This window comes from Roseivirga sp. (assembly GCF_965216855.1).
Lineage (GTDB): Bacteria > Bacteroidota > Bacteroidia > Cytophagales > Cyclobacteriaceae > Roseivirga.
In genome coordinates this window covers 3,447,501-3,505,171 of record NZ_OZ244204.1, presented here as the reverse complement: position 1 = coordinate 3,505,171, position 57,671 = coordinate 3,447,501, and the positions used below count along the sequence as shown (strand labels likewise).

43 protein-coding genes and 2 rRNA genes (2 of these 45 cut by a window edge) are annotated in these 57,671 nt (G+C 42.1%); 35 read left to right on the top strand and 10 right to left on the bottom strand.

Annotated features, from left to right (window positions below; all coding sequences use genetic code 11):
• Positions 1-2,399: the 5' portion of an efflux RND transporter permease subunit gene (locus ACOOEY_RS15515; protein WP_420385635.1), read on the bottom strand. It extends 736 nt beyond the left edge of the window; 2,399 of the gene's 3,135 nt are visible here — the first part of the coding sequence; the start codon lies at positions 2,397-2,399; its stop codon lies off the left edge, out of view.
• Positions 2,400-2,751: 352 nt separating this feature from the next.
• Here ACOOEY_RS15515 and ACOOEY_RS15510 point away from each other — a divergent pair, with 352 nt between their 5' ends.
• The 12 genes from ACOOEY_RS15510 (at position 2,752) to ACOOEY_RS15455 (ending at position 14,836) form a co-directional block, all read left to right on the top strand.
• A complete protein-coding gene (locus ACOOEY_RS15510; protein ID WP_420385634.1) occupies positions 2,752-2,943 on the top strand; it encodes a hypothetical protein in 192 nt (63 codons plus the stop codon).
• A gap of 4 nt (positions 2,944-2,947) precedes the next feature.
• The gene (locus ACOOEY_RS15505; protein WP_420385633.1) at positions 2,948-3,142 is read left to right on the top strand and encodes a hypothetical protein; all 195 of its coding nucleotides are present in this window, start codon (positions 2,948-2,950) and stop codon (positions 3,140-3,142) included.
• Positions 3,143-3,334: 192 nt separating this feature from the next.
• On the top strand, positions 3,335-3,535 hold the full coding sequence (locus tag ACOOEY_RS15500; protein ID WP_420385632.1) for a hypothetical protein: 201 nt from the start codon (positions 3,335-3,337) through the stop codon (positions 3,533-3,535).
• A gap of 10 nt (positions 3,536-3,545) precedes the next feature.
• Positions 3,546-4,574 carry a hypothetical protein gene (locus ACOOEY_RS15495; protein ID WP_420385631.1) on the top strand — a complete coding sequence of 343 codons (1,029 nt, stop codon included), beginning with the start codon at positions 3,546-3,548 and terminating at the stop codon, positions 4,572-4,574.
• Positions 4,564-5,034, top strand: coding sequence for a MauE/DoxX family redox-associated membrane protein (locus tag ACOOEY_RS15490; RefSeq protein WP_420385630.1), 471 nt, complete (start codon positions 4,564-4,566; stop codon positions 5,032-5,034). The genes ACOOEY_RS15495 and ACOOEY_RS15490 overlap by 11 nt, the downstream gene beginning before the upstream one ends.
• A gap of 273 nt (positions 5,035-5,307) precedes the next feature.
• A complete protein-coding gene (locus tag ACOOEY_RS15485; RefSeq protein WP_420385629.1) occupies positions 5,308-5,619 on the top strand; it encodes a hypothetical protein in 312 nt (103 codons plus the stop codon).
• Positions 5,620-5,623: 4 nt separating this feature from the next.
• Positions 5,624-5,908 carry a hypothetical protein gene (locus ACOOEY_RS15480; RefSeq protein WP_420385628.1) on the top strand — a complete coding sequence of 95 codons (285 nt, stop codon included), beginning with the start codon at positions 5,624-5,626 and terminating at the stop codon, positions 5,906-5,908.
• A 48-nt stretch (positions 5,909-5,956) separates the two neighbouring features.
• Complete coding sequence (locus ACOOEY_RS15475; RefSeq protein WP_420385627.1) at positions 5,957-6,697, top strand: GLPGLI family protein; 741 nt, start codon at positions 5,957-5,959, stop codon at positions 6,695-6,697.
• On the top strand, positions 6,687-9,374 hold the full coding sequence (locus ACOOEY_RS15470) for a carboxypeptidase regulatory-like domain-containing protein (RefSeq protein WP_420385626.1): 2,688 nt from the start codon (positions 6,687-6,689) through the stop codon (positions 9,372-9,374). The genes ACOOEY_RS15475 and ACOOEY_RS15470 overlap by 11 nt, the downstream gene beginning before the upstream one ends.
• A gap of 182 nt (positions 9,375-9,556) precedes the next feature.
• Complete coding sequence (locus ACOOEY_RS15465; protein WP_420385625.1) at positions 9,557-10,615, top strand: efflux RND transporter periplasmic adaptor subunit; 1,059 nt, start codon at positions 9,557-9,559, stop codon at positions 10,613-10,615.
• Positions 10,616-10,617: 2 nt separating this feature from the next.
• Positions 10,618-13,662 carry an efflux RND transporter permease subunit gene (locus tag ACOOEY_RS15460; RefSeq protein WP_420385624.1) on the top strand — a complete coding sequence of 1,015 codons (3,045 nt, stop codon included), beginning with the start codon at positions 10,618-10,620 and terminating at the stop codon, positions 13,660-13,662.
• A 55-nt stretch (positions 13,663-13,717) separates the two neighbouring features.
• Entirely contained in the window at positions 13,718-14,836 is a 1,119-nt protein-coding gene (locus ACOOEY_RS15455) for a DUF4221 family protein (RefSeq protein WP_420385623.1), read from the top strand.
• A gap of 11 nt (positions 14,837-14,847) precedes the next feature.
• On the opposite strand, the gene ACOOEY_RS15450 is transcribed toward ACOOEY_RS15455, so the two are convergent.
• From ACOOEY_RS15450 to ACOOEY_RS15440, 3 genes are all read right to left on the bottom strand, one after another.
• Positions 14,848-16,020, bottom strand: coding sequence for a 6-bladed beta-propeller (locus ACOOEY_RS15450; protein WP_420385622.1), 1,173 nt, complete (start codon positions 16,018-16,020; stop codon positions 14,848-14,850).
• 118 nt (positions 16,021-16,138) lie between these two features.
• Positions 16,139-17,335 (bottom strand): glycine C-acetyltransferase, encoded by a 1,197-nt coding sequence (kbl, locus tag ACOOEY_RS15445; RefSeq protein WP_420385621.1) that lies wholly within the window; start codon positions 17,333-17,335, stop codon positions 16,139-16,141.
• 1 nt (position 17,336) lies between these two features.
• On the bottom strand, positions 17,337-17,591 hold the full coding sequence (locus tag ACOOEY_RS15440; protein WP_420385620.1) for a hypothetical protein: 255 nt from the start codon (positions 17,589-17,591) through the stop codon (positions 17,337-17,339).
• A gap of 101 nt (positions 17,592-17,692) precedes the next feature.
• On the opposite strand from ACOOEY_RS15440, the gene ACOOEY_RS15435 reads away from it, so the two are divergent.
• The 3 genes from ACOOEY_RS15435 to ACOOEY_RS15425 are packed head-to-tail and all read left to right on the top strand — an operon-like array spanning position 17,693 to position 19,824.
• Positions 17,693-18,649: an NAD-dependent epimerase/dehydratase family protein gene (locus tag ACOOEY_RS15435; protein ID WP_420385619.1), complete on the top strand. Its 957-nt coding sequence runs from the start codon at positions 17,693-17,695 to the stop codon at positions 18,647-18,649.
• Positions 18,650-18,687: 38 nt separating this feature from the next.
• On the top strand, positions 18,688-19,281 hold the full coding sequence (locus tag ACOOEY_RS15430) for a hypothetical protein (RefSeq protein ID WP_420385618.1): 594 nt from the start codon (positions 18,688-18,690) through the stop codon (positions 19,279-19,281).
• 51 nt (positions 19,282-19,332) lie between these two features.
• Positions 19,333-19,824 carry a hypothetical protein gene (locus ACOOEY_RS15425; RefSeq protein WP_420385617.1) on the top strand — a complete coding sequence of 164 codons (492 nt, stop codon included), beginning with the start codon at positions 19,333-19,335 and terminating at the stop codon, positions 19,822-19,824.
• 81 nt (positions 19,825-19,905) lie between these two features.
• Here the strand turns inward: ACOOEY_RS15425 and ACOOEY_RS15420 are convergent, their stop codons facing one another.
• Positions 19,906-21,357, bottom strand: a complete 1,452-nt coding sequence (locus ACOOEY_RS15420) for an NADP-dependent isocitrate dehydrogenase (protein ID WP_420385616.1) — start codon at positions 21,355-21,357, stop codon at positions 19,906-19,908.
• A gap of 166 nt (positions 21,358-21,523) precedes the next feature.
• Between ACOOEY_RS15420 and ACOOEY_RS15415 the strand changes: the two genes are divergently transcribed.
• From ACOOEY_RS15415 to ACOOEY_RS15345, 15 genes are all read left to right on the top strand, one after another.
• Positions 21,524-22,309 (top strand): enoyl-CoA hydratase/isomerase family protein, encoded by a 786-nt coding sequence (locus ACOOEY_RS15415; RefSeq protein WP_420385615.1) that lies wholly within the window; start codon positions 21,524-21,526, stop codon positions 22,307-22,309.
• Between the two features lie 111 nt (positions 22,310-22,420).
• Positions 22,421-23,902 carry a lipopolysaccharide biosynthesis protein gene (locus tag ACOOEY_RS15410; RefSeq protein WP_420385614.1) on the top strand — a complete coding sequence of 494 codons (1,482 nt, stop codon included), beginning with the start codon at positions 22,421-22,423 and terminating at the stop codon, positions 23,900-23,902.
• 56 nt (positions 23,903-23,958) lie between these two features.
• Positions 23,959-25,728 carry a tetratricopeptide repeat protein gene (locus tag ACOOEY_RS15405; protein ID WP_420385613.1) on the top strand — a complete coding sequence of 590 codons (1,770 nt, stop codon included), beginning with the start codon at positions 23,959-23,961 and terminating at the stop codon, positions 25,726-25,728.
• 34 nt (positions 25,729-25,762) lie between these two features.
• Positions 25,763-26,479 (top strand): DUF4292 domain-containing protein, encoded by a 717-nt coding sequence (locus tag ACOOEY_RS15400; protein WP_420385612.1) that lies wholly within the window; start codon positions 25,763-25,765, stop codon positions 26,477-26,479.
• A complete protein-coding gene (locus ACOOEY_RS15395) occupies positions 26,463-27,662 on the top strand; it encodes a murein hydrolase activator EnvC family protein (RefSeq protein WP_420385611.1) in 1,200 nt (399 codons plus the stop codon). Before ACOOEY_RS15400 ends, ACOOEY_RS15395 begins: the two co-directional genes overlap by 17 nt.
• A 125-nt stretch (positions 27,663-27,787) precedes the next feature.
• On the top strand, positions 27,788-27,988 hold the full coding sequence (locus ACOOEY_RS15390) for a Sec-independent protein translocase subunit TatA/TatB (RefSeq protein WP_420385610.1): 201 nt from the start codon (positions 27,788-27,790) through the stop codon (positions 27,986-27,988).
• Positions 27,989-27,994: 6 nt separating this feature from the next.
• Positions 27,995-29,416 (top strand): Asp-tRNA(Asn)/Glu-tRNA(Gln) amidotransferase subunit GatA, encoded by a 1,422-nt coding sequence (gatA, locus tag ACOOEY_RS15385; RefSeq protein WP_420385609.1) that lies wholly within the window; start codon positions 27,995-27,997, stop codon positions 29,414-29,416.
• A gap of 7 nt (positions 29,417-29,423) precedes the next feature.
• Positions 29,424-30,764 (top strand): LysM peptidoglycan-binding domain-containing protein, encoded by a 1,341-nt coding sequence (locus tag ACOOEY_RS15380; protein WP_420385608.1) that lies wholly within the window; start codon positions 29,424-29,426, stop codon positions 30,762-30,764.
• Between the two features lie 85 nt (positions 30,765-30,849).
• Positions 30,850-31,959 carry a DUF4837 family protein gene (locus tag ACOOEY_RS15375; protein WP_420385607.1) on the top strand — a complete coding sequence of 370 codons (1,110 nt, stop codon included), beginning with the start codon at positions 30,850-30,852 and terminating at the stop codon, positions 31,957-31,959.
• A gap of 102 nt (positions 31,960-32,061) precedes the next feature.
• Complete coding sequence (gene ruvA / locus ACOOEY_RS15370) at positions 32,062-32,655, top strand: Holliday junction branch migration protein RuvA (RefSeq protein ID WP_420385606.1); 594 nt, start codon at positions 32,062-32,064, stop codon at positions 32,653-32,655.
• 60 nt (positions 32,656-32,715) lie between these two features.
• Positions 32,716-39,795, top strand: a complete 7,080-nt coding sequence (sprA, locus tag ACOOEY_RS15365) for a cell surface protein SprA (RefSeq protein WP_420385605.1) — start codon at positions 32,716-32,718, stop codon at positions 39,793-39,795.
• A gap of 53 nt (positions 39,796-39,848) precedes the next feature.
• Positions 39,849-40,229, top strand: coding sequence for a glycine cleavage system protein GcvH (gcvH, locus tag ACOOEY_RS15360; RefSeq protein WP_420385604.1), 381 nt, complete (start codon positions 39,849-39,851; stop codon positions 40,227-40,229).
• Between the two features lies 1 nt (position 40,230).
• On the top strand, positions 40,231-40,632 hold the full coding sequence (locus tag ACOOEY_RS15355; RefSeq protein ID WP_420385603.1) for a VanZ family protein: 402 nt from the start codon (positions 40,231-40,233) through the stop codon (positions 40,630-40,632).
• A gap of 26 nt (positions 40,633-40,658) precedes the next feature.
• The gene (locus ACOOEY_RS15350) at positions 40,659-41,333 is read left to right on the top strand and encodes an energy transducer TonB (RefSeq protein WP_420385602.1); all 675 of its coding nucleotides are present in this window, start codon (positions 40,659-40,661) and stop codon (positions 41,331-41,333) included.
• A gap of 82 nt (positions 41,334-41,415) precedes the next feature.
• The gene (locus tag ACOOEY_RS15345) at positions 41,416-42,087 is read left to right on the top strand and encodes an energy transducer TonB (protein WP_420385601.1); all 672 of its coding nucleotides are present in this window, start codon (positions 41,416-41,418) and stop codon (positions 42,085-42,087) included.
• A 43-nt stretch (positions 42,088-42,130) separates the two neighbouring features.
• On the opposite strand, the gene ACOOEY_RS15340 is transcribed toward ACOOEY_RS15345, so the two are convergent.
• From ACOOEY_RS15340 to ACOOEY_RS15330, 3 genes are read right to left on the bottom strand one after another with little or no spacing between them, the layout of a single operon-like run.
• Positions 42,131-43,009, bottom strand: a complete 879-nt coding sequence (locus tag ACOOEY_RS15340) for a YicC/YloC family endoribonuclease (RefSeq protein WP_420385600.1) — start codon at positions 43,007-43,009, stop codon at positions 42,131-42,133.
• Positions 43,010-43,057: 48 nt separating this feature from the next.
• Positions 43,058-46,333 (bottom strand): hypothetical protein, encoded by a 3,276-nt coding sequence (locus ACOOEY_RS15335; protein WP_420385599.1) that lies wholly within the window; start codon positions 46,331-46,333, stop codon positions 43,058-43,060.
• 20 nt (positions 46,334-46,353) lie between these two features.
• Entirely contained in the window at positions 46,354-47,406 is a 1,053-nt protein-coding gene (locus tag ACOOEY_RS15330) for an NAD(P)/FAD-dependent oxidoreductase (RefSeq protein ID WP_420385598.1), read from the bottom strand.
• Positions 47,407-47,483: 77 nt separating this feature from the next.
• Here ACOOEY_RS15330 and ACOOEY_RS15325 point away from each other — a divergent pair, with 77 nt between their 5' ends.
• The 5 genes from ACOOEY_RS15325 to ACOOEY_RS15305 are packed head-to-tail and all read left to right on the top strand — an operon-like array spanning position 47,484 to position 54,667.
• On the top strand, positions 47,484-48,122 hold the full coding sequence (locus ACOOEY_RS15325) for an MBL fold metallo-hydrolase (RefSeq protein ID WP_420385597.1): 639 nt from the start codon (positions 47,484-47,486) through the stop codon (positions 48,120-48,122).
• Complete coding sequence (locus ACOOEY_RS15320) at positions 48,119-48,829, top strand: CDP-alcohol phosphatidyltransferase family protein (RefSeq protein ID WP_420385596.1); 711 nt, start codon at positions 48,119-48,121, stop codon at positions 48,827-48,829. The genes ACOOEY_RS15325 and ACOOEY_RS15320 overlap by 4 nt, the downstream gene beginning before the upstream one ends.
• A 33-nt stretch (positions 48,830-48,862) precedes the next feature.
• The gene (gene porU / locus ACOOEY_RS15315; protein WP_420385595.1) at positions 48,863-52,234 is read left to right on the top strand and encodes a type IX secretion system sortase PorU; all 3,372 of its coding nucleotides are present in this window, start codon (positions 48,863-48,865) and stop codon (positions 52,232-52,234) included.
• A 31-nt stretch (positions 52,235-52,265) separates the two neighbouring features.
• Positions 52,266-53,414 (top strand): type IX secretion system outer membrane channel protein PorV, encoded by a 1,149-nt coding sequence (gene porV, locus ACOOEY_RS15310; RefSeq protein ID WP_420385594.1) that lies wholly within the window; start codon positions 52,266-52,268, stop codon positions 53,412-53,414.
• A gap of 2 nt (positions 53,415-53,416) precedes the next feature.
• Entirely contained in the window at positions 53,417-54,667 is a 1,251-nt protein-coding gene (locus ACOOEY_RS15305) for a M16 family metallopeptidase (RefSeq protein WP_420385593.1), read from the top strand.
• 103 nt (positions 54,668-54,770) lie between these two features.
• Here ACOOEY_RS15305 and rrf read toward each other — a convergent pair.
• Both rrf and ACOOEY_RS15295 read right to left on the bottom strand, forming a co-directional pair.
• A 5S ribosomal RNA gene (gene rrf / locus ACOOEY_RS15300) occupies positions 54,771-54,882 on the bottom strand.
• Positions 54,883-54,967: 85 nt separating this feature from the next.
• Positions 54,968-57,671 (bottom strand): 23S ribosomal RNA (locus ACOOEY_RS15295); it runs 177 nt beyond the window's last position.

The following is a 57,671-nucleotide window of genomic DNA, read 5'->3' as shown; positions in this document are numbered from 1 at the left end:
TCCTGCATGAGGTCCCACTTGGAAAACTGGTCGGCATTACTGGCTTTAATGTAAACTGGTAAGCGCTCATCTCTGTAATTGGCCTGAAGCGATGGACCTCTTGGCTTTGTCAAATCACCCAGGGTCCCCATAATCTTTGCCCTGGTAATTCCGGCCCTTGCCAGCCTGTCCACATCAAAAGTGAGCACATATTCACTTGTCTTTTCACTCGAGTAGCCCATCTTTTCATTGGTCTTGACTTCCTGAACGCGCCTATTACCCTCCACTAACATATCAGCAAAGATCAAGGCCTGCTCCTCCAGTTCATCGTAATTATAGCCTTTCATAACAACCGAGTAACTCGGTGTCTGATTACTCTCTCCACCGGCACTAAAACCCTGTCCAACCCCATAGATTGACCACCTGACCCCTGTCAAATCTAAAGATCTGGCCTGAAGTCTTCCCTTGAGCTGATAGGGAACAGCGGAGTTCTCATATTCAGGTTTGAAGGTGATCTCAATTCTTGCAGAAGTATTATTTACATCAGTAACATATTTATCTATGCCCTGTACACCAACCAGGTAATCCTCCACTCTGGATATAACAAAATTGGCATCTTCCAAAGTGGTACCAAAAGGAAGCCTTGCACTGACATACAACCTTGTTCTCTCAGGAGTACCATAGTAGTAACCTTCATACACCTCCGTCACGAACTTCCTCAAGGCACCTCCCAGCGCCTTGTCTACTATGGGTTTAATATCGTCCTGATACTTATCGCTTCCAATAGACTTATTATACCATTCCTGACCTTCCCACTGAAGGGGAAGCTTGAATACGGGCAAGCCAAAAGCGAGAATAACCACAATAATAAAAGCCTTCCTGTAGCGAACAATCAACTGAATGCTTTTGCCATAACCTCGAAACCAGGATACTCTTCTCCTCAAACCTTTGATACTCATCATCTTTTTGCTTCGCTGAAGCTCTTCTTTGAAAAGTAGCATATACAATGAAGGCGTAAAGAAGAGGGCAATCAGCAGTGATGTTGCCAGGTTGATAGAAACGACTATCGAGAAGTCTGTCAGGTTTCTCCTTTCCTCTTCAGGCAATAACAGAACCATCAACAAGGCCATGATGGTAGTAAGTGACGCGGCTAACAGAGCGAGAAATATTCTGGAGTTTTTCTTTTTGTGCAGGTGGTCAAGCATCACAATAGCATTGTCCACTATTAAGCCAAATGAGATAGTCAGGCCGGCTATGCTATACATATGTAACTCTACATTGAGAGCATAAACGACAATGGCAGTCATACATAGATTCACTACAATTCCCAGAAAGAGGGTAAGCAGATACCTGATATTTCGGTTAATCAGAAAGATAAACAGTACAAGTATGGCTATGGACAAGCCAGACCTGATATATATCTTATCCATTTCCTCCCGCAGAAATTCCGTGTCATCATTCTCAAGTCTAACATCAATACCCGTAGGCAGCCCGGCTTTCAAACCCTCAATTCTGTCTTTTATCTCCTGAGCTAAAACCACCTTATTGACCGAGGGTCTGGCATAGACGGACATGTAAACTGCATTCTTGCTATTGATTCTGCGATATGAAGTGGGCTCCTGTTCCTCAACATAGACCTGAGCCACATCATTGAGATAGATGGGTTTTCCGGCAATTCTGGTAATCTCAGTCTGACCAAGGCTGGCTATATCAGGAAGTTGCGCACTGGTCTTAAAGAAGAACTGCTGGCCTGAAGGTGTTTTGGCCAAACCGGCATAAACCGCATCAGTGAAGCTACTCAGAGCCTGGTTAATACTTCCTTTATCGAGACCGTAACGGAGAAGTGCCGGTGCATCAAAATCAACAGTTATTTGCAAGGGATTTCCTCCCTTAATTTCAATACTATGTACATCCCTAATTTGGCTCAGCGGTTTCCTGATAAATTCGTCTACATCGGCTTGCAACTTAAAAGGGGCATAAGGACCATTGATGGAGTACATCAGAATAGCACTTCTTTCTTCATCTGCATTCTGATTGCCTCCCACCTGGTCTACTCTTGGATAGCTCAGGTTCTCAGGAAGCTTCTTATAAATATTTCGAATAATGGAGTTCACCTCAAACTTTCTGAAGTCCATATCGGAATCCTTATCAAAAGTCAATGTAATGCTCCCATTGTTGTAGGAAGAGATACTCTCGATCTTATCCGTACCTTCTATTTGAGAAAGTGCATTTTCTAAAGGGGATGTTGCCAGACGCTCTACAATATCAGGAGAAGCATTTGGCAAACTGTAAGCAATTCTTAATACGGGGGTACTATAGCTGGGAGTAAAATTAACATTGAGTCTTGGTATAAAAGCCACTCCAATAATGGCCAGTACTAAAAAGATGATTACAACCCTAAATGGTCTTTGTGCATTCATGAACTAACAAAGTAGTCATGAAATTTGACAAAACGCAACACCAATACCTTTTAAAATTGAGTAGTACTTTTCAAAATATAAACTCAAGACCTACAAACAATAATTTTATAATTAATTTAATTCCTATATTAATTTAATTGTTTAAATATAGTTGACAGCTATATTTGAGCATCAGGCTAAAATTCAGCACTATCATCAATTGCTGGCATTCTCAATTCTTCAACACCCTTACCATTCACTCCCTGTTATTTGAGTCTCACTTGATGATGTTCCCTTCCGTCAATGCGAATCAATATAAAGGGGAATGCCGAAAACCCTGAAAAAGAGTAGGCATGGCTAAAACGACATTACAATGAAAAGGAAAGCTTTGTTAGCCATCCTCAGCTTAACATGCATCATCATGGTGCATGCTCAGGAAGAAATCCATATGTGTAAGGGATCTGGAGTTACATGTGAAGCCAAGGTGACGAACCCTGATGGAAGCAGTGTTGAGACCAAGTCTGAAAAAGATAAAGACAGTACTGCTGTAATTATTAAAAAGTGATCTCATGAAAAGTTTTAGACACTGGCGCATAGTCCTATTCTGTTTCTCGAGCTTATTGGCTTTGGATGCCAGAAGTGAGGGCACCGTACATATTTGTCCCGGTTCTGGTATTAGATGTGATGTCAAAACCGATTGCGGAGAGCAACTACGTTCTGAAAAGAGTAAAGATGAGGGATCCATAATCGTGATTATCAAGTAACATGAAAAAACTACATCTAATCATCGTATTGTCAATATGCTGCGTGTGCTTATCATTTTCGCAGACCACAGTGACAGCCTGTAAAGGTTCAGGGGTCAAGTGTGTTGCCACTGTCACAGGACCAGATGGTTCTTCTGCAACAACTGAATCACAAAAGGACAAAAATGGTGCAGCAATAATTGTCATAAGGAAATGAAAGCAAAATACATCAAGCCGATAACAATTGTACTTGTATTAGTCGGTTCACTATTGTTCTTCCGTTCCTATTCACAAAGTGAGGAAGGTTCTACCCGTTATTGTGAAGGAAGTGGCACAGCCTGCAGAGTGAAAAAAATCATCTGGATTGATCTGCAAAAGGACAAGAATGGAGATACTATAACCATTAAGTTTTAGGTATATGAGAATGCTTAAAATTGCAATAGCTTTTTCTACTTTAGGAATAGCTATTTTGATCATCCTGTTCGCTACTAAACCGGATTCTTTAGGTGTCAATCATCCACTTTCAATCAGTAAAAGAATTTTTATTGAGCCTGACCTAAAGAAAGTCACCAACTTTGAAGTGGTCGGGAAGATTATCAGAATCTGGAGAGATAAGAAACACATTTGGGTCTCTGATGCCAATTCAAAGCAAATCATAGAATTTACCAGAAACGGAATCAAAAGTAATGAGTACGGAAAACCCGGAGGTGCTATTTGGGAGAATGGCAGTATTTGGTACTTCAACAAGACCGGTAACACTTACTACGATTATGATTACTCTCACAATGCAATCCGTAGGTTTTCTATTAGCGATGATACCTTGAGCTATTATTATAAACCCGAAATACAGGTTGGAAATACGATCCAATATTCGGACAGCCTGTTCTTCATTTCAGATTTCGAAACCGACACTCCCAAATTTAAGCTTATAGACATTCAGGAGAAGCGCACAGTTCAAGAGTTTAGCTTTCAGGAATTAGTTGAAAAGGAATTTGGCTCCTTTCCAAGGGTAAATAAAAGCTTGATTTTTGAAGGCCAATATGCTTCCAATGGCACTGATGTAGTCTATATCTGCTACAAGTTTTCTTGCTACTTCCTACTAAGTGGCAATGGTAGCATCAAACTTGGAAGAACTATAGACGGGTTTGATTTACCAAGAGCAAAAAATGTAGACATAGGAGGAGGATATACCATCAGCGGAATCGAACCTGACAACTTTGTTAACTATGCCTCTGCCATATCTGACACCCAGTTAATGATACTATCCAATGTGGTAAAAGAGTCCCAATCCGAAAATCGAATCCTGGATATCTATGATCTCGAAACTCTCGAGTATCAGAACAGTATTCTGATACCCAATTTTGAAAAGCAGAGACCCATTGATTTGGCCTATGCGAACGGTGAGTTAACAATTCTCTACGAAAACTTTTCCATTGTGAATTATGCTTACTAGATACTCCAAAAATATTTCAGCATTCATTCTGTATGCAACCTTATTTATCTTTTCATACAGCGTAATTGACAAGGTTCTACACTTCGATACATTCTATATTAAGTTCGCCAGAATCCCTCTTATATATAACTTGAAATTATGGTCTTTAGCCTACTTTTTACTTGTAGTTGAGATCATCATAGTAGCTCTATTACTTAACAGTAAAACACGGCTCATTGGCCAATACCTAGCCATTGGCAGTTTGGTAATATTTACAGTGCATATCTTATCCAGGTATACTTTAAACAATGACACTTGTAGTTGCGGTGGTATATTTTCATTCATTTCTCTGGAGTCACACATAATAGTAAACTTACTCCTAATCATTGGATTAACACTTTCAATAACCTGTCAGAAGAGGTTTAAGGGAATTAAGAAGTTAGGATTAGGGCTTAGGTATAACACTCGAAAGATTGACTAGGCTATTATTGTTTTTATAACTTATCCAATTATTAAAATAATTTATTTGCTTAAATATAATTAAAATCTATATTTGATATCATATATGGCTTCGGGTGATACAACTCATTTACCCTCCCTCACTCTTCAACATTCTTCCATTCACATGCCCCGCTGATGAATTGAAACCAACTCAATGGTGTCTCTTTCCCATTTGACATTAAGAATAAATCATTCATAAGGGGGGATACCGAAAACCCTGAAAAAGAGTAGGTGAATTCTAACGCTAATAACTATGCAAAAACTACTATTGACTACCGTAATCTCCTGCTTGTTCTTCTTGAACAACACGTCTTATGCCGATAAAACATCAGTACCCGAAAACTCTGATTCAAGGGTTATTTCAATTGATGGAAATTTTTCCGATACCATCCTCCCAGCAGTTAACTATAACGATTGTAACTGTCTCACTCCTGAAGTGGACTGTGAAAAAATAGGTGATACAGCTGAGGCTCTCATCATCATATGGACCGATGTGGACAAGGAAAAGGCCAGAAGAATTGGCGATATAGTCGAAGAGATATGTAAGATTTTAACTGAAAAGTAGACCAATGAAAAAGCTCAAATTACAATTGATATTAGGGTTGAGTATTGTAAGTATTACTTCAGTCAGACCCGCCATACTTGCATCAGGAACTGATCAAATCAGGGGAAATGAGACTGAATATTTAGCAAAAAGTCCCGACAATGAAGATGATAGTATTAATTGTTGGATGATCGGTCTAGCTACTAAGGAACTTCTCAAAAAATATACTGACTTACCAAAAGAGGATATAAAGAAGATCCGCGATCTGATTATTGAGCTCTGTGAAATTCTTTCAACTGATACGAAATAATATCTACCCGGGAGAGTGTAGCCATGCTCTCCTACAACCCCTTTGAACATGTTTAAAATTACTTTTACTACCCTTTTCTTACTGGCCTGCATGGGTGAGATTTACTCTCAAATCAACCAGGGCTCAGCAATTTACAGCGTGACAACCGGATTTAAGATACCAGATCTGGACCTTGACTCAGGAAAAGTATATCAAGACAAAGAGAAAAGAGCCATTGAATACCTCTCGGCTTTTTTTGATTCGGGCAAAGATGTCCAGGTTCAACTGATATTCAATTCATTTGGTTCTTTTGTAAGACCGGTAAATGCATTGACAGATGAGCTCAGTTCAAATATTGCTGCTGTATTAGCAGATGAAATAATTTATACCGACTATTCCAGCCTAACTACATACACCATAGACGAGTCTCTGGGTGAGCCAATAGTCATAATCGACTCACTCAACCGGTTTAAGTGGGTATTAACTAACGAAAAAAAGAAGATTCAGGGATATACCTGCCTTAAGGCATTAGGAATACGCAATGTTGAGAGAGATAATGGCTCTCGTGAAAGCCAGGTAGAAGCATGGTACACTCCTCAAATACCAATACCTACAGGACCTGCCGGGTATGGCGGACTACCCGGACTTATTCTTGAACTCAGAGAGAGTAAATCTGCCGTGTACGTATTGCTCAAGTTAGAAACCAGCATACCTCAGAGCGACCTGAATCTCATTCAACGCCCTAAAAAAGGACAAGAAATGAGTCGGAATGACTTCAACAATTTATTGGACTCTATAGATGATCGCTGAATTAGATATCTGCATCTTTAAAACAAAACTCTCGCTCTCCATTCTCCTGATTCTGATATTCAACGAGTCTTCATTCTCCCAGCAAATAAAACTCAAAGGTGTAGTACAGGACTCTTTGAGCAAACCCATCCCTTTTGTCAATGTAATTTTGACAACTGAAGATTCCATCACAACAAATGAGTTCGCATTAACTGATGCAACAGGTGAGTTTGAATTCGAACTTGTACAGAACTTAAGCTATACCCTAACTTTTTTGCACATTGCCTACGTTAGAAAACAAGTTCAAATTATTGTTCCCTCAGAAGGGCTCTCTGCTACTTTTGTCTTGACAGACAAAATTCAAGACCTGGGTGAGTTTGAACTCTCTTACCAAATACCTATACAAGTCAAAACAGACTCGGTCATATACGATCTTAGCCAGTTTACTTCAGGTTCAGAAAGAAAACTTAAAGAGGCCCTTCTAAAATTACCAGGAGTTGAAATTGATAAAAATGGCACTGTCAAGTTAATCGGCAAAAAGGTGGCCGAGGTGCTTGTTGAAGGTCGTACATTTTTCAACGGTACCACTAAACTAGCCATTGATAATATCCCTTCAAATGCGATTGAGAAGATCGAGTTTATCGACAACTATCAAAAAGTAAACTTTCTGAAAGGGTTGGGAGGTGATAAGCTCGTGATGAACTTAAAATTGAAAGAGAATAAGAAAAAAATACTTTTCGGGGATATTAGTGTAGGAGGAGGCCATCAGAGTAGATATCAAACCAATTCAACCCTTTTCTACTATCATCCGCGCGTATCTACCAATCTAATCCTGGACGCGAACAACATAGGTCAAAAGTCGCTGGGCTTTGAAGACTACCTAGGCTTCCAGGACATTAGTAAAATTTTTGTCGATGCCGAAAATTTCATGAAAAGCATAAACGACCTCAGCGACTACTTCTTTCAGTCAGACCCTATGCATTATCAGGAATTATTTCTGGGTACCAATATTCAACTACATACCTCAAAGCTGGACGTAAATGGCTTTATAATGTCATCTAGTTCAGCGTCAGACTTCAAAACTATCAATACAAATGGCTATTTCCTTGACGATAATTCAATGATTCAAGAGGTACGAAAAGAAGACAGGGAACTTACTAATTCATTTAAACTGGCCCGATTAAACATGGACTTCTCAAGATCAGATTCAAAGTACTTCAGTTCGGTGACCTCGTTTAGGTCTAACACCAAAGAAGAGCTAGTTAATATTAGTACAAGGTCTGATGCAAGCAATAATCTTCTATTAAGCCAGTCGGACTTTGAAAACTGGTCATTCTCGCAATCATTCTCCTTAAATAATAAATTGTCTGCTATACACACCTTGTCTATCGACTTCTATACCTCGCTAAACAATAGGCTCCCCAGTACATGGTGGCAAAGCAACTCTCGTGCTTTTGCTGTTAACCTGGAAGAAGCAGAGGTATACAGGATAAAACAGAGCTATCAGACTAAAGATTACGGCTACTCCATTTCTATCAAAGATTACATTCGATTTAACCCACAGAGCTTGTTTTCGATAGAATTCAATTCTAAACTTTCAAAGTTTGAGTACAATACCAGTGAATCTCAGTTATTAGATAATCAAATGGAAATTCCTTTGAGTGGATTTCAAAATGAGCTTTCCTATACCCTGGCAAGCTCCTATCTGGGTACTGATTACAAGATAAGACTGGGACAATCAACGATCAACTCATCCATCAAATGGAATTATTATTCCTGGAAAACAAACCCCAATGTGGATATTAACCATAAGATGTTCCTCCTTATTTCACCATCATTAAATTGGAAATATGATTTAGGAAAGACTGAGCATTTTAATGTTGACTACAGGCTTGAATACAACTTCCCTTCTCCCGAACAAGTAGCAATTAATAACACACTCAATAATTTTAATCAGGTTTTTACAGGTAACTCAAACCTATCTCCTACACTATCTCACCTAATTGGATTGAAGTATCGCAAATACAACCTGATAAAGGGAAACAATATAGACCTGGATCTAAACTACTCTCTGTCCGTAAAATCTATTGCTTCAGATATTCTGCTGAATGGAATCTACTCAACCCTTAGCCCCATGATGGTCCATTCTCCTAGAAGTGAATTCAAATTGAGAACTGACTATGGTAAGAGATTCAAGTACATTAAAACCAACATCAGCTTGAATTACTCCCAACGACTGTTTCCTCAAAGAATAAATTCGGAAGACATAACAAACAGGGCAGAGAGCATTTCAACATCTTTGGGCATTTCTACCGTAAGTGATAATCAACTGATCCTTACGCTGGGCTATACGTTATCTTTTAATCAGTATGGGGTCAGGGTCCAAAACAAGTTTCTATCTCATAATATTTTGACAGAATCAGAGTATCAGTTCAGATCAGGAACAAGAGCTGTTTTGAGAAACTCACTTATTCTTTATAAAGACATAACAAGGAACAACCAGAGTACCTATCATTCAAGTGACTTGATAATGAGGTCTCAAAACAATTCAGGACGATGGGTATATGAAATTGAGCTGCGGAACATATTCAATAATCGCTTTATCAGAACCAACTCTTTAAATGAGCACTATACAAGTGACCAACAAATTTATATACAACCCGGGACCCTCATTTTTAAAGTTTCATGCGCTCTTTGAACTCAGTATCAATTTGGTTTTCTCTAGAAAAGAATTTGAATGACGACTACCACTAGTTAAAACTGTTGGTCAGACTCTTAAACTCATTTTCTTTTAACAGCCCGGTCTGCACTTTACTAACAACTAAAACTTTCTTTCTCAATAGTTTCTATTTCATAAATTTTGAAACTATTTTTAGCATAATGAGGAACACAATACTGGCAGCACTATTTTTATTCTTTACTCTAGGCTGCAAAGAAAAACAAGACAAGATTGAGGAACCTGATGTTGAATCTCTCAGAGCACAGGTTAAGCCAACTGAGGTTGCTACGGCCAGAGCCATCCTATCTACTTTCGAATTCAGGATTAATGCTTCAGGCACGATGGAATCCTCCAATGAGCTGAAAGTCACCTTTCAAGGATCCGGATATCTTGAAAAACTGAATATCAGAAATGGCCAAATGGTACAGGCAGGTCAACTCTTAGCTGAACTGGAAAACACCTCTGAAGAATTTGCACTTGAAAAAGCGCAACTAGCCTACGAAAAGGCACAAGTTGCTTTTCAAAATGACTCCTTAGGCTATTCCAAGCTTACTGACAATGCACGAAACAACCTGGAACTCTCATCAGGGCTCAGGGATGCGAGAGTAAACCTTAGAGAAGCCAGAATCAATCTGGAAAAAACCAAGGTCAAAGCACCCATCAACGGCCGTGTAGCAGAACTGGAAGAAAAACAAGGCAACATCATTTCTTCCGGAAATGACCTCTGTGTTATCTATGCACCAAACCAATTGGTACTAACAGCTAAAATATTAGAGTCTGACTATGGGCGGATTAAACTTGGCCTAAAAGCAGATATTTACCCCCTGGCCTTCAAAGACATGGTCTTTCAAGCCACGCTTGTAGAAATCAATCCCAAGGTTGATGAAAACGGTATGGTTTCAGTCAAACTTCAACTCGATGAAACAGAAGGTCTATTACCAGGTATGAACGCCAATGCTGTGATTCGTTCACCGCAATCAGAAAATGTATTAGTACCCAGACAAGCCGTTGTCATGAAGTCAGGAAGACCAGTGGTGTTTACCTATGAAAATGGTGTAGCTAAGTGGAATTATGTCGAAACAGGACTAGACAATGGAGTAGATATAGAAATTACCAGCGGTATCAGTGACCAGTCCGAAGTCATCATCACCAATAACATACAATTGGCTCATGATGCCCAGGTAACCAGAGCTACAGAATTAGGGAATTCTAACCAATAGTGATGGTAAAGTTTCTGATCAACAGACCCATAGCTGTTTTCCTGTCCTTTTTGGGCATACTATTCTTTAGCTTTCTCGCTATCAAGGAACTACCTGTTTCTCTTTTGCCGGGAATAGAAGTTCCCAGTGTGGTGATCAGAGTGGATTACCCTAACAACCCGGCAAGAATTATAGAGAACAGTGTACTCGCACCAATCAGGTCGGAATTAAACTCATTGAACAACCTAAAGTCTATTGAGAGCACCGCAGGTAGTGAGACTGGGATTGTTAAGCTGCAGTTCAATTACGGAACCCGTATGGACCTGGCTTATGTGGAGATTAATGAGAAAATAGACCGACTTTCTGAGACTCTACCCAGAGACATGGATAGGCCCAGAATTATCAGGGTGAACACCTCAGATATTCCCATTATTCGCCTCCAGTTAATCCCAAAGAATCAGGCTGACTTTATAGAGGTTTCTGAATTGGCAGAGAAGGTACTTAAAAAGCGGATTGAACAACTCCCGGGTATCTCAATAGTGGACATTAATGGATTCAGAGATCAATTTATTGCTATTACTCCTGACAGTAAGCAGCTTCAGGCTTTGAAAATTAGTGAAGGACAAATTGACCAGGTACTCAAAAGCGCCAATCAAGACCTGGGACAACTTTCTATTAAAGATGGTCAATACCGTTATTTCGTCAGGATGGCGAATAGACTGGATGATCTGGATGAAATCCGCAACCTTCCTCTTTCTACCCCCGAAGGTGATGTTATTGCTCTTCAGCGAGTTGCAGACATTAATTACCAACAAGAAAAAATTCAGAGTTATCACCTGTCTGGAGACACGGAAGGATTGGTTATCACTATTCATAAGCAGAACAGTGCTAAAATGACCGACCTTGTTCCTCAGGTTTATGAAGCTGTTGAATTATTCAAAGTGGACTATCCACAGGTAGAATTCGAATTGACTCAAGACCAAAGCAACCTGCTGAATGCAGGAATCGATAACCTGAGAACAAGCCTTATTTACGGAGGTATCTTTGCCTTTGCAGTACTCTTCCTCTTTATGGGAAATGTACGCATGCCAATTATCATGGGCATTACACTTCCTGTTTCCCTAATCATCAGTTTTCTGCTATTCTATGCCGTAGGTCTGAGCATCAACATTATTTCGCTTAGCGGCCTCGCTCTAGGACTGGGTATGCTAATAGACAATGCTATCATTGTCATTGATAATATTACCCGAAAACGAAAGGATGGGCTCGACATCATTAATGCCTGTATTCAAGGGGTGAATGAGGTAATGGCTCCACTGATTAGCTCCATGCTTACCACACTGGCGGTATTTGTACCCCTTGTCTTCCTGAATGGCCTTTCCGGAGCCTTATTCTTCGACCAGGCAGTATCAGTAGCCATTATTCTGGGCACCTCACTAATGGTTGCCTTTGTCTTACTTCCTCTACTCTACAGAATTTTCTTTCAGGGAATCAAAAAACCGGTAAAAGAAGACAGCGTGTTTTTCAAAGTGATTCTAAAAGTGTACAAGGCTATTTATAAAGTATTGTGGCGCTTTAGAGCAGTTAGTTTTATTCTACTTCTATGCTTAATTCCTCTGACATATTTCTTTATCAATCAAATGGAACAGGCAGGATTACCTGAAATTGATAAAACCGAAACGCTACTTAAAGTCGTTTGGAATGAGCCCATAGATGCTGAGGTAAGCAAAACGAGAATTGAAAATTTACTGGAAGAAATAAACATAGAAGCAGAGAGTGAATCAGATATTGGGCTTAAGCAGTTTATCCTTTCTGTTGACGAAGGAAGCGTTGAAAATGCAGAAGTCTATTTTAAGTTTGACTCAAGGCAAGACAAAGATGTGGCTGAACAGTGGCTATTCGCGTATTTCGGAAACCGGCATCCAAATGCCAATATCGTTATTGAAGATGCTCCCAATGCTTTCGACCAGATTTTCTCTAAAGAGGGCTCTTATTTCTCTGCCAAATGGAAAACCTTGGGCAATAATGAATTACTGAAATCAGAAGACTATTCTGAGCTTGCAGAATCAGTTGAATCAATTAGCCGGGAATTACCACTTCAGGGTAAAGGGTTCATCTATGAAGATGCCCTGGAAGCAACTATAGACAATAAGCGCCTTTCTGTATATGGCATTTCAGAGAATCAGTTTAAATCGGCCCTGGCCAATGCTCTTGATGGGTATCTGGTTACTGAGATCAGAAGATTTGGTGAAATAACTCCCGTAAGAATTCAAAGGCCTGAATCTGACTTGAGAAAGCAATTAGAGTCAGTAACTGTCAGGGGCTTACAGAATCAGGAGTACCCACTGAGCACTTTCGTCAATATTGATTTTACCTCCACAGAGAAAAACATTACGGCCGACAGAACCGGTGTTTATCAGTCCATGGAATGGGAGCAGCTCAGCGCATCACAAATTCAAACAATGATGCAGGAACTTCCTAAAGTGGCTGCTTCAAAGGGACTAACCGTTGATTTTGATGGCACTTATTTCGATGATCAGGAAAACCTGCGTCAGCTCATTTTCATTTTGATGATTTCGGTAGCACTGCTTTATTTCATTCTGGCAGCACAGTTCGAATCCCTCATTCAACCCCTGATCGTTATTTTCACTCTCCCTCTGGGTATAATGGGAGCTCTCATTGTACTTCAGATTACAGGTGGTACACTCAATGTGATGTCTGCGATTGGTATCATCGTAATGCTTGGAATCATGGTGAATGATGCTATACTCAAAATAGACACCATCAACAGGCTGAGGGGACAGATTGACAAGATGCAGGTTACTGAGTATAAACAGAGGATAAGTGAGGCCATTGCACGGACCGGAGAGATCAGGTTAAAGCCTATCCTCATGACATCCATCACTACTATTCTTGCTCTTTTACCAGTGGTTTTTTCTGAAGGACTAGGTGCAGACCTACAGCGACCATTGGTATTTGCCGTGATTGGAGGTCTAACCATTGGTACGTTCACAGCGCTTTACTTTGTTCCTCTGGCTTATTGGTTCGTTAGTAAAAAGAGACCATAAATATGGTTGTGTACTGAGGTAAAAATGGTTACCTCAAAACCGTTACCGTTATCATATGAGAAGAAACCTCTGCTCTATCCTTGTCACAGGAATTTTCATTTCCCTAAGTTGGTTATTACAGGCACAGGAATCAGATTACTCGTTACCTGTAGATCCAGTAGCAGACCTTTTCAGTTTTATGCATGAATCTTTTACTGAGGATGGTGCTCAGAAACTGGCTATGTTCAGCTATAATGAAAATGCACTACTCATTTATGACCTGGCAACCAAGTCCATAGAAAGAAAAGTCATTTATGATACTCAGGGGCCCAATGCCCTCAATAATATGAGGATTAACGGAGGGATGAAGATGGTTAACAAGGACACTATTATTTTCTTCGATAATCAGCTTCAACGCTTTTACCTCTCAGATAATCAGGGGGAAATCTATCATAAACAGCAGATTGAATCTTCCGATGTCGTTTTCAGTTCAGCCGACCTAGAATCATCCATTGCATACCGAAAAGGATATATTTATGTTCAGGGGTGGCCAGTCACCATTGGCCCAAACTCAGCCAAAGACTACAAAAATTTTCCAAATTATTTTGGTAAAATCAGCCTGAAGGATGGCTCCGTAGAAAGACTCAAGTTTGACTTTCCCGCATCCTACAAAGGCAAGGATTATTCACAGGAACTCAAAGACGCCAGTATCCTTTACAATGAGAGAATTGACAAGTTTATCATTAGCTTTCCCATCTCACATGAAATCTACGTGACCGATTTTAATGGGCACACTCAAACCCATATGGTCAAAAGTGAGCTAGTGAAAGATGCCGTTGAAGTAGCCGATGTACAAGGTAAAACTGAGGCATCAGGTATTCACAGCATGGCCCATTGGCTGAGTGATGAATATGAAAAATTGATTTACGACCCTGAATCCGGATACTACTTCCGGGTGGCCAGGTCGTCAGTCACTGAACGCGCCTTTCTAGAGAGAGATTTACAAACAGAAAAGGAAGTCATTGTTATCGATAAAGACTTCAACTCTGTTAAAACCCTCAAGCATCATGGGAGATCTTTCTTTTACTATTTCTTTATAGAAAATAAGATCTACTGGAATAAAGATTTCAAGAAGCATAACCTCGATGCCGGAAATGAGGATACTATTCTTTTCGATAAAACTGACTTTTATTGAGACAGAAAGTCCTACCAGTCTTCAGCTTTTTTGAACGTTATACTCACTAGCACAGGGTTTTCTGATGATTCAATGATATCTAAAGTTGTACCCTCTGAAAAGCTGTATTGCCCTTCTTCCAGTTCTTCAATTAGCTCTGCAATATCGACAGAAGCCAAAGCGCCATACATTACACCTGATTTCCACAGACTTACGCTTAAGGCATAGTTTTCTTCCGGTTCGGCTTTTCTAATATCCATCCTTACCTTCTTACCTGCTCCCCTGTCTATGAGAAACTTGTTTCTTCCGGCTTCTCCACCAAACATAGACAGGTACACCATGTGGTCGCCAAAAGTTGATACCATATTCCAGTACTTACCTGATTCACGCATATCCAGGAAAATATTCTCTGGCGTTTCTTGCAAGCCCCTGAAGTACCACTCATTACCAAAGTTGTAATGAACCATTGGGCTAAATTTCTCTTCATTAAAATAGTAAGTAGTATCTCCCATCAATCTTTGATAAAGTATGCCTTCTTTATAAGTATTAACTGTTGAGTTAGATGTATAGATTCTGAAGTTTAAAGACTCTCCTGCAGGAAGGTGAGTCTGCCTCGTCCTGAGACCTTCATCGACAAAAGCAAAATTAAACCGAAGTGAATCGTCTAAAACAGCATACATTACATCCATCGCATAGCCATCGCGATAAGGAATAACATGTCCTGCCTCAATTCTAAAATCTTTGGCCTTGAGAAAATCTCCTTCCAGGCTATACCATTTGATATATCGACCCCGGCTATAAATCACCAGTGAGTCTCCCTCCATCCACATATCCTGAACGTATTCGTATTCCTCAGGGCCTTCGCCCTTTCTGTTAATCCTGTTGACCAATTCACCGGTAGTGGTGAAAACGTAAATATCCCCCTCATTCCCACTAGTAAAAATTACACGGTCATTATGAATCAAGTAGTTGTTGGCATAGCCCAGCAAGGACTCATCTGTCTCTTCCAATCTGGTGAATTCAACGGATTCAATTAATTCGGCAAAGTGTTTTGTCTCTACTCCATTGATCATGTCATAGGAGACAAAATCATCTGATACTACAGGGAGGGAAGAAGTGGATTCAGTTTCATCACCACCTGAAGAACAGGCAGAAACGGTCAGGCAAAAAACAATCAGGAATAAGGTCTTTTCAAATTTGTGCATGGTATTGGGTTTACCTTTCTATTTTAACTAAATTATTCGTTAGAATAAAATTGATCATAAAAAAAGCCGGTCATTAATTGACCGGCCATTTCTATATCTACTAGATCTTGAATTACTCTTATTGAATGACACCCAGTTCTTTACCCACTTCAGTAAAGGCAGCAATGGCCTGATCCAGGTGATGTCTTTCATGCCCGGCAGAAACCTGAACACGAATTCTTGCCTGCCCTTTAGGTACCACAGGATAGAAGAACCCAATCACATAAATACCTCTTTCCAACAATGCATCGGCCATTTGCTGAGCCAATGGTGCATCGTATAACATGACAGGGACAATAGCATGTTCTCCTGGCTTAATATCAAAGCCGGCTTTTGTCATTCCTTCTCTGAAATACTTGGTATTCTCTTCGAGCTTATCTCTGAGTTCTGTTGTTTCTGAAAGCATATCAAAAACGGCAATAGACGCACCGACAATTGATGGTGCAAGGGTATTTGAAAACAAATAAGGTCTCGATCTCTGACGAAGTAAATCAATGATCTCTTTTTTACCTGAAGTAAAACCTCCACTGGCCCCACCAAGTGCCTTACCCAATGTTCCTGTAATGATATCCACTCTATCCATACAGTTACGGAATTCATGTACACCTCTACCCGTTTTACCCATGAATCCGGTTGAATGACATTCATCGGTCATTACCAAAGCACCATACTGATCGGCCAGATCGCAGATCTTGTCCAGTTGCGCAATTGTTCCGTCCATTGAAAAGACGCCATCCGTAACCACAATCATATTTTGCGCACCTTTAGCCTTTGCTTCTTTGAGTTGCTTCTCCAGGTCTTCCATATTATTGTGCTCAAAACGGAATCGCATGGCTTTACAAAGTCTCACACCATCGATAATTGAAGCGTGGTTCAATGCATCGGAAATAATAGCATCTTCAGGCCCCAGTAATGGCTCAAACACACCTCCATTAGCATCAAATGCCGCAGCATAAAGAATAGTGTCTTCCATGCCCAGGAATTCAGAAATTTTCTTTTCCAGTTCCTTATGAATGTCTTGAGTACCACAGATGAATCGGACCGATGACATACCGAAACCGTGAGTGTCAATTGCCTGCTTGGCGGCCTCTACTACCTTCGGGTGAGAAGACAATCCAAGGTAGTTATTAGCACAAAAGTTTATGACTTCTTTACCGTCAGCTGTTTTGATATCTGCAGCCTGGGGGGTAGTGATAATTCGCTCCTTTTTATACAAACCGGCCTCTTTGATTGATTCTAATTCAGCTTCCAGCTTGGGTTTCAGCGTATCGTACATATTAACTCGTTTTAGGTTTTACAATTTTAGGCTTAGCCATGGGCTTTCTTTGAACAGGTTTCTCTACTTCTTCTGTCAGGGGATAAGACCGTCTGACCTTATTGATTAGAAAAAGTTTTTGAGCAGTAAAGCTGTTAGGATGAACCTGATCGAAAAGTCTCTTCAATTCCATAAACCTTCCCATTTCAGCAGATGCGAATGCCTTAGGGTCAATTTTTTTCTGCCTGAGCCAGGTTTTGAAATCGGGATGTTCCATAGAGAGACAAATATAAGCATGAGATTTCATTCGCCTTTGCTAACGCAAACGTTTTACATCTAAGGCCTATTAATTAATATTGCAGCTTAAATAGAAAGTGGATGGATAAAGTATTAGTGATTGGTGCAAGTGGGCAGTTAGGTTCTGAACTCACTTTAGCCCTGGCAGAATTATTTGGTGAAAGCAATGTAGTTGCTTCGGACATCTCTTCGGCCAGTGCTTCTATCAAGCACCTTGCATTTGAGCAACTCGATGTAATGAACACTAAGCAGCTGGGTGAGATCGTAGATAAGCATCAGATCACTCAGGTGTATCATTTAGCAGCGATTCTATCTGCTAAAGGAGAAGAAAATCCACAATGGGCCTGGAATCTGAATATGACCAGCCTATTGAACGTCCTTGACCTGGCTAAAGAAAAACAACTCAAAAAAATCTACTGGCCAAGTTCTATTGCCGTGTTCGGACCTACCACTCCATTCGACATGACTCCTCAGCATACGGTAATGGCGCCAACTACAGTATATGGTATCAGTAAGCAGGCAGGAGAAAGATGGTGTGAATATTACTTCCAGAAATATGGAGTAGATGTTCGATCAATCAGATACCCGGGCTTAATAGGCTACAAATCATTACCGGGAGGGGGCACAACCGATTATGCAGTAGACATTTATCACAAAGCACTGGCCGGTGAAGACTTTACCTGCTTCCTGTCTGAAAATACTGCATTGCCTATGATGTATATGCCCGATGCCATTAAGGCAACCATTAATCTGATGGAGTCTCCGGCAGAGCAAATCAAAGTAAGATCGAGCTACAATGTAGCTGGCTTCTCCTTCACTCCTGCTGAACTCGCAGAATCCATCAGAAAATTCCATCCGGAATTCAACATTAACTATGCGCCCGACTTCAGACAAAAGATTGCTGATAGCTGGCCAAACAGTATTGACGATTCTGCTGCCCGAGCTGATTGGGGCTGGCAGCCAGACTATAATGTTGATCAGATGTCTGAAGATATACTGGCCAATCTGCCTAAATACTTCGATATAGTGACTCAATAATCGAAAATGCTTATTTTCATCTCCATAAAGGTTAAGCTTTGAGGAGAGAAAAGACATTTAGCATTCCAAGGTTCTTATTCGAACTGATCATTGTATTTATTGGTGTATATGGTGCTTTTGAGTTAAACCGGTACCAGCAAGGTATCCGGGAAGACAAAATCAGAAAGAATTACTTTATCAGTTTTAAATCCGAGCTAACCAAGCTCATTTCTAATATTCGACATGCTGAAGAAGCCATTAATGACGAGCTACTGAGAATTGAGAGTTCTGCAGATAAAAACGAAAGCTTTCTTCCACTCTATATTAACTTTACAGAGTCTCTTCTGATTACTCAGGCAGGGTTCAATGATGATGTCTTTGTTCAGCTTGACCCGGGACTGGCATCAAGCCTGGTTGGTGGATACGATCAGGTGAAACTGCTGGAGAACAAAATCAGCCAATACCATAACCATACCACCACACTATTAGGACTCAGGCTTTCCGATCTATACGACAGCAGCGGCAGTCTCAAGATTGAATATGGTTGGTATCTTAAAGAGCTCAATCAACTCAATAACTATTTGAGCCAATTGGGTACTATGATGCAAAGCCAGGCGCTTCCTGCTGTTGATGATATTATAGAAGACTTGTAAGTACATTACAACCAAAGAGTTACAATCGGGGTCTAGGAGAAAAAATGCAAGATGAAAAAGCTACTCTTTTTTCTTCCCGCTTTCCTACTTCTGGCATGTGGAGAAGATATCAATCCCGGTGAAAGCAATCGCTTCTTTTATGCTCATTCGGAGCTTACCGCTCCTGAGAGTAATTCCGGCACCTATGTAGAATGGACAGAGGGTAATAAGATCATATTCCGCTATGCACTGGTACACCCCGATTCAAAAGAGATTGCGGATGACGAACTGACTGAAATCTTCTGGATAGAAATCCCATCAGATGTGAACAGTTTTTCAGTCAACTTAGAAGCTGACTCTGATATTGAAACCTACTATACAAGAATGTGCTTCTGTGGATTCGAAGCCTTTGAGTTCACCCAGTTAGAAGCTTCAGGCAAGAAGCTAAGTAATGGTACCTGGGAGGTGTCTTTTAAAATGAAGGCTAAGACAGCTTCCTATCACGAAGAGTATTCATTGGAGGACTCAGGCATCTACTTCCCCGGACAAAGAAATAACCCATAAAAAAAGTGTCTCGAAACACCCCTTCAAGAAAACCTGAAGTCCGTGCTTTCGAGACACCTAATGATAATCTATGACTAAATCCTATTCTCCCTGGCTCAAAGAGTAAGCTCTTTCACCATCGAAGTGATAAAGATGTTCTGTCTTAATAAAGTCAAAACCTGCCTTCTGTACACTTTGGAGTAGCTCAATTACATCACTGTTCTGAAGTACCTTCCCTTCAGGGTTGGTAAATCTACATCTCCAGTGGTCGGTCTTAAAGGTTTCAGGTAAACCGTTAGGATAAACCAAAACGCCTCGGTTAGAGATCAATTTCAGCTTCAGATTTTCGGTTGAAGCATCATTCAATAATCTGTCCCCAATTTCATTGGCATCTCTGCTCTCACCTCTCCAATCGATGAATACATCAACTCCAACCAACTCCTTCTTCATCGCTGGTTTCTCTTTCACATCAATCTTAATTTGTACATTTTCATCATAATGTACCGCCTTAAGCTTAGTTGGCTTCTGTCCCAATCTTTCAATTACGGCATCTGCGAATTCCTTCGTTCCTACCCTTTCTACACTTCTCTGCGAACGATAGATATCAGCTGTATGGATACCATCTTCCAGGGTTTTCAACCATGCATTCTGGATGAGCTCGGCTTTATCGGCCTTACCCAACTGTACCAGCATCATAGTAGCACCGTTCAATAGACCAGATGGGTTCGCAATATTCTGTCCGGCAATATCAGGGGCAGAACCATGAATTGCCTCAAACATAGCGTGATTCATACCAATGTTGGCCGAACCAGCCATACCTACTGATCCAGCTACTTCTGCAGCGATATCAGAGATCACATCACCATAAAGGTTAAGCGTAACTACTACATCGAGTGACTCTGGTCTTGCTGCTACAACAGCAGACCCGATATCGATAATCCAGTGATCGGCAGCGATATCCGGATATTCTTTAGCTATTTTATTGAAGACATTGTGGAACATACCATCGGTATGCTTCATAATGTTATCCTTCGTCATACAAGTCACCTTTTTACGGTTATATGCTCTGGCATATTCAAAGGCGTAACGAATGATTTTTTCTGAACCTGGCTCAGAAACCAGTTTCAGGGTTTGAACCACCTCACTGGTTTGCTGATGCTCGATACCTGCATATAAGTCTTCCTCATTCTCTCTTACAATCACCACATCCATGTGAGGGAAGTGAGACGGCACATAAGGAGGATAAGCTCTAAAAGGACGAACATTTGAGAAGAGTCCTAATGACTTTCTGATGGTTACGTTCAAACTTTTATATCCACCACCCTGAGGAGTAGTGATAGGGGCTTTCAGAAATACCGGGTTATTGCGAAGAATTTCCCATGACTCAGGACTGATTCCTGATTTGTGGCCTGCTTTGTAAACTTTCTCTCCAATCTCAATCACATCATAATCGAGACCAACTTCTGCTGCATCCATGATGCGAATAGTCGCATCCATAATCTCAGGACCAATTCCATCGCCATAAGCGACTGTAATTCTTTCAGTTTTGCTCATTTTATAGGGGTTTGTACTTCCGGCTGCAAAGGTAGTGACCGTAGCTTTTTTAAATAACATTAACCCGAAAATCTCTCAATTGTTAAGCTATTTTTTCTACGAACGGGCGTTAGGTTTTAGTTTCCGGCAACAGGCTATTATCTTTGACGCCTAGCTCAATTCAAATATGACTGCCTACAGCAATATTCTATTCGAAAATAAAGACGGAATTGTTCATCTGACAATTAACCGACCTGATAAACTCAACGCACTGAACATCAAAACCCTGGAAGAAATCAAAGATGCTTTCGAAAACATCTATGACGACTCTTCCATTCAGGGAGTAATCATTACCGGTGCCGGAGAAAAGGCCTTTGTAGCAGGTGCCGACATCTCGGAAATCGCTGAACTCTCAGAAGTAAATGCGCGAAAATTCTCAGAAAACGGACAGGAAATTTTTGCCGCTATTGAAAACTGTCACAAACCGGTAATTGCCCTGGTGAATGGTTTTGCATTAGGAGGTGGTTGCGAATTGTCAATGGCGTGTCATATGAGAGTGGCAACCGCCAATGCCCGTTTTGGCCAACCAGAAGTTAACCTGGGCATTATTCCCGGCTATGGTGGTACACAAAGACTGACTCAGTTGATTGGTAAGGCCAAATCGCTGGAACTTAACATGACTGGAGACATGATCAGTGCCGAAGAAGCCAAGACATTGGGTTTGGTCAATCATGTAGAAGTGGATGGTGAATCAGCCATAGCCAAATGCGAGGAAATTCTGAAGAAAATTGCTTCCAAAGCTCCTTTAGCCATCGGCTTAGTAATTGACTGCGTCAACGCTGTTTATAATGAGCAGGAGAATGGATACCAGACTGAAGCCAACAGTTTTGCAGCTTGTACCAAAACGGCTGATTTTAAAGAAGGTACTCAGGCTTTTCTGGAAAAAAGGAAAGCCAATTTCAAAGGAGAATAAACACCATTAACCCAAAGCGATCGTTAATAGCAGGATTTGCAGAACATTTCCTGCTTTACACATCGAAAGCTTTATATTGAACAGTGATAGTTCGCGACTCGCTACACATCTATGAGTCAAATTAAAAAACTGGCGGGCCAAACCGCCTATTATGGCATCAGCAGTATTCTTGGAAGGGCACTGAATTTCCTGCTTTTACCCATCTGGACTGCGCGTCTTGAAAGAGCGGAATATGGTAGTGTTAGTTATCTGTATAGTCTGATCGGTATATGCCTGATCATCTATACTTTCGGTATGGAAACCTCCTTCTTTCGCTTTAGCCGAAAGGAAAATGCCCAATCGGCCTATAACAATGCAGGCACAGCTGTTCTGATTGTTTCTACTATCCTTTCAGCAAGCCTGTTTCTGTCAGCCCCCTTATTAGCCACTCTGACCGGAGAGGCTACTCAGCCGATCTACATTCAGTACATGGCTGTCATACTCTTCATCGATGCAGTAGTAGCCATCCCTTTTGCTAAACTAAGGCTGGAAGAGAGAGCGTTGAAATTTGCCCTGATTAAAACAGGAGTCATTACACTGACAATTATCCTTAATCTCCTCTTTATTATTGTATTCCCCGATATTCTAGATGGAAAGTACCTGACATCACTTCAGCCATTCGTGAATAGTGTTTATAGTAAAGGGCATGGTGTAGGATATATTTTTGTAGCTAACCTTATTGCCAATGCGTTCTATTTACCTTTCCTCTGGCGGGAATTCAGGAAGTTGAAGCTACAGATTCACTGGCCCACCTTTAAACCTATGTTCACTTATGGTTTCCCCATCTTCCTAATGGGTCTGGGTGGAATATTCAATGAGCAAGGATACAACCTCATCATGGAGGCGTTGCTTGATCTGGAATCACTCGGTGTATTTGCCAGTGCGGTTAAACTCAGCGTAATCATGATGTTAGGCATTCAGGCCTTCCGATATGCTGCCGAGCCCTTCTTCTTCAATCATGCAGAAAACAAAGAAGCCCCCGCTCTCTTCGCCCGAATTATGCACTACTTTGTTGTCTTCAATATTTTCATGCTCGTAGCGGTTGCGCTAAACATTGATCTAATCAGTGACTTGTTTCTGCGAAAACCGGAATATAAGGAAGCCCTCCATGTTCTCCCCATACTATTGCTGGCCAAGCTTTTTTATGGAATTTATGTTAACCTGAGTGTCTGGTTCAAAATCAAAGACAAGACCATTTTCGGAACTTATTATGCCTTGATTGGGGCTACCGTAACCATGGTGGGTAACATTTTACTCATCCCAGTCTTAGGTTACTTCGGTAGTGCTTTGGCAGGTCTGCTATGCTATGGTGTAATGTGCCTGCTTTGCTATTCGAAAGGCCGGAAAGTATTTCCGGTCCCTTATCAGTTCGCTCCTCTTTTTATCTATTTAATACTTGCCTTGGGCATAGTCTATGGCGCAGAGTTAATTGAAATAACCAATCAGTGGCTTTCATATGGTTTCGACTTGCTTGTTACCGCTATTTTTGCTGTATTTATGTATTTAAGGGAAGGCAAATCATTGAAATACAAAACCGTAGGTACAAATACCTGAGTCTTTGAATGATATGTTAAACCTATCCCCTTAATCAGTCGTTGCCAGTATTAATTGTGAAGTTGAAATTTCATCGGTCCTTCTTGTTGCTTTGCCTCCTGATTGTCTCAGGACAATTCATTCATGCCCAGGGGGTTGAAGGCAAGCTCAAAGAGGAAACCACCAAATACGAGCAGGCCAATTCAGAATACATGCTCATAGAAGCGGCAAAGTTTTTTCTGCTCGAAGACTACGAACGTGCACTGGCTTTCTTAGACAAGGCTCTGGAGGTAGATCAAAAGAACCATGCAGCTTACTTCAAGAAAGCTGAAATCTATCTGGCTCAAAACAAGCCTGAAGAAGGTCTTGAAGCCATAAGAGAGGCTATCAACCTGATAAGAGATAATAAGTACTACTACGTCTTAGGAGCACAACTTGAAAAAGCCAATAAAAACATGGCGGGTGCCGCCTCCTTTTACGGCATGATGGTGGAACAATCGACAGATTTCGAGACCTACCTGGTAGAACTGGCTACCACTTTCCAGGCCACTAATCAATTGGGTGAGGCTATAGACATTTTCGAGAACCAGTCTAACCTTACACTCGACCAAAGCATGAAGCTGGTTGAAATGTATGTGCAGGATTCTAAGGAGAACAAAGCAGTCCGTTTAATGGAAACCCTACTGCTTCAACATCCACAAGACATGGATTTGAAATACCAGTACGCCAACTTATTGTATACAGTGGGAGATACAAAAAAAGCAATTGATGCCCTGGAAGCCGAACCTGTGAAAACAGCGCAAATGAGGCTTCTTCTGTCTAATCTCTATGCCGGAAACGGTCAGTCAGATGCCAGGTATTCCTTACTATTAGAATCATTCGGTGACCCTGAAGCATCCCTAACCGATAAAACTCTCCTGCTTGGACAGCTTATACTGGAAAGCGGTGATGATTTACCTGTTAACCTACTGGATAGCCTGCAAACCAGCCTGGAATATCAGTACCCGGATGAAGCCCTTGCCATTGAAAACGGCACCTATGTCTATACCCGGCTGGCAGAAATAAGCGATGGTGACCAAAAGGCACTTTACCAGACCAAGGCAATCAACCGATACAAGCAACTAAAAGACCTAAAACCAGGAGATTTCAAGGTATGGGACCAGGTATTGACTTACGAATACAATTCAGGTGATTGGGAAACACTCAGTGCAGATGCTGAAGAAGCATTAAGTCTTTACCCTAACCAGGCTATTTTCTATGTCTATCTGGCTAGTGCCAAAATCGAGTTGGAAGAACCTGAAGAGGCAGAAGACCTACTAAGTCAGGCCGCCAGAATGAGCAGATCAAACCCACTGCTTACCAGCCAGATATTGGGCAAACAGGCTGAAGTAGCCCAAATGAAAGGAAATATCTCTGCTGCTGCAGGACTCTATGAGCAGGCACTAAAGCTAGAGCAGGTACACCCGGAAATCAGCATAAATTATGGCCAGTTCGTAGCTAACTTCAGTCCACAGGAAAGATTCGTGACTAACAACAGGTCCGGAGAAGTAGAAATAAAGAATGTAGAAACAACACCTGCCAGGAGATCGGCTGACATGGAAGCTGCTTACCAGAAAGCCAATACCTATTATCAGGAAGGCAACTTAAATTCAGCGCTCCTTACACTATTGACTAATCTTCATACCTTTGAGGATAACAAAGACGGTGCTGTGATGGAGCTTTATGGCGATATATATTATCAACTCAAATTGTATGATATTGCCATGAAATATTGGAACAAAGCCAAAGAGTTCGGAGGCGCATCAGATAAAATAGATCAAAAAATTGCTAGCGGAAAAATCAATTAAACGAGCATCATTTATTGGCTTCAGCCTTTTGATTTTGCTCTTTACTGGTTGCAACAAAAGGTTTCTGGGTTTTAAATTCTCCCCCAGAGACGTTCTCACCATTGAAGAAGTAGAGTATGAGTATATCTCTACCAGATCCAAAATCAAGTACAAAAATGGCGATGACAAAACTAAAGCGACTGCCAATATTCGCATCAAGAAGGACAGTCTTATCTGGTTTACTTTAAGTAATGGTGTGGGTATTGAGGGAGCCAGAGGGCAAATTACTCAGGACTCTATCGTTATCATGGACCGCATCAATCGCCAGGCATTTGCTTATAGCTTTCAGGAATTAAGCGAACAGTTTGAATTCGAGTTTAACTATGCCCTTTTCCAGGCCATCATTATTGGTGATATGCCCATTCCTTTAACCAGAAATGATGATATAGTTGAGAAGAACAACAATTTCTATGTCACTCAGCGCGTAAGAGATTTGAGAGTAAGTAATATGGTGAGTTCAAAGAACCGAAGACTCGAAAATCTATTTGCTACTACCCTGAGAAATGACAATACACTGGAATTAAAGTATGGAGACTTCAAACCTCTGGATGAAAAGCCCTTTGCTTACAAGGCTCTGATGGTATTGACCTACTTTAAAGAAGGCAAGAAGCAAGAAGCTGAGATAGACATAGAACACAACAGGGTGAAGATTGAAGATGAATCACTGAGTTTCCCATTCAGTATTCCTGATCGCTATGAAAGGATTAAGTAGATTATTATTAATTATAGGTCTATTCACAACCCTGCTGGCAGGAGGTCAGCTCTTTGCTCAAAATGAACGTGCTCAACTGGAAAAGCAAAAGGCCGAGATACTCAGGAAAATAAAGGAGAATGAGAAAATTCTGAGCCAGACAGCCGCGCAGCGAAACACCTCTCTGGGACGACTAAAAGCACTTAACAACCAGATTTCTTCCAGATCATCACTGATCAAAGCCATCAATAGTGAAGTGGGCCTGCTCGATGAGGAAATAGCCGAAGATCAAAGCATCATTGATGCCATGGAAGAAGATCTTAAGGCATTAAAAGCGGAATACGCTCAAATGATTTACGCTACCCAGAAAACCAGTTCAGGGTTCAATCAACTTACCTTCCTGTTTGCTTCGAGTACATTCAATCAGCTATTCATGAGAATGAAGTACATCAAACAGTACGGAGAAGCCAGGCAAAAACAAGTACAACAGATAGAAATCGTTCAGCAAAACCTGAATGATCAGATTGAAGAGATAGAAATTCAAAAATCAGAAAAACAGGCCCTTCTGAATGATGAGTTGACAGAAAATCAAAAACTACAGGGACTTCAATCGGAGCAAAGAAGACTCGTTTCTCAGCTTGAACAGGAAGAAAACAGAATCCGCCAGGAACTGGATAAACAGCGGGAATCTGAAAGAGAGTTGACCAATCGGATTGAAGACATCATTGAAGCCGAAAGAAGAGCTGCTGCCCTCGCCAACATTGACATGACAGCCCTGTCTGCCGCTTTCGAAAAAGAAAAAGGGAAACTACCATGGCCGGTAGAGGAAGGTTTTGTTTCATCCAAGTATGGACTTCATTCCCACCCTACATTGAAAAGGGTACAGATCAATAATAAGGGAATCGATATTCAAACCAGTAGTGATGCTTACGTTAAGGCGGTGTTCCCCGGGAAGATCATTGCCATTCAATCAATTCAGGGTCAGGGAATTACCGTTATTATCCAGCATGGAGACTATTACACTTCCTATTCAAGACTGAAAGCGGTTACTGTACAAAAGGGCCAACAAGTGCAACCTGGTCAGGTATTAGGTCAGGTATTGACTAACAGCGAAAATATTACGGAGATGAAATTCAGGATTAATGCCACCAACGGCACGGTAAATCCTGAAAGCTGGCTGCAATCAAAGATCAATAAGCCATAACCCCTACCGATCATAAACGTTAGACGTTACACATAGACAAAAACAGACTATTTATAAACTAATTGCTTTTGCAAGCTTAAAATGATAGTTTTTGCCTATCTTTGAAACATTAGAATTTTATATCCATGGAAACAATTTTAGCGATAGGAATGCCGGGTGGACCCGAAATCTTTGTGATCTTGTTCATTGTTCTTCTTCTTTTCGGAGCAAAGAAAATCCCTGATCTGGCAAGAGGTTTCGGAAGAGGAATCAGAGAATTCAAGGATGCTACCAAAGAAATCAAGAAAGAGGTAGACGATGCTGGAAAAGAAATCGATAAAGAGTAAGGTTCAATGAAGGATTATCATCGGTTAGATGAGATTCAACAAGACCTTAAACAAAATCGAATTACCTGCACTGACCTCGTTGCATATTATCTGAACAACATTGAGCAAGGTAAAAGTCTCAATGCTTTCGTAGAAGTGTATGCAGAAGAGGCCAGAGACAGAGCAAAAGAAATAGATCAAAAATTATCAACTGATACAGCCGGCCCTTTAGCCGGCTTAATTTTTGGCATAAAGGATTTAATCTGCTACCAGGGCCATCAGGTCAATGGGTCAAGCAAAATTCTCCAGGGCTTCGAATCTCAGTTTTCAGCGACCGCAGTCGAACGACTGCTGGCCATGGATGCTATTGTCATAGGCAGGCAAAACTGTGATGAGTTTGGAATGGGCTCTTCCAACGAGAACTCAGCTCACGGCCATGTCAACAACCCTTTAGACGAAACCAGAGTCCCCGGAGGATCATCGGGAGGTTCCGCAGCCGCGGTGGCAGCCAATATGTGCCTGGTATCGTTGGGAACAGACACTGGAGGATCGGTAAGACAACCCGCGGCATTCTGTGGTATTACAGGCCTGAAACCCACCTACTCCCGAATCTCTAGATGGGGGCTCCTGGCTTATGCTTCCTCTTTCGACACCATAGGCATTTTTTCCAAATCGGTAGAAGACAACGCTATCGTACTTCAGGCCATAGCAGGAAGGGATGGTAAAGATGCTACCTGTTCTTCAAGAAGTGTCGCGGATTTCAGAACGGTTCAACCAGAGGAGCGGTACAAAGTCGCTTATTTCAAGGGGCTGCTGGATCATCAGGGCATTCAACCCGAAATCAGAGACCATTACCAGCAACTGATCAATGAACTCAAGGCGGCAGGACATGAATTGGTTGAGTGTGAATTTCCTTATGAAGATTACATTCTGCCTACTTACTACATCCTGACAACAGCCGAAGCCAGCACCAATTTGTCACGCTATGATGGTGTTCATTATGGCTACAGAAGTCCCCAAACAGAAGACCTGGAGTCTATGTATAAGCTTTCGAGAACAGAAGGCTTTGGAGATGAGGTAAGAAGACGCATATTGCTGGGCACCTTTGTACTCAGTGCTGACTACTATGACGCTTACTTTACTCAGGCACAAAAAGTAAGAAACCTGATCAAAAAGGCCACAGAAAACATACTGAAGGACTGCGATTTCATCATTACCCCGACTACGCCTACCACTGCCTTTGAACAAAACAGCCATAATAGTCCTTTAGAAATGTATATGGCAGATTTATTTACAGTTCAGGCTTCTATTGCTGGTATCCCGGCTATTTCTCTTCCATATGGAAAGGACACCAATCAAATGCCTATTGGTATGCAAATTATGTCTGGTGCTTTCGAGGAAGAAAAACTTTTTGCATTTTCGAAAATCCTGGAATCCAAAACACGTTAAGCTGTCAATGAAGAAGAGTTTAGCCGTCATTTTATTAGCAATAAGTATCATCAGCCTTCACGGTCAGGAAGACAAATTACCAGTGGAGATATATGATTACGCCCCTGACATCTCACGGGAGATGGAGGAAAAGCTATACAATGAACTAAACCTCGAAATCGACATTGCGTACAACGATCGCGTTCATGCCTTCATCAACTATTTCACTGTTCGTGAAAGAGGCTATACGCGGGAAATGCTCAGAAGAAAAGAAATCTACTTCCCCATCTTCGAAAAGTATCTGGCCAAATACGAATTACCTCAGGAACTGAAGTACCTGCCAATTATTGAAGCTGGACTCAATCCAAAAGCCGTATCAGGACCACAAGCTGTAGGACTTTGGCAATTCATGTCGCCCACTGCCCGCCAGTATGGACTGCATATTGACTGGTATGTTGATGAGAGAATGGACCCGGAAAAAGCTACGGAAGCAGCCTGCCGTTACATCAAATGGCTATATGGCATGTTCGATGACTGGAAACTGACACTCGCAGCCTACAATAGTGGAATAGGTAATGTTTGGAGAGCCCAGCGCAGAGCCGGAAAGAAAGACGATTTCTGGGCAGTGTATAATTACTTACCAAGAGAAACCCGCTCCTATGTACCGCAATTCGCAGCCATTCTCTACGCCATGGAGTATGCTGACGTACACAACATCTACCCTACTGAAGAACTGCTTCCTATCGACTACGACATAGTAAAAACCAACCAGTTCGTTTATCTCAAGACCTTTGCCGAAGAAAGTGGTATCAATGAAGAAACACTTACGCAATTAAATCCTGGTATCAAGAAAGGAGCCATACCAGCTAATTTCAAAGATTTTGAATTGAGGATCCCTCGTCATCAGGCAGAAGAGTTCTACAGCCGTCAGGATGATATTATGGCTAAAGCTGAAGCCGATAAGGTAGAGTTCGAGAAAATTGCCAAGAACATGCCAGGCAGCACTTTTGGTAAAGAACGCGTAATCTACCGGGTAAGAAGTGGTGATGTACTTGGTACCATTGCCAGAAAGCACAATGTGCGTGTGGCCGACTTAAAAGCATGGAACAATATCAGAGGCTCATTGATTCGCGTAGGACAGAAGTTGGAAATATTCACCGGTCCGGATTTCTATGATAGCAGCTCAGCAAAAAGTCAGCAGGTGAGAAATCAACCCATCCCCGATTCCAAACTCCATGAGGTAAAACCTGGTGACACACTATGGGATATTTCTCGTATGTATAAGGGGCTGAGTATCGAGCGAATCAAGGAATTAAATAACCTGAAGGGCAACTCCATTAAGCCCGGTATGAAGCTCCGAGTAGGTTAGTAAAATTCAACAACTAAACTTTTAGTAGTTTTTCTTGTTATTGAAATGAGAAATAGTTTCTTTGAATCGAAATAACATGAGCGTTATGAAAAAATTAGCTGCATATATCCTAATAGCCCTTTTCACTGTCGCATGTACAGGTGAGAAAGATGGCGCCAAAGTAGACATTGATGGTGACGGAAAAGCCAAAGCCAAGAATGAAGCCTACCTGCCGGAAGCTTCAGGAGAGCCAGGCGAGATTGTGATCGTCATGAACAAAAGGAAATATGATGGTGAATTAGGTGAAGCCATTAAAGAGGTGTTCAGAGAGCCGGTTCCCGGACTTACCAGAACAGAGCCAATGTTCACCATCCGTGTGATTGAGCCGTTTGAATTCAATCGTATTTTCAAGATCGCCAGAAACCTTGTTTATGTAGTGAGCCTCGAAGGTGAATCTGCTGCAGACAAATGGTTACAAGGTACTTTCAGTGAAAGCTCTAAGCAGGCCATTCTCAATGACCCGAGCAGGTTCATGCAGACATCAGATAATCAATATGCCAAAGACCAGAAAGTGCTTCAGCTTTTCGGTAAAGATGATGCTACGCTGATCGACAATATTCTGGAGAATGCTGATGTTATTCAGAACTACTTCAATATTGCAGAGAAGGAAAGACTGGCCAACTCATTGAAAATGACTACAGCCTCAAGAGGCATTCTAAACAGAGTAAATGACGAGTTGGGTATTTCCATTAAAATCCCTGGAAGTTACGAATTGGCCATGCTTGAGAGTGACTTCATGTGGGCCAGATATTTACCAGCTGTTGGCCCAAGTAAAAACCTATTCGTCTATAGTAAAGACTATAAATCTCAGGAAGAATTTGAGCCGGAGAACATTATTAAGCTGAGGGATGAAATAGGCAAGAAATATATCTATGGTGACCCTCAGAACCCTGAGTCCTTCATGTTGACTGAAAACAAATTCATGAAGCCAGTCTTCAGGAATATCAATTTCAAGGACCGCTACACAGTAGAAATGAAAGGAGCATGGAAAACCAACAACTACTCTGTAGGTGGAACTTTTGTCAGCTATACTTTCGTGGATGAAGCCAAGGGCAAACTCTACTACATCGAAGGCTTTGTGATTTATCCGAATGAAGATCACCGTGAACTAATCAGAGAAATGGAGTCGCTCCTGACAACTTTCCGAACTAGTTGATAGAAAAACGGCTGATGCAGTAAGGATTTAAGGAATCTTATTAATTTTAGGAATGGCAAGTAATACTTGCCATTTTTGTTTTTACAAAACACCAGCCAAAATATGTTTGCTTACTTGAAAGGGAAACTGGCTTTTCAGGACCCAACTTATGTAATAATAGATATCAACGGAATCGGATACGAAGTAAAGATTTCATTGAATACCTTTTCGAAGGTAAAAGACAAGGAAAGCATTCAGCTCTTTACCCACTTTCATGTAAAGGAAGATGCTCAGGTGCTCTTTGGTTTCGCAGACCAACACGAAAAAAGCATTTTTCAACACCTCATTTCTATTTCGGGAGTCGGTCCCTCCACCGGGTTAATGGTACTCTCTTCTCTCAGTCCCGAAGAGGTTGAAGAGGCTATACTTGGTGAAGACGTTAGAACCATTCAGGCCGTTAAAGGCATTGGTGCTAAAACAGCTCAAAGAATTATTCTGGAGTTGAAAGACAAAATCGCTAAAACCTCAGCTTCTGGCGACCTGATAAATATCCCATCTTCTAGTCGCAATACTATAAGAAACGAAGCTTTAGCAGCGTTAGTAACCTTAGGCATTAACAAAGCAGCTGCACAAAAGAGCATCGATAAAATCTTAAAAGAGCGCTCAGGGGAAATAAGTCTGGAAGAATTGATAAAGTTGGCACTCAAAGCAGCTTGAGCTATTTCATAAGTATTGGTTAGTCACAAGCGTAAAATATTATTCGTCTTCTTCCTTGGAATGATTGCTAGCGCCATTTCAACACCGGCTTTTGCATTCTTCCAAAATCAGGATACAACCAATAGACAAGCTGATACAGTCAAGTACACTCCTTCGCCATATCCCTTATTCAGACCAAGATATCCGTTTGGTGATCCACTATTCAGAAAACCGCTAAGCTCTCCTTTCCTATTCAATAATTCCGAGTTCTATAACAGGAATTATCAGGTAGATACAAGTCGAAATATTATCACCTCAGAAGAAGTTGGAACTTCATTTATCAGGCCACCGGCTTATGTACCCTTCAATTTGGCCCTACAGAAGAAAATTGAAGAAGGCAACCGAGCCTTTTTTAGAGAAAGATCAAAAGCCCGTGATGGAGAAAGTGCAGTAAGCAACCGCGGCAGGCTAATACCTCCCATTGCCTTGAACCCATTTTTCGACAGACTTTTTGGAGGTGATCAGATTCTCATCAATACCAACGGAACGGTTCAACTCGACTTTGGCGGGCGCTTCCAGCGAGTAGACAACCCGGCCATTCCTATCAGACAGCAGCGTAACGGTACTTTCGAATTCAACCAGAACATACAAATGAGTCTGGATGGTACCATCGGTACCAAAATGAAGATCAATGCCAATTTCAATAATAACAACTCCTTTGATTTCGAAAACACCCTGAAGGTAGACTTCTCAGGCCTGGAATCAGACATTGTTAAAACACTTGAAATTGGTAATGTAAGCCTACCCATTGCTAACAGTCTGATTACAGGAGGACAGAATCTCTTTGGTTTTAAAACGCAACTTCAATTTGGAAGGCTCTATGTAACCGCGTTAGCCGCCAGTCAGAGAGGAACATCAGAATCTATCGAAGTAGAGGGAGGTGTACAGCGAAATGAATTTGAAGTAAGAGCAAGTGATTATGATGAAAACCGCCATTTCTTTCTGGGGCATTTCTTCAGGAACAATTATGAAAACTGGTTAAGAAGTATTCCTTCCGTAATCTCCGGACTACAAGTGAGCCGGGTTGAAGTCTATGTACTCAACAGAAATAACAATACACAAACCCTCAGGAATTTTGCAGCCTTTATGGACCTGGGTGAAGGAGAGGTTATTTTCCAGGATGGCAACAACTTTATCGGTAATGGCAACCCTAATTCCCCTACCAGCAATGACGCCAACAGCTTGTTTCAAAACCTTCAATCCAACCCTGACCTGAGAAGACCAGATCAAGTTAGCAGTATTCTGGAAGAGCAGTACAGCCTGGAAAAAGGACAGGATTTCGTTCGTGTTACCGGAGCAAGAAAGCTAGATCCAGCGGAATACTACTTTAACCGTGAGCTGGGATTTATTTCACTCAGCCGTCAATTGCAAAACGATGAAGTATTAGCCGTTTCTTTCGAATTCAACTACCAGGGCCGAAGATATAAGGTAGGTGAAATGACGGAAGATTATCAGGGCAGATCAGAAGATGATATCATTTTTCTGAAAATGCTCCGCCCTTCTAAAATCAATACTCAGGTACCTACCTGGGACCTGATGATGAAGAACATTTATAACCTGAACGCCTCACAGGTAGACAGACAGTCATTCCAACTGAGGGTGATCTATAGAGATGACAAAACCGGTATCGACAACCCCAGCCTTCACGAAGGACAGAATACGAAAGACATTCCTTTGATCGAAATCATGGGACTCGACAGGCTCAACCAAAACGGAGATCCTCAGAAAGATGGAAACTTCGACTTTGTAGAAGACATCACCATCAATGCCAACAGAGGCTACATCATTTTCCCTTATCTGGAACCCTTTGGTAACCGAATGGAAAACCAATTCCTGGATTCGGAGCAGTTCTTAAAGGACAAGTATGTATTTGATACGCTCTACAGAACAACCCGGGCCGATGCACAACTGGTTTCAAGGCTAAACAAGTACTTCATTAAAGGAAGTTTACAGTCAGGGTCGAGTAGTGAAATTAACCTGAACGCCTTTCAGGTAGCAGAGGGAAGTGTAGTAGTCACCGCGGGTGGCACCCCTCTGGTTGAAGGCGCTGACTATACTGTTGATTACAACCTTGGTAAAGTCACCATCATTAACCCCTCTATTCTCAACTCCGGAAAGAAAATCAGAGTATCATACGAGAAAGCTGACCTTTTCAGCTTTCAGGCCAGGAACCTGCTCGGTACTCGCCTTGACTATGTCTTCAATGATAAAACCAATGTCGGGTTGACCCTCCTCCACCTCAATGAGCGTCCGCAACTATCCAGAGTAAGCATTGGTAACGAACCTGTGAGCAATACCATGTGGGGGCTCGATGTCAACTACAGCGAAAATTCTCGTTTACTTACCCGAATGGTAGATGCCCTGCCTTTTATTGATACCAAAGCACCTTCCAAGATTACCTTCCGGGGAGAGTTTGCTCAGCTAATACCCGGCACCTCTAATAAGGTAGAAGGCACCAGTGCTTCTTATATAGATGACTTCGAGGCTACCGTAACCCCATTCAGTCTGGGAAATTCTCAAAACTGGAAACTGGCCTCCACGCCTAAAACGGATGATGACAGGTTCGACCTTTCAGGTCAAACCACAAACAGGCTGGGCGCCAATTACAGAAGAGCAAAAATCGCCTGGTATACGATTGATAATGTTTTCTACAGATCGGCAGGCAGAAACAGACCTCAGAACATTACTCCTGATGACTTAGAAAATCACTATACCCGCTCTGTCGGCCAAACAGAGGTAATTAAGCGTGACCCTCAGCAAATAGTGGTGAATGAACCTTCCTTTGACATAGCCTATTATCCCGAAGAACGAGGAATGTACAACTATAACCCGAACCTCAATGCTGATGGTACACTCCCAGAGCCGGAAAAGAACTACGGAGCTATCGTCAGAGCCATTACCAACGAAGTAGATTTTGATAAAACCAATATTGAGTACATCGAATTCTGGATGATGGACCCATTCATCAACAGTACCAATGGAACACCTCAAAACCCAAGAGGTCTGATTGATGATGGTATCAATCCACCAAAAGCCAATACCACAGGTGGTAAAATGTTTCTGAATCTGGGTAGTATTTCAGAAGATATCATGCGTGACGAAAGACATGCTTTTGAGCAAGGGCTACCTGCCGATGGAACAGATGATCCAAATGCAGTTATCATCAATGAATGGGGACGTGTAACCAATCAGCCATACCTCAACCCTGCTTTTGACAATAGCGCAGGTGCCAGGGCTAACCAGGACGTTGGACTTGATGGTCTCAAAACGGAAGATGAGGCCAGCTTCTTTTCCGATTTTCTCAGTTCAGTTAATGTTGACCCACAGGTGAGACAAGAACTGCTCAACGACCCTTCAGGAGATAATTTTCAATACTACCTAAGTGACGACCTGGACGCTGCTGATGTCAAAATATTAGCCCGTTACAAAAACTTTAACGGTATGGAAGGCAATAGTCCCGTATCGACAGGTAATCAAAACTTCACTGCTTCAAACAGCAACTTACCTGACAATGAAGACCTGAACAGGGACAACACACTAGCCGACCTGGAAGAATACTATGAGTATGAGATTGACATTAAACCGGGGCAGTTTCAGGTTGGTAATAATAACATTGTTGACAAGGTAACAAATGAGGTCAATGGAGATCAGGTGAGCTGGTACCTCTTCCGTATTCCGGTAAGAAAGCCCGATAGAGTTCAGGGAAACATTAATGGATTTAAATCCATCAGATACATTAGAACTTACCTGACTGAATTCGAAGAGCCGGTAGTGCTACGTTTTGTCAACTTCAGAATGGTGGGTAGCCAATGGAGAACTTTCCAGGAAAGCCTGTTCGAAAAAGGCCTGTTTGAGGTACCGGAGCCTTCCGACCCTAATTTCACTGTAGGCGTAGTGAGTATTGAAGAAAATAGCCAGCCTGCCGATGGTAGACCTCCTTATGTGCTTCCTCCAGGAATCAGGCGGGATAGAGACAACACTTCTACCGTAGAGAGAAGAAGAAACGAGCAATCTCTGCAGTTGTATGTGGAAGACCTCCGTGACAGAGATGCCCGAGCCGTTTTCAAGAATGTTACCATGGACATGATTAATTATGGCCGACTGAAAATGTTCCTCCATGCAGACAGCCCGGACAACCTACAACCCGGTGAAGTGACTGCCTTCATTAGAATGGGAACAGACTTTACCGAGAACTATTATGAAGTGGAAGTGCCCCTCACTATGACTCAGACTGGCGAAATATCACCAGAGCAGATTTGGCCGGAAGTCAACGAAATTGATATTGCTTTCAGTCAACTATATGAGGTCAAAGCAGAAAGGAACCGACTGAATGCCAACCTCAATCTGCCTTACACACAGGCCGTAGGTAAGTATAATGTGACAGTTGTAGGTAGGCCTGACATGAGCTCTGTCCAGACACTAATGATCGGTGTTCGTAACCCCAGTTCGCCAGATGCGGAACCTAAGACTTTCTACTTATGGGCAAATGAGTTACGCGTTACCGATTTCGATTCCAAAGCGGGTTATGCTGCCAATGCCCGACTTGATGCTCAGTTAGCTGATTTGGGAAATGTCTCTGCCACCTTCAACCATTCATCTATAGGCTTTGGAGGCATCTCCGACAAAGTATCGGAGAGAAACAGAGAGAAGATGACCTCTTACGATATCTCCACCAGCATAGCTCTTCATAAATTCTTCCCTGAAGACTGGGGACTTGAAATACCGGCCTATTACAGCTACGAACATGCCAGGTCTATCCCCCAATTTGACCCGTTAGACCCTGACTTACCTCTGGAAGATGTACTCAATTCCTTTGATGACAGAGGTGAAAGGGATGACTACTTCGATAAGGTAATTGATGTCTCTAACCGAAAAAGTTTCAACTTCTCCAATGTGCGTAAAAGGAGCACCAGTGAAAACAGGTTAAATCTCCCCTGGGCCATTGAAAACTTCAGCTTCACTTATGCCTACAATGAAATCAACCGAAGCAACATCAATACAGCCGAATATGCCTACAGAAACTATCGTGGAGCAGTGAATTACAGCTATCGCCCTAAACCACTGAGAATAGCTCCTTTTGAGAACATTGGTTTCCTCGGGTCTAAATGGCTACAATTGATCAAGGACATTAATTTCAACCCTATACCCTCATCCATTACCATCAATGGCGATGTAAATCGAAGCTTCCTCAAAACACAACTCAGAAATTCAGACCTGGGAATTGAAGGCATTGACCCCTACTTTGAAAAATCATTCACCTTCGATCGCAGGTACGCAGTGAACTGGGATTTGGCCGACAGGCTCACGCTGGATTACACGGCCAACGTGAATGCCATTGTGGATGAGCCCGAAGGGGAAATTGATACAGAAATCAAAAAGGATTCAGTCTGGACCAACTTCAAGAAGTTTGGTCGAATTAAGAACTATACACATAGTATAACTGCAGCCTATACTCTACCATTTGATAAGTTCCCCATAACCGATTGGGTAAGCACGGAACTTTCTTACAATACAATTTTTAACTGGAAGGCCGGAGCTATTGGTCAAAGAGATACGCTAGGCAACATGGCCAATAATTCGAGAAAAATTGGAATAACCGGAAAACTTGACCTGATCAAGCTTTACAATAATATAGGCGTATTGCAGAAGATCAACTCGCCTTCCAGAAGCAGATCGAGGAGCCGATCAGAGGCAGCTCCGGCAGATTCAACCCAAAGGAAAAGTCTGGCTGAAATTCCTTTCTGGAAGGCATTCCTAAGGAGTCTCATGTCACTAAGAAGTGTCAATTATAACTACAGCAGAGCTGAAGGCACAGTACTACCGGGTTACATGCCAGACGTATACATCTTTGGTTTGGATCGGGGCTTCGAAAATCCCGGACTTGGATTTGTGCTGGGCTCCCAGGATAATAACATCCGAAACATACTCGCTAACAACAGCCTTTATGCTCCTAGTCAATTCCTCACCAGTCCATTCCAGCAGAACCGCATGGTTCAATTCAATGTAGATGCCTTGCTGGAACCTTTCCAGGATTTCAGGATTACGGTGACAGGCAGGAAGAACTTCACAGAGAATTATCAGGAAATCTTTAGAAATGATCCTGATACAGACAGTTTCATCAGCATTAATCCAAACAGAACAGGCACCTATGGGGTCAGTTTCCTGATGATTAAGACAGCTTTTGAAAAAGACAATGCAGATAACACCTCTCCCCTCTTTCAAAACTTTGAAAACTATAGAAACACCATAAAGCAGCGACTGGACGGATTGAACCCAAGTGGTGAATATGGAGTGAACTCCCAGGAGGTGGTGATCCCGGCATTTATAGCTGCCTATACAGGGAAAAGTCCGGAGAGTGTCAATACCAATCCATTCCCTAAGTTTCCTCTCCCTAACTGGAGTGTCAATTACAATGGACTATCGAAGATTGCCGGCCTGAGTGACATATTTAGTACTGTGGCCATCAGCCACGCTTATTCCAGCCGCTATGATGTGAGCAACTTTGTGAACTCCCCGCTCTATACCTCGGGACTTACACTCGATAGAAGCCTGAGAGATGCAGGACTGGCTTCTGAATTCAATGAAAACGGTGACCTGGTGCCGGTCTATCTGGCACAGCAAATCGTAATGACGGAAACAATGGCTCCTTTCATTGGCATTAATCTGAGAACAAAAAATAACTGGGGAGTTCGATTAGACTATAATAGAGAAAGAAATATTGCTCTGAACCTTTCCAATATACAGGTTACCGAAAGGCAGAAAAAAGACTTTACTCTGAACATTAGTTTTGCCAAAGCCGGAGTACCAATTCCATTCCGCATTAATGGAAGAAAAGAATCTTTACCTAATGAGCTCCGCTTCAATATGGGGCTAACCATGTCAGATACTAAAGTAGTGCAGAGAAGAATAGGGGAAACTCCAATTATCACCGATGGAATCATGATCTTCAGGCTGAACCCAACAGTTGATTATAAAATCAATGAAGCTCTGCTGGTTACCCTCTATTTCGAACGCAATGTAAACGACCCAAGGGTCTCTACAAGCTTCCTAAATGCACGTACAACCTTCGGTGGAAGAATTCAATTTAGTTTGTCACAATAATGTCTGCAATTCTCGTGAAAGCATGTAATTTTGATGCAAATTGAAATTACACTATGAACGTTCCTGCAGACTTAAAGTACACCAAAGACCACGAGTGGGTAAAAGTAGATGGCGATGAAGCCACAGTTGGAATCACAGACTTTGCTCAAGGTGAGTTAGGTGATATCGTTTATGTTGAAATCGAGACAGAAGGCGAAACAATAGATGCCAATGAAGTATTTGGTACTGTTGAAGCCGTAAAAACTGTTTCTGATCTTTTTATGCCATTGAGTGGTGAGATTGTAGCCGTTAATGAAGAACTCGAAGATTCACCTGAAAAGGTAAATGAAAGTCCTTTTGAAGATGGCTGGATGATCAAGATCAAAATGTCAGATACCTCTGAGTTAGATGGTCTGATGTCAGCTGACGAATATAAGGAACACATAGGAGGTTAAAATGCTGGAGAAGTTAAGGCCTTTTGCATACTGGCCGGCTATCATCTGGGCAATCATTCTGGCGGTACTCATGCTACTACCACAAGATGCATTCCCGGAATCTAAGCTTCTCTCCTATGACAAACTAGCACACATATCTGTTTTTGCCATCTTTAGTGTATTGGTCCTTGCGGGCTACACTATAGGAAGCAAAGACAAAGACAATAAAACAAAACACCGTAAGCAGGCGTTAACTATATGCTTAGTTTATGGATTGCTCCTTGAAGTACTTCAGCAATTCGTCCCTGGTCGCATGTCAGATATATACGATTTAGTTGCAAATTTCATAGGAGCCTTGCTTGGTGTAATTGTTTTTACTTTTTTTATCAAAAATAAGCTTGTGATTCATAAACTAATTTTATAGTTTTAGAATCTAACTGAAAGAAAGTTATGGAATTAAAGAAAAGCCCTAAAGCGGATGTCGGTAAGAAAAGCACCATGTTTATGGCTGTTGGACTTATCCTGAGCCTTACGCTTACATTGGCTGCCTTCGAGTGGAAACAATACGAAGAAGGTGAGTTGATGGATCTTGGAATGGCTCCTGATGATTTTGAGGAATTGACAGAGATACCTCCAACCGAGCAGCCACCACCACCTCCGCCACCAATTAAGCAACCTCAGATTATTGAGATTCCTGATGAGGAAGAAATCGAAGAAGAAATCGAGATCGACCTTGATGTGGAAATCACTGAAGAAACTGAGGTAGAAGAAATCGTATTTGAAGAAGAGCCTGAAGAAGAAGAGGCAGATCAAGTATTCATGATTGTGGAAGAACAAGCTTCATTCCCAGGTGGAAACGAAGCATGGATGAAGTTCCTCAGCAAGAATCTTGAGTACCCAAGACAAGCAAAAAGAATGGGTATTGAAGGAGCAGTTTTCCTTTCCTTCATCGTAGATCAGCAAGGCGCCATTTCTGATATCCAGGTTATTAGAGGTATCGGAGGAGGTTGTGACGAAGAAGCCGTAAGAGTGCTTAAAGAGTCACCTAGATGGAACCCAGGTAAACAAAGAGGTAGACCTGTAAAGTCTAGAATGCAATTCAGAATCGTATTTAAACTGAAATAATTCGTAAAGCCCACTTCAGTGTGGGTTTTATTTTATATTATATAACTAATTTATTAGTTATTTCACTAAAACTACAGTTATTATGGAAGCCAAAAAGAATAAATCCGTTGACTACCTTGGAAAGAGAAACCTCTTTCTAAGCATTGGTCTTTGTGCGAGCACTTTGCTTGCTTTATCTGCCTTTCAAATCAGGACTGAAACCAAGCCTGAAGTACTTACCGGTCGCTATGTTCTCCCTGCCGATATCTTTGATGATGTACAACAAACCAAACACCCAGAGCCCGAACGTCCCAAACCAAAACCGCAACCAGTGCTAATCGATATTGTAGAGAATGATGTACCGTTAGAAGACTTAGACATCCCTCTTTTCGTATACAATGAAGAAGATGCACTGAGCGACTATGAAGATTATGATATGCCGGACGAAGAAGTTGCCCCCAGCGGCATAGTGATTGCCGAAGAACCAGCCAATTTCCCGGGAGGTCTGGAGGCCTGGGCCAAATTCCTGAGAAAGAACCTTGAGTATCCCAGAATCGCCAAAAGAGGAGGTATTGAAGGCAAAGTACTCCTGAGCTTCGTGGTTGACTCACAGGGCAAAGTATCTGACATTGAAGTATTAAGAGGTATAGGAGGTGGCTGTGATGAAGAAGCAGTCAGGGTATTGAAATTAGCACCCAAGTGGAACCCAGGTCTACAGAGAGGACATCCTGTGAAGTCCAGGATGTCGCTATACATCCATTTTGTTTTAAAGTGAGTTGAGTGTAGTTGATTATGAGCCACCCCAATGGGTGGCTTATTTATATAATGTTCAGCAGTTGCTCTTTAATCTTTTCCAGTTCATCCTTCATACTAACTACGAGCTTCTGAACCGGGGCATAGTTAGCCTTAGAGCCAATGGTATTAATCTCTCTACCAATCTCCTGACTAATGAAACCGAGTTTCTTTCCTTGAGAGTCATCCTCAGCCATTACTTCACCAAAGTAATCCAGATGATTCGTAAGTCTTACAATCTCCTCAGAGATATCAAGCTTCTCTATATAGTAAATCATCTCCTGCTCAAAACGATTCTTATCGAACTCCTCAGAGCTTTCGATTTCCTGCTGATGCTTTCTAATTCTTTCTCTGATTACCTCTACCCTGTCAGGATCATGGCCAACTATCTGCTCCAGGCATGTTCTGATATTCTCAATGTAAGTATTCAGTTCTTTAGCAAGAGAAGCTCCCTCCTGCTGGCGGAAGTCATTACATGCCGCCAGGGCATCATTCAGTACCGGAATCAATTCCTTCCACTGAGTTTCAATAACCGATTCATCCAGGCTTGAAGAAGACATTACATCAGGGCTATATAGCGCTAACCTGAAAAGATCGTCAGTCTTTGAGCCTACTTCCAGCGCCAGCTGAGTATACTCCTTATAATACCTCTTAAACAACTCATGATTAACCTGATCACTCTCCACACTGGCATCCTGAGTCAGGTCTATTGCCAATGACACTTTTCCTCTCTTCAGGGACTCGGAAATCATAGATCTGATCTCCAGCTCCTTGCTCATTAAGTTTTTGGGAAGCTTCAGCTGAATATCGAGAAACTTGGAGTTGAGTGTCCTTACTTCAACATCTGCCTGATATCCTGTAATAGTCCCTTTGGTTCGGCCGTAGCCGGTCATTGATTTTAGCATATACCGGAATTAATCTTCAAAAATAGATTAATTCACTGGCTAAAAAAATTAGAAATCGTATCCGAATGAGAGTTGCACCTTAGGGTTTAAGGTTTCGAAGTTTCTGATAGGGAAAGAAAAGTCGATTCTCGAGAAGAAACCAAACAGCATTGTCCTCACTCCTATACCCGTACTCTGCAACCACGGGTTTGAGAAGTTATTGATTGTAGCGCTGAAAGGCGAGCCTTCATTTGTGATCTCTTCTATATTCAAATTGTTCTTATCCTGAAAAGGAGATAAATCATCCCAGGCCGAACCGATGTCATAATACCCTATAATTTGAAGGTTCCTCAGGAAGTTAGATTTCAAATCTGAGTTGGTGAGTAATTGGTTGATAGGGAACCTGATCTCACCCGAGAAAGTCAATACATTTCTCCCCTGGAAAGTATTGTAGTTATAGCCTCTTAGATTCGTAAACTGATGGAACAGCACATCGCTGTTATCAAACAAAGTCTGAAACTCCAATGGGTTTACCTCGGCATTAGAACTTTCCGTGCTGTTGAATGCCCAGTTATCTACACCACCCAGTAAATACTTCTTGGGAGCATCTCCGAAGAAAGAACCAAAATAAGCTCTTCCAGCCAGGTAAATGGCCTTGTTCAACTTGTAATAATGACGAATATCCACTTCCAGGTTGTTGAAGCTTACCGCTTCACTGTTCAGTTTGAGGAAAGACTCAAACTTAATCTTAGCTCTGGTCCCTTCATGTAAATTCGTTCCGGTAACAATGGAGTTATCATAAACCAATGCACTCTCAAAACCCGCATAGTTAGCTGTTCTTTCCGGCTCAAACTGTGCAGGATTATTGGATGGTATCAGCAATCTGATGTCTCTGTCTATGTATTTTGTCTGCGTAAAGAATGGATTGAATTCCGCTCTAATCTTATGCGTGAACGGGTAGCTCATCCCTAGCTGGAACGTACTTCTATTGAATCTTTGATTCAGGAAGTTCGCATTGTTGATTCTTACGATACTCTTTCTGTAATAAGCAGCACTGAGATCTACTCTATTTTTAAGGTACTCATACTCACCGTAAACATCGTAGCCCTGCGTGAAGCTGTAAGGAATTAATATTCCACCTTTGAACCTGTGATTCTCCAGGTAATCATTCATCTCGATCTCCAGTAACTGCGCCATGGACCTTAGTGGATCAATGACAAAAGTGGTTACTACATTGTCGGTCTGGAACCTGTTTTCATAAGCAGCAGGCCCCTGAATGCTGTTGGCATTATCTGGGTTCTGATAGATGCTCAGGAAAGATTTGTTACTCAGATTTCTGTCTTCTGAAGGTTTCTCAAACTGATAGTCTTTTGTATCTACCTTCGTCTCTATCTGAAACTCATATTCCTCAGTATTTATAGCCCCTTGCTTGAGAGAATCTAATTGTTGTAAAGGAGATTTTACTCCTTCAGGAATAGCCGGACTCTTAGCGGCTGTATCCAACTGATTATTCTGCCCCAACCGCTCTCTTCTTTTCTCAGCCAGTATTTTCGCTACCTCCAGGGCTCTTCTTGGCGTTACCGGACTAAAGGTAGATGACATGATATTGACATCCTGAACAAAGACTGCATCCTGTCCACCCAAATTAGAAACAAAGGCCAGCTTACCGGTTTGGTAATTGTAGTCATATGACTTAATACCATATATAAAATTGGTTATCTGTGTGCTGGTAGAATCAGTCGAATTATATCTGTAGAGGTTATTAATCCCTTGCTGATCTGAGACATAAATAAAATTAGTCCCATCTACATTCTTTGGTGATTTAGCGGTTGCCAAAGCATTTGTCAACTGTACAAAGGAGCTATCCGGGTATTCAATATCGTAGGTGTAGAGATTAAACTGATTAACATTGACATCTTCCAACTTATCTGGTCCACTTACGAAAACACTGTCTGAAGTTCTGTTTGAAACAAAAACAACCTGATTGGACCCGGGGTAAAAACTAATATCTCTTTCATCGAAGTTATCATCGCTGATCTTTCTTACCTGACCTCTTACCAGATTATAAGTGAAGGCATCTGAGATATCATTGATAGAACCTGTCATTACTGCCAGTCGTCCCCCATCCTTGAAATCGAAGCTCTGTATCTTATTCAATAAAGGAATGGTAATCTTTTGCTCCCCCTTTGTACCTAGTCTTTTAACGGCCAGAATATTTCTTCCCTCTTCTGCATAAACTATCCCCAATGTTGTACTGTCGGCCCAACTTAAAATGGGGTAAGTAAGATCCGTCTCCTGATCAATCAGTTTCAACCCGGCTTTATAAATCTCTCTCTCCTGATTGTTCTGCAGGTTTTTAACTCTTATTCTAAATTGCCCCTGAAGCATTGCTGAATAGGCCACAAACTTTCCATCAGGGCTGAATTTCACCTCATGGAATTTATAGTCGTTTCGATTCTTACCGCTGATTACATTAGAAGGATCAGCAGGACTGTATGATTCTTTGAGTTGCTCATTGATCTGGTTGTAGAAGCCCCTCCAGTCTTTCATGAACTGATCGTAAGGTACGCCAAGCGTTCTTTCGATACTATTTTGCTCATTCCTGATAATCCTGGCCAGGTTGAGGATGTTGGAAATACTCCTTTGTCCATATTTCTGAGCGATGTAATTCCAGATTGACTGACCAATCAACACATTCATTTCTGGAGTCAGCCTCATGAATTTATTCTCTGTGGTGCTGGAAATATATTCTCTTACCGCATCATCAGATTCCTTATCCCAACCGGCAGCCACGTATTGAGCAATACCACTGGTGAACCATAGGGGAATCGGGTTGGTAAATGAACTCTGGAACATTTCAGCAATATTGCCACCATAGAGCATTTCTTGAATCAACATTTCCGTAATACTGAAGACAGCTTTTTCCCTGAAAGAAGTAAAGTCACCTGAATACGCTAACTCTACCTGTGACTGTACAAAGTCTGTTTCCCCACCTACTGTAAAGTCTCCCGCATTGACACCAACATTGCTTTGCTGTTTGTCAACTATGGAGTTGTAAACAAAGACTCTGATTTTAGCATATGGCGGGTAACCGATGGTTTCTGTGATTCGACTGAACTCAGATTCTAAATACTCAATGGTTCTCTCTGCCAGGTCTCTACCACCATCGTAGAAATATACTTCGAAGTTCTCAGAAGCAAAGTAACTCCAATCGAAGTACTTGTACTGGATTCTATTCTTACCAAACTCAACTTTGTAAGCCTGAGCATTGGCCGATGTCGCGGCTCCCAGAAAGGCTAGTGTGAGTATTAAGGCTTTAATGTATCTGAAATTATTGTTCAGCATAGGTGGTTCAGAAGAAACATTTAAAATAACGAAAAAAACCTTTCAATATTGACTTCATCATCCAGGCTTCCCTTTCCGTCCATATGCCTGACTAGTTGTCGTGCATAATACGGAGCTAGAGAAACCCCTTTAGTACCTAAACCATTAAAGATCCACATTCCTTTTTCCTTGGGATGCTCTCCTATAAATGGTTTTCTGTCTCTTGTCGCTGGTCTGACACCAGCCTTTTGATGAACAATTTCAAAATCAAAATTGATCAGCTTTTTCACCCTTTCTAATAACTCATTTCGAGCCTTTTTGGTTGGAATTTCATTTAAGTCCGTGTGATCATAAGTAGAGCCACACTTACACATTCCATTGCCAAGGGGTATAACAAATACACCTCTGTTGTAAATTACCCTTGGCATAACGTTGGTTTTTAGAAAAAGCAACTCCCCTTTCACCAGATTAAAGGGTAGCCAGGAGAAAAAAGAATTCTCAAGGGCCAACCTACCGTCACAGAATATTAGCTGCTCACATTCAATAGCCCCATATCGCCAGGCGGTTTCCTTTTTCACCAGCAGATCACTATTGAATCTCTCTTCTATCAATTGTCCTTCTTGTCTCAGTTTCTCTCTGTAGCTATCGAGAAAGGTTGCGGTATCCAGGTATCCTGACTTATCTAAAAGTAAACCTCCATGAGGATTCTGAACTTCATCTGGCCATTGTGGTCTTGTTTTGACCTCCTTTACGTAAGGGGCATAGAACGATTCGGCACTTTTAGCCATCCACTCATTCTGCTCTTCGATGGAAAAGAATGGCCGGTAGATCGGAACATCGTACAGAAACTTTGCACTCAGGTCAGACTCAAGACCTTTATAGTAGGGAATGAGGTAGTCGAACAAAGCATCTCCATTCCAGGTCTTCACCATCTTTCTTCCGGTAATCGGATTGTAAAGCCCTCCTGCAACACGTGATGAGTTGGGCAATGCGGAATCATCCAGAATCATCACTTTCTTCCCCGCCTTGATTAGATGATCTGCCAGTACAGTACCGGCTATTCCTGCGCCTACAATGAGACAGTCTACTCTCATGGTGTGAAATTATTGAAGTATTTTTGATACTCGTGAATATTCCTTGAAATTTAGACCTTCCAAAAAGAGCGAAATCAATGCAGATAAAGACTTTCACTTTCAACCCCTTCATGGAGAACACCTATGTGGTATATGACCAGGGAAAAGCAGCAATCATTGATCCGGGTTGCTATGACCCTGCCGAAGAAAAAGAACTGGTTGAATTCGTTCAAAAAGAAGGCCTGGAAGTTGAAAAAATACTAAGCACACATGGACACATCGATCATGTGCTTGGTAATGCTTTCGTAAAGAATCATTTTAACATTCCTCTTTGGATCGGTGAACACGATCAGGAAACACTAAGAAGTGTTGCCGCCTACGCACCCAGCTATGGCTTTCAAAAGTATACTGCGGTAGAGCCGGATGTACTGATGAAAGAAGGTGAATATATTACAATCGGGAGCAGCCAATTAAAAGTGCTTTTTGTACCCGGACATGCTCCGGGACATATCGCCTTCTATCATGAAACCGAAGGGTTTGTTCTGGGGGGTGATGTGCTCTTCAGAGAGAGCATCGGTAGAACCGACTTGCCTGGTGGTGACTTCGATACATTAATTAACAGTATCAGAACAGAGTTTTTCACCTTGCCCAATGATACGGTGGTCTATCCTGGTCATGGAGGAGAAACTACTATTGGCTATGAAAAGAAATACAATCCGTTCTGTAAAGTAGCATGAATTGGATCAAAAGAAATATTCCCAACCTGTTCACACTCAGTAATCTGACACTGGGAGTACTGGCTATTCAGCAAGTCATTCTCAGCAATGGGGGTGATGAGCCAAAAGTGCATTATTATGTTTTCCTGGCAGCCTTTTTTGACCTGCTGGATGGCGCAGTGGCCAGGGCCTTAAAAGTTTCTTCCAGGCTGGGAGTTCAATTGGATTCATTGGCTGACCTGATCACCTTCGGTGTACTACCCACCTTCATCTATGCATCCATCTTTGAAATGGAAGGCTGGGGACTTCTGATACTGCTGGTTCCAGTTTGTTCAGCCATCAGGCTCGCTGTATTCAATATTTCCGAAGATCAAAAAACATCTTTCAAAGGTATCTCCACAACAGCTCATGGACTATTTGCTTCCACGCTGCCGATCATTATCTGGACAGGAGATAGTTATTTCGGTCAGTCATTGGCTCAGATGCCCTACATAGCCATAATCATAGCCGTGTTTTTTTCTTACCTGATGGTTTCACCGCTAAGAATGATCTCCCTTAAATTCGAAGGTTTGAGTTTGGCCAAAAACTGGGAGAAATACGCACTGCTCATAGTGTCTCTGTTATTGGTTGTGTTTATGGGCTATGATTCAGCTCCCTGGATTATGATGCTCTACCTCTTGCTGTCAATTATTATTAATTTTAGACAGCCACAAAACACCATGGAATAGGGTTTGTCGTTAGTAAATTGTCGTAATCATATCTTGAAACGCCTTAATCTTCTCATCACCATCATTCTTTTACTGCCCTGTTTACTTAAGGGACAGGAAAGGTCAGTATTGAGTGAAGGCAAGTGGCTTAAGATGGCGTTTACTGAGCCTGGAGCATATCGTATCAACTGGAATACTCTACGTGACATGGGATGGGAACCCTCTGACATTGATCCACGAAACCTGACTATTTATGGAAACCCTGGTGGTATGCTGCCTCAAAGTTCGGAAGAGTCCCGCCCAATTGACCTTATTGAAAACCCCATAGTCGTCTCTGGTGAAGCTGATGGGGTCTTTGGTGAAAATGACTTCCTCCTGTTTCTGGTAGATGAAATTAATCAGACCGAATACAATTCAGACGAAGACCGATTTGATGTGATTAAGAATCTTTATTCTGACACTATTTATTATTTCCTCACCATTAAAGACAGCCCGGGACTACGCATACAAAACAGTCCTAACCTTGGAAATGACCACCCTCTGATCAATGTATCCCGTCAACTGATTGCTCATGAATCTGACGAGGTTAATCTGCTTTCCTCCGGGAGGGAGTGGCTGGGAGAGCAATTGAATGCGATTAATAGCATTGATTTTCAGCATCAGGCAGAATCACTAGCTGGCAATGGTTCCATTAAGATCACATCAGAATTTGTTACCCAAGCCTATGTAGAAACCAGCCTGGATGTCAACCTAAATAATAATCTCATTGGTGAACTTAATTTTCAGACCATACCCAATTCTCAATATGCTGTTAAAGGGAACATTCAGACAGCTACCTTAGAAATTGGCACTGACCAGGTAGGCACCAGTAATATTGACATTGAATTCATATTTGATCAGAATGGAGCCAATAGTTCTGTCACCTATTTGAACAAATACCTGATCGACTTACCTATTGAACCTGCAACAAATGGCGGCTTACTCAAACTGAGATACCCTCCTGCCAATCAAGGCATCTCTACTTATCAGTTAAACAGCACATCCACTAACCTGACCATTTGGGATATTACCAACCCTAGTGAGGTGATCAACCAGGAATACACTCTCAATGGCAACAAGATATCATTCGGAGCCTTCAGCCAAAACTATAGAGAGTTTCTGGCCTTTGACCCTGACCAGCTTCCTGAGCCCCAAGTATTCTCTGAAATCAGCAATCAAAATTTAAGAGGAAGTTCAGATGTTGATTTTGTCATTATCACCCACAGCAGTCTCAAAAGTGAGGCTCAAAGACTCGCTAACTTCAGGACATCAAATGATGGAATATCTACGCTGGTAGCCACGACTCAGGAGATTTATAATGAGTTCAGCAGTGGACGCCAGGACATAACAGCCATCAGGGACTTCATTAAGCACAAGTATGATCAAAGCGGCAGGCTCAGGTACGTGCTGCTTTTCGGCAAAGGGTCATTCGACTATAAGGACAGAATTGAAAATAACACCAACCTGGTACCCACTTATGAGTCCAGAAACTCTATCCACCCATTGCTCACATTTTCATCTGATGATTACTTTGCCTTTCTGGATCCATATGAGGGATCCTGGGAAGAAACTTCTGCGGGCGACCACTTAATGGATGTCGGAGTCGGGAGAATTCCTGCCAAAGACACTGAACAGGCCAAAAAAGCAGTCGATAAAATCATTCTTTACGAAACTGATCCAAACACTCTGGGTGATTGGAAGAGCAGAATCATGTTTGTGGCAGACGATGGAGATAGAAACATTCATCAACGCGATGCAGATCAGCTGGCCACACTGGTAGACACTACCCACCAACAGTTTCAGGTAAGGAAACTCTACCTTGACTCATTTGAGCAGGAAAGAACTCCAAATGGAGAATTCTCTGAATCAGCAGAACAGGCACTTATTGATGCTGTTAATGAAGGCCGTCTCATCATCAATTTCACCGGGCATGGTGCCGAATTCGGATGGATGCAGGAGAGAATTTTGACTTTCGACCTGATGGAGGAATGGAGAAACCCCTATAAACTTCCTTTTCTCATCACAGCTACCTGTGAGTTTGGACGAAATGACGACCCTACCACCGAATCAGGTGCAGAAAGACTAATGTTCAAAAGCGCAGGAGGAGCCATTGGATTGCTCACCACCGCAAGGCCCGTATTCTCTAGTACGAATTATCGCTTGAACGAAGCACTTTATGGCACCATGCTGAAGCAGGAAAATGGCGAATACCAGAGACTGGGAGATGTCATCAAGTTCACCAAAAACAACTCGCTTCAAGGAAGCCTGAATCGCAACTTCATACTACTGGGCGACCCCAGTATGAAATTAGCTTATCCGGAAAAAGAAATAGAAATCACCAGTATTAATGGCAATATGCCAACAACAGATGATACACTCAGAGCTCTTCAGCCGGTAACCATTGTGGGGAATATTAAATCCAACGGTCAATCAGATAGCAGTTTCGATGGAGAAATTACCTTCAATCTGTTCGATAAAAGTCAGGATAAAACCACCAGAGGTTCGGATAATGATCCCTTCTCCTTCAATGAAAGAGACAGAGTGCTTTTTAGAGGCAGGGCATCTGTAAATCAGGGAGAATTTGAATTACAGTTTATCGTACCCAAGAATATCGACTACGCTTTTGGCGCTGGAAAAATGCTTGTCTATGCCACGGAAAGCGACCTCTCCTCAGAAGCATTAGGCAGTTCATTGGACTTTACATTGGGTGGAACCTATGAATCCGCATCACAAGACCCTTTGCCCCCTACAGTGAGAATATTCCTTAATGATACTACTTCAGAGATATCCGGCACATATGACAATCAGGTAAAGGCGATCATCAAACTTTCTGATCAAAGTGGTATCAATATCTCCGATGCTGTACTTGGACAAAATTTAACATTGATACTTAATGATAGTATGAGCATTAACCTCAATGACTTTTATTATACTGAGGTAGATGACTTCACCAAAGGCATGGCCGAAATTCAATTGGATGAACTCCCGGCAGGAATAAACCAAATTACGGTGACGGCCAGAGATATTTATGGCAACTCAGGCACATCATCAGTTGAGTTTACCGTTGAACAGAAAACTTCATTCATCACAGAAATAAAAAGCTACCCTAACCCGTTTATAGATGAAACCTTCTTTAGTGTTACACATGAGCTGGAAGGAGAAAACCTTGAACTCAATGTGGAAATCCTCAATACTCGTGGTCAAATAGTACAGAATTTAAGTGGGGAAATATTAAGTGCGGAAGAAACCGTGGTGGTTAATTGGGATGGAAAAAACCATGAAGGACAAAAACTTGAAGCAGGAATTTATTTCTATACATTCAGAATAATATCAAATACCTCAGGAAAAAGCGACTTAGTACGCAGAAAACTGATAATTTCGAATTAACTATATAGTACTATCTTTGAACAAAAAATACATGCGAAATAGGCTCATTATCTTCAGCATTATATTTTCCTATTTTTCGATTAACGCATTTGCCCAAAACTCGGGAACCATTAGCGGTCAGGATACAGAACGAAACGTAATAGCAACTGCTGTTCCTTTCTTAACTATAGCGCCAGACCCAAAGTCAGCCGGTATGGGAGATGTTGGTGTAGCTACTACACCAGATTTGAATGCTACTTTCTGGAACCCTGCTAAACTCACTTTCATCAATCAGAACTCAGGTTTAGGCTTAACCTTTACCCCATGGTTGAAAAAGTATGTGGATGACATGTCGATTTCCTACTTGTCGGGCTTCAAGAAAATAGACGATGAGCAGGCATTTGGTGCGGCATTAACTTATTTCAATCTTGGCGATATTGAGTTAACCAATGGTGCCGGGCAACCGATAGGAAGTTTCACTCCCCGTGAATTTGCCTTCTCAGCCTCTTATTCAAGAAAATTAAGTGACAATCTCAGTATTGGAGTATCTGGTAGATATATCTTATCTAACCTCTCTGGTAATATTACTACCAGCCCGGTAACGGACCCTAAACCAGGCACAAGTATCGCTGCTGACATTGGTATTTACCACAACAAGGAAATCACCGTATTCAATAAGCAATCGCTGTTGGCACTGGGAGCAACCATTACCAATATTGGTTCAAAGATCTCATACAATAGTGCCGATGAAGAGGACTTCATTCCTACCAACCTGAGAATTGGTAGTGCTCTTTCTTCGTTTTTAGACCCATACAATAAAATCACTCTGGCCTTAGACCTGAATAAATTGATGGTGCCAACACCACAACCTGATGGTTCACACAGAGATAAAGGTTTATTGGAAGGCATGTTCGGTTCTTTCGGAGATGCTCCAGGTGGCTTTAAAGAGGAACTTCAAGAAGTTATGATCTCTTTTGGTGCGGAGTATGAATACCAGGAAAAGTTTGCTGTAAGAGCTGGTTATTTCTACGAGCATATTAATAAGGGCAATAGAAAATACTTCACCATGGGATTAGGCTTCAAACTGGAAAAGCTGGAGTTTAATTTCTCATACCTTGTTCCACAATTACAGGAACATCCATTGGCCGAGACCTTACGATTCGGAGCTATATTCAACTTTACCAAAAGCGAGTCCAACTAGGAATGCTTGACAGAACCCAGGCTCCTGCCATACACCAAATAAGTAATATCAGCCTACCAGAAGTTGAGTCTCATATCCTGTCAGGCGGAAGAAGGTTATACATTCATCGCGAACAGGGTACCAATGCCTTTAAAATTGACCTGGTTAATCAAGGAGGCTACATCCATGCGAGTAATGGAGCAGAGGTTCAACTGAGCATGAAAATGCTGAATGAAGGCACCGTGAATAGGACTGGCCATCAGGTTTCTGAATATATAGATTCATTGGGAAGCTTTCTGGAGATCTCTCCTGGTTTCGATCATTCTACCTTTGCCATCTACGGACTCAAGAAGTTCTTCAAAGAGAATGCGGCCATCATGGCTGAAATGCTTTACGAACCTGCATTTACCCAGGCATCCTTCGAAACAGTTAAAGAGAAAGAGAAGAATAAGCTGAGTATGAATCTGGAAAAAGGATCATACATCTCTTCAGTTAACCTAAGGAAAGCACTATTTGGTGCACATCCCTATGGGTATTCCCTCATCCAAAACGATATCGAACAGTGTAGTATTGAGCAAATCAAAGCTATTCACACATATATAAAGAATTTCGACATATATCTGTCAGGAGATATTCCGGCTGATGCCGTAACTATCATTGAGGAGCTATTTGGCTCCCCTTCAGATAATGGTAGTGAGACCATTCACCTCCCCATTCATTCTGGTAGGAACATTGAGCACAGGAACGGCAAGTTTATCCAAAGTTCTATCAAATATGGCCGCACGCTCTTCAACCGAACTCACCCTGACTACTTTAAGTTCATCGTGACCAATGAGGTTCTGGGCGGTTTCTTTGGCTCCAGGTTAATGAAGAACATCAGGGAAGATAAAGGCTTCACCTATGGAATATATTCCTCTATATACCCCTTAAATCAAACAGGATACTTCCTTATATCAACTGATGTTAAAGGAGAGAACGAAGAGGAAACTATTAATGAAATTAAGAAAGAGTTAGACCTGCTGGCCAGTAAACCGGTTCCTGCTGGAGAATTAGATACCGTGAAGAGTTACATAATAGGTACTTTCGTCAACTCCTTCAGCTCTCCTTTTGCGGCTATTACTAAGTTCAAAACGTTGAACACCCAGTCTCTTACCCTTGACTTCTACCTTAACTATATTGATCAGATTAGATCAGTCAGCCAGCAAGATATCCTGGAGACCACCAATCAATATCTTCGTTTTGAAGATTTGACTGCTTCTATTGCCGGAGCTTAAGATCTTCATCCAGACAACCTCTGCTTTTATTCAGATCGAATAAACCTCAACCCCTATAAACGCAAAAAGGTCATCTTATGAGGGATGACCTTTGGTTAAATAAAGTTGGCGACTACTTACTCTCCCACCGGTAAAGGCAGTACCATCAGCGCCAGTGGGCTTAACTTCTCTGTTCGGAATGGAAAGAGGTGGACCCCACCGCTATAATCACCATAAAATCTTAAATATTTTATGACATATTAATTGTAAGAGTATCACACAAGAGGGTTTACGGGCCCCAGGTATTAAACCCGGGGCTCTAACGGAAAGTATTCGGGTAATTAGTACTGCTCAGCTATGACATTTCTGCCTTTACACCTGCAGCCTATCAACGTCATCATCTATAACGCCCCTTAAAGGAAGTCTCATCTTGAGGTGAGTTTCGCACTTAGATGCTTTCAGCGCTTATCTCTTCCTAACGTAGCTACCCAGCAATGCACCTGGCGGCACAACTGGTACACCAGCGGTTAGTCCAACTCGGTCCTCTCGTACTAAAGTCAGGTCCTCGCAAACTTCCAACGCCCACAACAGATAGAGACCGAACTGTCTCACGACGTTCTGAACCCAGCTCGCGTGCCACTTTAATGGGCGAACAGCCCAACCCTTGGGACCTTCTCCAGCCCCAGGATGTGACGAGCCGACATCGAGGTGCCAAACCTCCCCGTCGATGTGAGCTCTTGGGGGAGATCAGCCTGTTATCCCCAGAGTACCTTTTATCCTTTGAGCGATGGCCCTTCCATGCGGAACCACCGGATCACTATATCCGTCTTTCGACCCTGATCGGCTTGTAGGCCTCACAGTCAAGCACCCTTATGCTATTGCACTCTGCGCACGGTTACCAAGCGTGCTGAGGGTACCTTTGAAAGCCTCCGTTACTCTTTTGGAGGCGACCACCCCAGTCAAACTACCCACCACACACTGTCTCCCAATTCAGGGATTAGGCATCAGATAAATAAAGGGCGGTATTTCACCAACGACTCCAACATGCCTAGCGACACGCCTTCATAGTCTCCCGCCTATCCTACACATCATTTACCCAATACCAATGTGAAGCTATAGTAAAGGTTCATGGGGTCTTTTCGTCCCGTTGCGGGTAAGCGGCATCTTCACCGCTACTACAATTTCACCGAGCTCGTGGCTGAGACAGTGCCCAGATCGTTACACCATTCGTGCAGGTCGGAACTTACCCGACAAGGAATTTCGCTACCTTAGGACCGTTATAGTTACGGCCGCCGTTTACTGGGGCTTCAGTTCAGCGCTTCTCTTACGATAACGCCCCCCCTTAACCTTCCAGCACCGGGCAGGTGTCAGGCCTTATACTTTATCTTTCGATTTCGCAAAGCCATGTGTTTTTGCTAAACAGTCGCCTGGGCCTTTTCACTGCGGCCTCTCATCCGAAAATGAGGAGGCGCCCCTTCTCCCGAAGTTACAGGGCCATTTTGCCTAGTTCCTTAGCCACGGATCACTCGAGCACCTTAGGATTCTCTCCTTGACTACCTGTGTCGGTTTACGGTACGGGTACCATATACATTACTTAGAGGTTTTTCTTGGAAGTCTGATTAGGGCCACTATCCACGCTGCCGAAGCATTGTGGTACTATCAGGTTCAGCTAGTCTGGCGGATTTGCCTACCAAACCAATACCTACTCCCTTTAACGAACTATTCCGTCAGTTCGCGGGCCTTTCACTACTCCGTCACCCCATCGCTGTATACGGTAGTATTGGAATATTAACCAATTGTCCATCGACTACCCCCTTCGGGTTCGCCTTAGGTCCCGACTAACCCTGATCCGATTAGCGTTGATCAGGAAACCTTAGTCTATCGGTGGGCGGGTTTCTCACCCGCCTTATCGTTACTTATGCCTACATTTGCTTTTCTATACGCTCCACAGCCCATTACCAGGCTGCTTCTCCGCAGATAGAATGCTCCCCTACCCAGTATTAAATACTGCCTTAGCTTCGGTACTATACTTGATGCCCGATCATCATCGATGCTCTGTCGCTCGACCAGTGAGCTGTTACGCACTCTTTAAATGAATGGCTGCTTCCAAGCCAACATCCTGGCTGTCTAAGCAACTGAACCGCCTTAGTTCAACTTAGTATAGATTTAGGGACCTTAGCTGAAGGTCTGGGTTCTTTCCCTCTCGGACAAGGACCTTAGCACCCTTGCCCTCACTGCACGGTATATCTGTTAGCATTCGGAGTTCATCAGGATTTGGTAGGATTTGACTCCCCCTAGTCCTATTGGTAGCTCTACCTCTAACAGACTCAACCCGCACGCTGCTCCTAAAAGCATTTCGGGGAGTACGAGCTATTTCCCAGTTTGATTGGCCTTTCACCCCTACCCACAGCTCATCCAAAGACTTTTCAACGTCAACTGGTTCGGTCCTCCATGCCGTGTTACCGGCACTTCAACCTGGCCATGGGTAGATCACAAGGTTTCGCGTCTACCCCCACTGACTCAACGCCCTATTCAGACTCGCTTTCGCTCCGGCTGCATCCCTTTAAGGACTTAACCTTGCCAGTGAGGAGTAACTCGTAGGCTCATTATGCAAAAGGCACGCTGTCACCCAATTATTGGGCTCCAACCGCTTGTAAGCGTATGGTTTCAGGTTCTATTTCACCCCGTTATTCACGGTACTTTTCACCTTTCCCTCACGGTACTGGTTCACTATCGGTCTCTCAGGAGTATTTAGCCTTACCGGATGGTGCCGGTAGATTCAAACGGGATTTCACCTGTCCCGCCCTACTCAGGATACTGCTACCGCTCAAAAACTTGCCTGTACAGGGTTCTCACCTTCTATGACCGGCCTTCCCAGACCGTTCCAGTTCATTTTTGTTAAGATATCGCAGTCCTACAACCCCACCCAGGCCGTAACCTAGGTGGTTTGGGCTATTCCGCGTCCGCTCGCCACTACTAACGGAATCACTATTGTTTTCTCTTCCTCCGGGTACTTAGATGTTTC

What these genes read in the sequence shown, in the direction of transcription:
- ACOOEY_RS15510 (WP_420385634.1), top strand. Translation starts at nt 2,752, where the DNA reads ATGAAAAGGAAAGCTTTGTTAGCCATCCTCAGCTTAACATGCATCATC.
- ACOOEY_RS15505 (WP_420385633.1), top strand. Translation starts at nt 2,948, where the DNA reads ATGAAAAGTTTTAGACACTGGCGCATAGTCCTATTCTGTTTCTCGAGC.
- ACOOEY_RS15500 (WP_420385632.1), top strand. Translation starts at nt 3,335, where the DNA reads ATGAAAGCAAAATACATCAAGCCGATAACAATTGTACTTGTATTAGTC.
- ACOOEY_RS15495 (WP_420385631.1), top strand. Translation starts at nt 3,546, where the DNA reads ATGCTTAAAATTGCAATAGCTTTTTCTACTTTAGGAATAGCTATTTTG.
- ACOOEY_RS15490 (WP_420385630.1), top strand. Translation starts at nt 4,564, where the DNA reads ATGCTTACTAGATACTCCAAAAATATTTCAGCATTCATTCTGTATGCA.
- ACOOEY_RS15485 (WP_420385629.1), top strand. Translation starts at nt 5,308, where the DNA reads ATGCAAAAACTACTATTGACTACCGTAATCTCCTGCTTGTTCTTCTTG.
- ACOOEY_RS15480 (WP_420385628.1), top strand. Translation starts at nt 5,624, where the DNA reads ATGAAAAAGCTCAAATTACAATTGATATTAGGGTTGAGTATTGTAAGT.
- ACOOEY_RS15475 (WP_420385627.1), top strand. Translation starts at nt 5,957, where the DNA reads ATGTTTAAAATTACTTTTACTACCCTTTTCTTACTGGCCTGCATGGGT.
- ACOOEY_RS15470 (WP_420385626.1), top strand. Translation starts at nt 6,687, where the DNA reads ATGATCGCTGAATTAGATATCTGCATCTTTAAAACAAAACTCTCGCTC.
- ACOOEY_RS15465 (WP_420385625.1), top strand. Translation starts at nt 9,557, where the DNA reads ATGAGGAACACAATACTGGCAGCACTATTTTTATTCTTTACTCTAGGC.
- ACOOEY_RS15460 (WP_420385624.1), top strand. Translation starts at nt 10,618, where the DNA reads ATGGTAAAGTTTCTGATCAACAGACCCATAGCTGTTTTCCTGTCCTTT.
- ACOOEY_RS15455 (WP_420385623.1), top strand. Translation starts at nt 13,718, where the DNA reads ATGAGAAGAAACCTCTGCTCTATCCTTGTCACAGGAATTTTCATTTCC.
- ACOOEY_RS15450 (WP_420385622.1), bottom strand. Translation starts at nt 16,020, where the DNA reads ATGCACAAATTTGAAAAGACCTTATTCCTGATTGTTTTTTGCCTGACC.
- kbl (WP_420385621.1), bottom strand. Translation starts at nt 17,335, where the DNA reads ATGTACGATACGCTGAAACCCAAGCTGGAAGCTGAATTAGAATCAATC.
- ACOOEY_RS15440 (WP_420385620.1), bottom strand. Translation starts at nt 17,591, where the DNA reads ATGGAACATCCCGATTTCAAAACCTGGCTCAGGCAGAAAAAAATTGAC.
- ACOOEY_RS15435 (WP_420385619.1), top strand. Translation starts at nt 17,693, where the DNA reads ATGGATAAAGTATTAGTGATTGGTGCAAGTGGGCAGTTAGGTTCTGAA.
- ACOOEY_RS15425 (WP_420385617.1), top strand. Translation starts at nt 19,333, where the DNA reads ATGAAAAAGCTACTCTTTTTTCTTCCCGCTTTCCTACTTCTGGCATGT.
- ACOOEY_RS15420 (WP_420385616.1), bottom strand. Translation starts at nt 21,357, where the DNA reads ATGAGCAAAACTGAAAGAATTACAGTCGCTTATGGCGATGGAATTGGT.
- ACOOEY_RS15415 (WP_420385615.1), top strand. Translation starts at nt 21,524, where the DNA reads ATGACTGCCTACAGCAATATTCTATTCGAAAATAAAGACGGAATTGTT.
- ACOOEY_RS15410 (WP_420385614.1), top strand. Translation starts at nt 22,421, where the DNA reads ATGAGTCAAATTAAAAAACTGGCGGGCCAAACCGCCTATTATGGCATC.
- ACOOEY_RS15395 (WP_420385611.1), top strand. Translation starts at nt 26,463, where the DNA reads ATGAAAGGATTAAGTAGATTATTATTAATTATAGGTCTATTCACAACC.
- ACOOEY_RS15390 (WP_420385610.1), top strand. Translation starts at nt 27,788, where the DNA reads ATGGAAACAATTTTAGCGATAGGAATGCCGGGTGGACCCGAAATCTTT.
- gatA (WP_420385609.1), top strand. Translation starts at nt 27,995, where the DNA reads ATGAAGGATTATCATCGGTTAGATGAGATTCAACAAGACCTTAAACAA.
- ACOOEY_RS15380 (WP_420385608.1), top strand. Translation starts at nt 29,424, where the DNA reads ATGAAGAAGAGTTTAGCCGTCATTTTATTAGCAATAAGTATCATCAGC.
- ACOOEY_RS15375 (WP_420385607.1), top strand. Translation starts at nt 30,850, where the DNA reads ATGAAAAAATTAGCTGCATATATCCTAATAGCCCTTTTCACTGTCGCA.
- ruvA (WP_420385606.1), top strand. Translation starts at nt 32,062, where the DNA reads ATGTTTGCTTACTTGAAAGGGAAACTGGCTTTTCAGGACCCAACTTAT.
- sprA (WP_420385605.1), top strand. Translation starts at nt 32,716, where the DNA reads ATGATTGCTAGCGCCATTTCAACACCGGCTTTTGCATTCTTCCAAAAT.
- gcvH (WP_420385604.1), top strand. Translation starts at nt 39,849, where the DNA reads ATGAACGTTCCTGCAGACTTAAAGTACACCAAAGACCACGAGTGGGTA.
- ACOOEY_RS15355 (WP_420385603.1), top strand. Translation starts at nt 40,231, where the DNA reads ATGCTGGAGAAGTTAAGGCCTTTTGCATACTGGCCGGCTATCATCTGG.
- ACOOEY_RS15350 (WP_420385602.1), top strand. Translation starts at nt 40,659, where the DNA reads ATGGAATTAAAGAAAAGCCCTAAAGCGGATGTCGGTAAGAAAAGCACC.
- ACOOEY_RS15345 (WP_420385601.1), top strand. Translation starts at nt 41,416, where the DNA reads ATGGAAGCCAAAAAGAATAAATCCGTTGACTACCTTGGAAAGAGAAAC.
- ACOOEY_RS15340 (WP_420385600.1), bottom strand. Translation starts at nt 43,009, where the DNA reads ATGCTAAAATCAATGACCGGCTACGGCCGAACCAAAGGGACTATTACA.
- ACOOEY_RS15335 (WP_420385599.1), bottom strand. Translation starts at nt 46,333, where the DNA reads ATGCTGAACAATAATTTCAGATACATTAAAGCCTTAATACTCACACTA.
- ACOOEY_RS15330 (WP_420385598.1), bottom strand. Translation starts at nt 47,406, where the DNA reads ATGAGAGTAGACTGTCTCATTGTAGGCGCAGGAATAGCCGGTACTGTA.
- ACOOEY_RS15325 (WP_420385597.1), top strand. Translation starts at nt 47,484, where the DNA reads ATGCAGATAAAGACTTTCACTTTCAACCCCTTCATGGAGAACACCTAT.
- ACOOEY_RS15320 (WP_420385596.1), top strand. Translation starts at nt 48,119, where the DNA reads ATGAATTGGATCAAAAGAAATATTCCCAACCTGTTCACACTCAGTAAT.
- porV (WP_420385594.1), top strand. Translation starts at nt 52,266, where the DNA reads ATGCGAAATAGGCTCATTATCTTCAGCATTATATTTTCCTATTTTTCG.
- ACOOEY_RS15305 (WP_420385593.1), top strand. Translation starts at nt 53,417, where the DNA reads ATGCTTGACAGAACCCAGGCTCCTGCCATACACCAAATAAGTAATATC.